The organism is Bifidobacterium erythrocebi (genome assembly GCF_012932675.1).
Classification (GTDB): domain Bacteria; phylum Actinomycetota; class Actinomycetes; order Actinomycetales; family Bifidobacteriaceae; genus Bifidobacterium; species Bifidobacterium erythrocebi.
This window is the reverse complement of sequence record NZ_JAAIIF010000010.1, coordinates 1-57,671: the sequence shown is the minus strand read 5'-3', so window position 1 is coordinate 57,671 and position 57,671 is coordinate 1. Positions and strand designations below refer to the sequence as shown.

Here is a 57,671-nt window from a genome sequence, read left to right as displayed (position 1 = left end):
GACGGGACGATGCCGCTGCACAGATTGAGAAACGGCAGTCTCTCCCGCACTGCGATCTGCCCGGTTGCGCTGTCTGCAGGTGGAATGCCGGCGGGCAGCGCGCTGGCGGACGGAGTACCGCCGGGGCGAATACCAACACTCAGGGAATCCTGCCGCTCCAGACAATGCACCCCGACCGAGGCTAATGCGGATACCGCCAGTTCGAATTCGTCCCTGCCGGAATACTCCGTGGCGGTCGCCTCGAACCGCACCACGCTCAACGCATGCTGCGTGCGGTCATATTGACGGACCATGGGCGTGCCGGTTCTTGCTGTGCTCAGCCAATGCATGCCGCGCACGTCATCCCCGGGAACATAGGGGCGCAGACCATGGAAGGACAGCCCCTCATCCATGGCATCCGGGCGCTCGCTGCCATCCAGGTCATGGCGGTACTGGCTCGGCGCATGAGGCAGTGCGACAGTGCTTGGGTGGATATATATGGTGCCGGCCGGGCAGAGCTGCCGGTCACGGGTCGACAGACCAAAAGGCCCCGTATGGCGAAGCGACAACGGCCCGACCGTCAATCGCGATCGGGGCGGTGCGTTCAGTTTCAGGTCGACCTGATGGGTTCCGCCGGCGGCAAGCGGAGGAACGGGCGCGGAGTGGGGGATGCCGCCGATATGCAGTACGAGCAGGGAAGCATGAGGGACGGAAACCGGGGACTGCACTGCCAGACGGATACTTACGTCATGCCCCTGCGCCGCATGGCCGGTATCGGCTTCAAGGTCTGCCGTGATGCCGTTCCGTCCAATCGGCATGAGCACGGCCGCGGCCAATGCAATCAGCGTCGGTACTGCGACCATCAGCAGTTCATGCCATCCCGTCACCCAGAACACGGCAAGCGATACCGTGCCGAATGCCCCGGCAAGCCAACCGAACGGGGTAATACGCAGCAGATTACGCGGCCGAACACGATTCACGGCACGCCGCAGGAAGGACTGAGCCAAGGTCTGTATATGCGTTGCCAGCATGGGGATGACGCTACCGACCCGTGGCATGGCCGGTGTGCACAGAAACGAGCGGAAACGCATGGCGAAACGCATCATCATGGCAGGCTCCTTTCCCTGCCAATGGATGGCACGGGAACCTGTTCCAGGATGCGCCGCATGACCTCGCTCTGGGGGACCTGCGAGCAGATCGCCTCCGCGGTGAGGGCAAGACGATGAGCCAATACGGGAACGGCAAGCTCGGCAACGTCGTCAGGCAGCACATAGTCCCGGCCATCAGCCGCCGCCGCGACGCGAGCGCACCGGGACAATGCCAACGCGCCGCGCAGAGACGCCCCGGTCTTCACCTGCCGATCGCCGCGTGTCGCCTCGACCAGACGGATGATGTATTCGCCGATGGCATCATCCATGTGCACGCGTTCGGCGACGGAACGCATGGCAAGCACCCATGCTGATGCCTGGCCTGACGCGGCATGATCTGGTACGGCATGATCCGGTACAGCATGATTCGGTACGGGCCGACCTGTCGATTTCGCCGTATTCTCCTGATCGCAGGGAACCGAGGAAACGTCTGAATCCGGCGATTCCAAGGCAGCCCCGCGAATATCGTTGCGGAGAATGGCCAACGAGGATTCACGGTCCGGGTGGCCTATGGATATGCGCATCATGAATCTGTCCAGCTGCGCCTCCGGCAGCGCATAGGTGCCCAGATGCCCGGAAGGATTCTGCGTGGCGATCACCATGAACGGCTGCGGCATGCCATGCGTGATGCCGTCGATGGTGACCTGTTCCTCCTCCATCACCTCCAATAGGGCGGATTGCGTTTTCGGCGAGGCCCTGTTGATTTCGTCGGCCAATACCAGCGAGGCGAACACCGGTCCTTTCCTCCATGAGAACCTTCCGGTGTTCTGGTCGTACAGCGTGACGCCCACCACATCGGAGGGCAGCAGGTCCGGAGTGAACTGGATGCGTCCGAAACCCACGCCCACGGATTGTGCCGCAGTGCGTGCCAATCTGGTTTTTCCGGTGCCGGGCTCGTCCTCCAGCAGCATGTGGCCTCCGGCGAACAGCACGGTGAGCAGCCGCCTGACTGCAACCGGCTTGCCGATGATTTCGGATGAGATGCGTTCCGCAAGCCAGGCAAACCCCTGCTGGAATTCCTCGATGGTCCGGGGCATGGTCGGTTTGGCGGTTGGTTTGGCAATCGGTTTGGCGGTTCCGACAGTTGATGCTGCGTTGCCGGTTGCATCTTCCCGAGCACTGCGTACGGAAGACCTGATATCGGAATCATTCTGCTGTGGCGTATCGCACTGCGGCATATCGCGTTGTGCCGTGGCCTTCGTGACCGTGGAGATATGTGTGGCATCCGATATTCGTGTCTCGTCCGATATGCATGCGTTGTTTGGGATGCGTGCACTGTCTGGAACGATTGCGCTGTTCGGGCTGCGTGTGCCGCCCGATACATGCGTGGCGTCCGATATGCGTGTGGCATCGGATATCCGCGTCTCGTCCGGCAGGCTTTCGGCGCTCGCGGGTGCCGTCATGGCATCGAGTGCGCTATCGGGTATGGGGCCGGGCGTGGAATCAGGCGCGGAACCTCGCGTGGGTACGGGCAACCGCGACAAGCGTGGTTTTGATGCGCGTGGTTTTGCAGAGAAGAACGACAAGATGGTCTCCTATTCGGTGATTGGCTGATGATGTTAGGGACGATATGGGTGTTATGAGTGGCAAAGAATGGACCGGAATCGTGCCCGGTGCTGCGACTGCCGGCTGCTTAGACCCGTCGCCGATGCCGAGGGAACGGCGGCGCGCGAACCCTCCACAAGATCCCGCACTGGCCTGCGTTCCGCATTAAGCCGGCTGTCTCCCGTGCCGGTGACCTGCACCGCCCAGCGGTACGACGAGGCCTGCGGCAGTGTGGAGACGTCGATGCGCTGCCCATCCGACGGTGTCCATGCGAACGGGACCCCATTGACGGTCAGGCGTATGGCGGCAGGACATCCATAGGCATCGACGTGCCCGCCGCGCACGATGATGTGGTCATGTCCGTCCCATCGGACCGACGATGGTGGCGTGATGCTCGCGGCTGGTCTGAGCATGCTCGAATCGGCGGGGCTGATTATGGTGGCTCCCGTTTCGCCGTTCAGCAACGGGGTCACGGTTCCCGTCTCGCATGGGGTCCACGGGTCGGGAACATATTCCAACGTGCCGGACGTTCGGGAGCTGGTCATGCCATGCAGGCTCGCCGCAACGGAATCGGCCTTGCCATCGACGCGCCAACGCATCGAGCAGACGCCATCCGAGCCGTCGGTTTTCAGGAATTCGACGCGGCCTATGGGAGTGGTGGGAGTGATCGACGCGGGTTTGGATCGCACCTGCAATCCGCGATTCGTACGCACCGTGGCGGTGAGCGATATGGGGGAGAAGAATTCGCTGTCCCCGATTGTGAACTCGAACGAGGTATCCGCGCAGGTGGGCTCCTTGCCGGACGTGCGGCGATCCAATGCCACGCTGTGGCATCGGTTGCCGCGCATATCGCCGAACTCGACCGATCCTCTGATGAGATTGGGATCCGTCTCGTCTTGGCGCAGGGCGATGACGGGACGGTCAGGTTCGCCGTATACCTCGCCGGAGGCGACGGCCAGACTCGCCTGTTTGCCGGGGCCGGTGCCGTTCACCGCGCGGACCGTGACGGTGAATGAGGTCGAATCCGACAGTATGGCGTCCGTAACGGAGAACGAGGCGTACAATGCGGAGGTCTCGATGCGCTGCCGACGAGTGCCGTCGGTGCCGTCAAGCGTGACGATATATGACGTTGGCGCGCTGAATGCCGTTCCGCTGCCGGAAGGCTCCTGCCATGTGATGCTCAGCGTGTTTCTGCCGCCTGTTGCCTGAAGACGGCCCGGCGCTTCCGGCGCTGTGTCCGGCGTGGCGGTGACGCTGTTGGAATACGCCGACCAGCCGATGTCGTTCCTGGCGCGCACCTTGAACGTGTGCTGCCTGCCATTGGCCAGGCCGTCGATCGTGCAGACAGTATCGGTGCCGCAGGATATTGCGGATTCGGCCTGCCCGTCGACGTTCACCTCGTATTCGAGCACGTCGCCCCCGTTGTTCCGTCCGGGAGTCCACAGCAAGGTGACGGCCCCGTTCTGCGGCTGCGAGCGCATGGCCGAGAGCGAGGGCGCGTCCGGAACGTTCGCCGCCACGATGCGCAGTGTGCCGGTGATCGTGCGTTCTTTGGCGTGGGTGGCGTCCTCGATGGTGATGGCGATATCCTGTGTGCCGGTTGCGTTGCTGGCTGCGGATATGTCGATGGTGCCGGAAGTGTTGCAGTGTAGCGTGATGGTTTCGCTTGTTTTGCCGCAGTGGGTTACGGTGAGCGGGGTTTCGGGGAATGGGTTGTAGGCGTCGGCCAGTATGTCGATCTGCGTTGTTTCGCCGGCGTGCAGTCGTATGGTGTGCTGTGCGATGCGGGCGAGCGGGCGCGACGAGGCTATGATGCGTACGTTCAGTCCGGCGTCCACCGTGTCGGTTTCGGTGTGGGCCTGGAAGGGGATGGCGACGATTGAGCCGGGCTTGGCGTTGTCGGCGACGTGTATGCGCATGCGGCCGGATCGTGATACGGATGCCTGTATGCCGGTCGAGTCGGTGCCTCCCGAGTAGGTGAGGGGTTCCGTTGTCGTGTCCCATGCCGTGCCTGTGGCGAGCGCGTTCAGATCGATGGTTCGTGCGGCGTCGCCGGGTGCCACGTCCACCGTCGTTGTGGGGAACGTGGGCGGTTGCCGTTGTTTTCCTGTGATGGTGATGGGCAGCATGATGACCGATGTGGCGCCGGGTGCCTTGCCGCCGGGTTTGGTGTCCGTGGCGGTGAGGGTGAGGGAGGCCGGGCCTGCGTAGTCCGCTGGTGCGGTGAATCGTATGGTCTGCCGGTCGGCGAGTGCTTCGCCGGTGCCGCCTTTGGAGGTTGTGATGGGGTCGCGGGCGTCGATGTATGCCTGTTTGCCTGCTCCTACGCGGATGTGGTCGGCGAGTGCGATGGTGATGGTTTTGCCGGAGGAAACCGTCAGTTTGGGCGCGTCGGGGCGGTTTGTCGGCGGGAATGCTCCGTATGCCGGTACGTGGATGAATGCGGTGGAGTGTACTCCGTGCGCGGTGTTGGTGACGGTGTAGGGGAGTGTGTAGGCCTCTTCGGCGAGGTTCAGGGTGATGATGGTGCCGTTTGCGTGTGCCTGCTGCCGGTATGCGTCGTCCACGTGTACGGCGAGGTCGTTGAACGGGCCGGAGGGGTTGGCGATCCATGCGCCGATGTCTACGTTCACGGTGCGTTTGCCGAGGGTGGCGTGTGCCGGGATGCGGTAGTCGTGTGCCTGCGGCGCTTGGATTGTGGCGTTGCGCTTGACCTGCACGGTCAGTGTGGCGGTGCTTTCGAATCCCGCCCGGTCTCGCACGGTGTAGCTGATGTGGTGGGTGCCTTCCTCGTTCGGTGTGTTGATGGTGATGCTGTCGCCGGTTACGCGGGCTTCGATGCGCCCTTGTATATCGAGTCGGCTGTTGAGGGTGGGGTCCGTCCCTTCGCTGGGGATGTCGTTGGCGGTGACGGGTACCGCGACTTCGGTTCCGGGGCGTACGGTGATGCTGTCGTCGCGGGCCGCTATGCCGGAATGTTCCTGTGCCGGGGTGATGCCGATGCGGATCATGGCTTGGGATCGTCGTCCGGACCAGTCCTCCACGGCGTAGGAGAACGTGTCGGTGCCGTTGGCGTCGGCGTATGCCTCGTATGTGAGGCTGTCCGCGTCCGTTTCGATGATTCTGCCGAGTCGTGGTAGCTCGTTGCCTAATCCGAGGAGCATGGCGTCGTCGGAATCGTCGATGCCGGTGAGCGTAATGGGGATGCGTATGGTGGCGCCCGGTCTTGCGTTCATCCGGATATCCCGTGGCTTGGCGGGTTTCTTCCCATCCGCGTCGCGTCGGTGCACGCTGAAGGTGACGGTGGCGGAGATCTTCTCCCCGTAATCGTTGGTCACGGTGTAGATGGCCGCATAGTCGCCCGGCTGTTCGGGAGCCTGGTAGCGGATCGAATGCTCCGAGGCGTGCACCGTTCCAAGGAAGGACTCGTCGGTGTGCAACGCGCTTTCCAGTCTGATGCCGGCAGCGTCGTCGTACTGCACGTGATCGAGCACATCCACCGTCCGGGTGCCGCCGCAGCGTATGGGAACGGTGAAGTCATCGGCGCGCAGCAGCGTCGACCCCGCGACGGTGCCGTTCGGATGCACGATGATGGTTCCTTTCGTACTGCCCACGGCGTTCGCCACGGTATAGGCGACGGAAACCGGTGCGGCAAGCTGACGTTTGGCGGTCAGGCTGATCCTGCCGCCTGCCAGCGTGGTCGCGGTGATGGCGCTGCCGGCCGGGGCGGTGACGGAGGTGATGGAAAGCACCCCGCCCATGGGATCGATGTCGTTGGCCAGCGGCACGAGTACGGCGGTGTTGTTGGCATTCAGCGCGACGGCATCGTTCGCGGCGATGGGTGCCGAACGTTCCGCGGTGGGAGGGGAGACGGTGAACCGTATGGTTCCTGTGGATTGCTGCTTGCCCTGCGTTACGGTGAACGGCACATGATAGGTGCCGGGCGTGGCCGCGGTGAACGTGAGTGTGTTCGCCGTTCCGTCGAGGGACACGGTCGTATGCTCCGGTGCGGTGGCGTCCTCCAATGAGGGTGTGCCGGCTCCGGTGGCATGGATGTAGGGGGAGAGGTCGAGGGTGACGGGTGTTGCCGATATCGCATCCTGCGATACCGGATCGATGCGTGCGGGCAGGCTGTCTGCGGCGTGGATGGCGAAGAACACGACTCCCGTTCCGGTGTGCGTGCCGTCGGAAACGGTCAGTTCCACACCGACGCGACCCGACTGCGACGATCCGGCATGGAAGGTCAATCGCCCATCCGCACGGGCGGAGACTCGGGCGTCGCTGCCATTATGCGGCGCCGCCGACAGCAGCGTCAACGGATCGCCATCCGGGTCGGTGAACGATTCCAAGGCGTTCATGGTGTAGGACGCATCCTGTTCCACCGAAATATCGGCGGGCACTTCGATCTGCTGCGGCGCGCGATTGCCAGACGCGTCGACGATGTTCAGCCGTGCCGAGGCGGTGGCGGTCCGGCCATGCCCGTCCGAAATATCGTAGGTGAACCGTATGGTGCCGCCGCGCGCTTCGGAGGCATCGATCTGCAGATAGCGTCCGTGAAGCACCGGTGTGATGCGGGCCGTTCCACCGGTCGGCGCGCCCACGCGGTCGATGCGTAATGCCGAGCAGCCTGCGCCTTCGTCGTTGCGCAGCACGTCGATCGTCATACGGCTCGATGCCCGGATGCCGAACTCGTCATCCACGGCGCGGATATGACCGGTGCGCGAGGGCTCCGAAGCGCAATCAGGGGAGAGGGAATCGCTGTTGCCCGCCGATGACGCTGGGTCGCGCCGCGTATCGGGATTCGGCTGTACGGCGTTCCATTGCACGGCGATGGCATCGGGCGAACGCTGCGGATTCCAGATGGTGCCGTTGCCGGTGTCGTTCAATATGGCATGGCGGTGATTGGCGCGGAACACCAATTCCGAGGAATTCGACACCTTGGCCAGCGACGCGAATTCCGCGCCTTCGGCCGTCGGTGAGCAGACGCGGATGAAGTTGCCGGAACGTTGGGAATATGCCGCATGCACGCATCCGCCCGTCGACACCGGTTGCGCGGGAGTCCCGTCGTCCGGGGAATCCAACGATAGGGGCTTGGGGGAATGCGAGCGAAGATCGACCAGGACAAGCTTGCCCGGCAAGGCGAGCGCGACCCAGCCCGACTGCCGGTCATCGGTCGGCGCGGCTTGCAGCAGCGCCTGCATCATCGTGCCGTCGGTAGATTCGATTGAGACCTCTCCGCCCCGGAATATCAGACGGTTGCCGGACAGCACGACGGGCACGCCATCCACCACGGTGAACGCGGAAACCGCCAACTTTCCGCCATCGCTCAACGATCCGGCCTCCTTGGCGCCGCCGCTTCCGTGCCTGATCGCCAACACCATGCCATCGCTCGGACGGTACCCCCATACGGTTCCCTCATGGTCGACGGTCATCTTGCCGCCACTGCCCAATCTCATGCTCGGCGTGCCGCCCATGCCCGCGATATCGCCGATACGTTCCATGGGACCGGCGTACACATTGCCGCTGCGACGGTTGAGCAGCGCCACGGTGCCGCCGCCAACCAGCACGGTACGGTCCCGTTCCGCAACGGCATGCTCGGCAACGTCCAATGTCGCGGCGTTAATGGCCGAGACGCCTGCAGCTCCGGTAAGCAGTGCATGGTCGCCGGACTGCACGATGTCGAAACGCCCGCCTTTCGCCATGACCGCCGCGGTGGGCTCCTCGATATCCGCGTTGAACCGCATCGCCTTGCCTTGTGCCGTCGACGTGACCCACACGGTTCCGTCATCGCAATGCACCTGATGCCTGACCACGGATCTCACCACGATCACGCCGGCGATGAAGGCCAGCAGCATGAGCGCCAGAAGCACGGGAACAAGCCGTTTCGCGGACGGCGGCAGGGAACGTCCATCGTGTGCGCCACGCTTCGGGCGACGCGGATAAAAAGGAATAGTCGGCATAATGATCCGTTCTGTATGCGGGTGTACGACATGGCAAGGCGTCGGCACCGTTCGAATAACAAGGCAGAGCAAGGTGCGAGCAGGCGGGCACGGCACAAGCGGCAAGGCCATGCGGTCAGGCAAGGCCCGCCGAAGTAGGTTCAAGACATGCGGGGAGGATGACGCCTGACCTAGGGGCCGGACGTCAACGTTCCGAGAAAGCGCTACAGGGGCTTCCTCGTGAGTCCCAGAGCCATATGGGTCGCTTCCGGGGCGGGATCGAGATCGATCGGCTCGTCGGCATCAAGGACATGGACCTGGCCCGGCGACTGCACCGAATCCAGGTGACCGCCCGCAAGCGCGATCAGCAGCAGCGCCGCCGGTGCCACGGAAAGAACCAGCATCAGCGCCATACGCGCATGAGTCCTGCGCGGAAAACCATGGAACAACCGCACGGCCGTACGTGCGGGCATATGAGGCAACGGCGCATCATCGCCTCCGGATCGAGCTCCGGGCGCAACGGCATGATTGGGTTGCGCCGCCTGCCGGGCCTGGCGAAGCTCACGGGCGAAATCCTCCATGGTCGGGAACCTGTCGGCCGGGTTCTTCTCCATCGCACGTCTGAGCAATGACTCGACGGATTCCGGCACATCCGCCCTGCGAAGAGGCGGCACCGGCTTGGAAAGCACGATGTTCCGCAGCTGCGCGCTGGATTTCGGACGATAGCCGTATTCGAACGGCGATGCCCCGGCCAGCATGGCATACAGCAACGCGGCCAGGGAATACACGTCGGTGGCCTCGCACGGCCGTTGACGGGTCAATGATTCGGGTGCCGCCCAAGGAATCGAATACCCCGCGTCACCCGCCCCATAGACGCTGCACGCGATGCCGAAATCCGCCAGCAGCGGCTCGCCCGCATCGCCGATCAGCACATTGCCGGGCTTGATGTCACGGTGCACCACGCCGGCCCGATGCACCACGCACAGCGTATCCGCCAACGTGACGCCAAGATCCAGCATCTCCCCGCACGTCAGCGTGCGGGTGCGCAGCAGCTTCCCATAACTGCCGCCGGAAGCGTATTCGAATACGAGATAATTCACGCCATGCCCTGCGGTCCCCATCGCAAGCATGGGCAGAATATTGGGATGTTTGGGCAGATGCCCCAGCATGTTGGATTCATGGATGATGCGCGCCGCGGCCCTGGCGTCGCGGGCGACGTTGCCCACCTTGACGGCCACCGGGCGCTCGCGGCCTGATTGGCGGTAGAGATACACGTTCGAGGTGGAGCCTGAACCGATCGGACGGACGAACGTGAATCCGTCGATGGCTGGAGGCTCTGCGGCCAGCGGAGGCGAGGTGTTCTTGATCATGATTCGTTTCCTTCCACATTGAGGGTGTAAGCATTGTGCGTGACGGCGTGGACGGGGAAGCGTGGACGTCACGGCGAGTCGTATCTCATCCGTTGGAACACGCGACGAGACGGCACCCACGATCCGCAAACCGGCGGTCGGCACCAGCCGCATGCGGTTAGTCTGGAAAGCATGGGTGATTCAGGGAATGCAACGAACGCAATCGAAACGCTGATGACGGGGACGGCAGCGAAGCCGCTGCTGATCGCCGGCATGCCGGGAGCCGGAAAAACGACGTTGGCTTACCGGACGCTGCTGGACGCGTTGCGCAGATTCGGCGACAACGGCGCCGTCATGTGTGTGCCCAACCGCACCCTCGGCAGCAAGCTTTCCGACATGGCCATCCGCGAGCTTGGCGCCCTCGCCCAAGCCAGGCCCGTCACCACGCTGTCCGCACTCGCGTTCCGCATCATCGCCGCCGACAGGTCCTTTAGCAAACTGCCGACACCCAAGCTGCTCAACGGCGCCGAACAGGACGCGCTGCTCAGGCAGGTGCTCGCCGTGCATCTGGGGCATGCGGTCAGCGGCGACCTGTGCGACACCTGCCGTCTGCTGAGATACTACTTCGCCCAGGATGATTGGGACGGTGCCGTCGCTCCGGGCCTGCACGTCGACGGTACGGAATCCTCGACCACCGCGGCGATGCTCGAAAACGGCATTTCCCCCTCGTTCGTCGGCCAGCTGAGGGACATGCTGGCACGTATGGACGAGCTGGGCGTGAAGCAGGAACGCGAAAGCGAGCTACTCGACGCCCCGCGCCACCTGCCGCAGGACGATTGGCGCGATGCGGAACGCATGACGGTGCAATGGCGTCTCGCCTTCGCGCTGCGCGACGAATACGCGCAGGCGCTGGCAAACAAGTATCCGGACGAATACCGATTGGACGCCTCCAAACTGCTGGTCGAAGGCGCGGCGGCATTGGAACGGGAATCCGGCGAAAGCGCCGACTCCCGGTTCGACGGCACGGTGCCGGACATGCTGATCGTCGACGACTTCCAGGACACCACGCTTGCCGGCCTGCGATTCATCGAGACGCTGCACGGCAGGGGAGTGCGCATCATGCTCACCGGCAATCCCGACGAATCCGTGCAGACGTTCCGCGGATCCTACCCCGAATACCTGTTCGACCGTGCGCGGCAGGGCGCGTTGCAGGCGCAGCTCATCGAACTGGGCGATGCACAGGATGCCGGCACCCAGGCCCCGGATCAGCGGACGCTCGTGGCCGCACGCGTATCGCTATCCATCGCATCCAGCGAACCGAACCCGCTGCCCATACCGCGCAGACCGGGCAAAATGCCCGCATACCAAGGGGCATGGCCCATCTCCACAACGAAGCAAGCCGACGATTCGCTGCGAACCGCCATATACCGTTCCCCACGCGAAGAACTCGACGACGTGGTATGGCGCATCAAACGCTCCCATCTCGACCGGGGATCCGAATGGAACGACATGGCCGTCATCGCGCACGACAACGCCACCGTGCGTCAATTCGGCGAACGGTTGCGCCGCGACGGCGTGCCGGTCAGGTATTCCTCGGTGACCAGACCGCTCAAGTCGGAGCCTTTCGTGCAGGGACTGTTCGCGTTGATCGAATTGGCCCGGCTGCGCGAACAGGGGGTCGATGGCACCGATATGAGTTTGGAAAACATCGGCGCGTTCGCCCGCACGCGCATCTGCGCACTGATGGGCAGCGCGCTGGTCACCACCGGAAGCAAACCCGGTGAGGGCGCTCCCGCTCGCATCGAACCCATCGAATCCGCCATGAACTCGTTGGAATCGCTGGCCGGACTCGACGGCGTGACCGCAGGTTCCGCCGATTCCGCGGGTGCTGCCGATTCCGCAGATTCGTCTTCGGCAGAAGGCGTCAGCTGCGCAAATGGCGACAAGCGCAACGAGAAAGAGGGCGACGATAGCGAAGGCAGTGACCTGGCGCGCATCGTCCGCGAATGGAACGATCTGCAGAACGTCAAGCGGCAGTCCGAGCATGAGGTGACGATCCAAGTCGCCGACGTGGCCGACGGAACCAGCCCCAACGCCGATGGCGGCAAGGGCAATGATGATGGTGGCGGTCGGCCCGTGGCCTGCACCGTGCTGGCCCAATACGCCATGCTCGCGCTGGATGCCAAGGAGGCGCCGTGCGCCGACGTGCTGGGCGTGATCGGCAGCGTCGTCGGCGGTGGCCCGCATCTCAAGGCGTTCCAAAGGGTGTTCCGTCTGATCGACCGTGTGGCGGAAGGCATGCGCGCCTTGCCGTCGAGGGAGCCCCAGTTCGTGCTGGCTCTTGCATGGGACGTTACCGGCGTGGCCGAGAACTGGCAGCGCATGGCGCTGTCGAACACCCCGGAGGGGCGTGCCGCCAACGACAGGCTCGACGCGGCCATGAGACTGTTCCAATACGCGCAGGGCGGCATGGTCGGAACGGACATCGTGGGCTTCATCGACCAGGTGCGTTCCATGGAGATCGAAGCCGACTCCCTGGCCAAGACCGGACCGGTGGAACAGGCCGTGACGCTGACCACCCCGGCGGGTGCCGCCGGACGGCACTGGTCGCAGGTGTGGATTCCCGCCGTGCAACAGGACGTGTGGCCGAACCTTGCGGAACGCGCCACACTGTTCGGCGGCGAGGATCTTGCCGACGTGGTGCTGCATGGTACGGATGGTGCGCAGGCCGGCGATTTCACGCATGACGCGCGCCTTGAGACGGTTCTCGCCAGCGAGGAGAAGAGCTTCCTGGTGGCGCTTACCCGCGGAACGTCGGTCATGGTCAGCGCGGTGCTGAACGACGATTCCACGCCATCGGATTTCATGTACGGGTACATGCCCGAGCATTGCCCGCGCGATGCCGGCGAGACGGTGTTCGCCACGGTGGGCACGGACGAGGATGGCGGCGAATTCGCCGGTCTGGACACCGATCCGCGCGGCCTGGTCACGCAGGCCCGCGTGACGCTCGCGCGTTATCCCGAGGATTCGCCGCAGGCGCGAGACGCCCGCAGAACGCTGGCGCTGCTTGCCGAATACGGCGTCGATATCGCGGACCCCGACAACTGGCCGTTCCTGAATGACGCGAGCCAGGCCCAGGGCAACGACGAATCGAAGACGCCCGATGCCGGCATTACGACGAGAACGGTCGAGGAAACCATGGAAAACGGTCACCCGGTGGTCACGCTGTCGCCGTCCGCCGTGGACAACCTCTGGGCATGCCCGGTGTGCTGGCTGATGGAGAACCGGTTCGCCGGGCCGCGCATCGGCTCGGCCGCCACAAGCTTCGGCACGCTCATCCACGCCGTCGCCCAGAAGGGCAGCGAGGAAGGTCTCGATCTTCCGGGAGCCGTGGCGGACTCGTCCGTCGAAAGCAAGGTGGACACGGTCGCCCATCGTCTCGTCGACATCTATGATGCGATCAAGCCCGATTTCAGCAGCATCGCCAAGGCGTCCGAACGGTACGCCGCCATGCTCAAGGACGAACAGGCCGAATCGACCCTGCACAATCTCGCATCGTATTTCGTGGAAAGCAACGGAAGCGACTATCTCAACAAGAACGCGGGGAAGTTCGACATCGGCGTATTGGAAAGCGCCTCATGCGAGGAGGAATTCTCCGCGCGTTTCGGCCTTGACGATATCCTTGCTGCCTACAACGCGCTGCCCGACATGAACGCCATCGGCAGGACCGCGCTGATGCAGCTCATGGGGGCATTGGTCGGCGGCTGGCCGGAAGACATGTGCGAGGACCTGACGGTGAGACTGTCCGGCAGGATCGACCGCAAGGAGACCAGACGCTTGAGGGACGGCAGTCAGGCCATCCGCCTCATCGACTACAAGACCGGCCGCAAACGCCAGCTCGGGGAGATCTTCAACGATCTGCAGCTGGTCTGCTATCAGCTGGGACTCGCGTTCCCCGAACATGGTCGCGGCGGCGCAGCGCCTCGCATCGCGCAAAGCGCCCTGTTCTATGTGCAGGATGACGCCGCGCCGGCGACCAGCTATTCGCCCGAAAGCGCCTTCCAGCCGCCATTGCTGCTCGGCGGGGCGTTGAACGCCGAAGGCTTCACCGCGCGCGATCACTACCCGCGTCTCGACAAGTTCACTGATATCCCGGCATTGCCGGCGGACAAGCCGGACACGTTGGATGCGGTCGACGAGAACGCATGGCAGGGATTCCTCTCATGGAACGGCACCCAGGCCATGTGGTCGCTGACCATGATCGCACGCGTGTTCTACGCGGCCGCGGCAAGCCGTTCGCACGTCATCGTCGCACACCCCACCAAGCAGCATAAGGGGCATTGCCGCATGACCGACATATGCCCGGCATGCGCGGGCCAGATCGACACCGTATTCGAAACGAGGCAGGCATGAGCACATTCACAGACAGTCCCGAACAGGCCAGGGTCATAGGCGCTCCGGTCGGCGACGACGTGCTCGTGGTCGCCGGCGCGGGATCCGGCAAGACCTACACCATGACGCGCCGCATCGTGTCGCTGATCGAACACGGCGTGGCCCCGGAACGCATTCTCGGCCTCACCTTCACCCGTAAGGCCGCGGGCGAGCTGCTGTCCCGAGTCTCCGCCGCGGTGCTCGCCGACGAAGGCGACCAGGAACGCATGTTCCTCAAACCAGCGGTGTTCACCTACGACGCGTTCTTCCAATCCATCGTGCGCCAATACGGCCTTCTGGTGGGATTCGACCAGAACACGCAACCGCTGAGCGACGCCGGGGCGCTGCAATTGGCATCCAACACGGTCGAAGAGCACATGGACATGCTGCGCGGCAAGGATCTGGGATCGTTCAGCCAGGTCACCGCGAAGGTGCGGGCGCTGAGCGACGCCATCGCCAGCTCCATGATCGGCGGGGAGGTTGCCGACATGAACACGGCCATTGCGCGGGTGCGCGCATGGGACGACGCCTTCATCGGCCAGGCGCATGCCGTCATAGACGGCGAGCAGGTGCCCGACAAGGCAGTGAAACTCAAACACATCAAGCGACTCAAGAAGGACACGGACGAAAGCTGGGAGAAAAAAGTCGCCGGATACCAGCGCGACGCGCACGAGGCATGCGTCTACACCTGCGCATCGCTCGCCACGACCGCGGAACAGCGCAACGTGATGCTCGACCTGGTGGAAGCCTACGCCGCGGAGAAGAAACGGCTCAATATGGCGGAATTCAGCGATTTCACCATCGCCGCATACCAGCTCGTCACCCGGTTCCCCTCCATAGGCGCACGCTACCGCCGGCGGTTCAGCCACGTGTTGCTCGACGAATACCAGGACACCTCCACCACGCAGGCGGCGCTCATCGCCACCCTGTTCCAAGGCGGCGGCACCGCGGTGAGTGCGGTGGGCGACCCGTTCCAGTCGATCTACGCGTGGCGAGGCGCAAGCCCCGGCGCATTCCGCATGTTCCAGAACGACTTCCACCTTCCGGCCGACCGCAAACCCTACTCGCTGAGCGTCACCCGCCGCAATTCGAAGCTGGTGCTCGAAGCCGCGAACAACCTCACCATGCCGTTGCGCGGCACGCCGAGCAGACCCAGCAGCTCGCCGATGCGGGAAGTGGACGTGGACGAACTCGCCCCGCTGGACAGCGCCCCGACCGGAACCGTCGGCGTGCTCGGCTACGAGACGCTGGGGCAGGAGATCGACGGCGTGGTGCGATTCTGCCACGAGGCCATCGCACGCAACACCCGCACCGACAAGGACGGCAAGCGCGCCGGCACCGTGGCGGTGCTGTTCCGATCCAAGGCGAAAATGCCGCTGTTCCAGCAGGCATTGGAACAGTCGGGACTGACCGCCGTCGCCGTCGGATACTCCGCGATGCTCGAACGCCCGGAAGTGCGCGACGTGTTCTCGCTGCTGCGCGTGGCCTGCGACCACAGCGACAGCGCCTCGCTGATGCGTCTGCTCGCCACACCGCGTTTCGGCTTGGGAAGCGAGGCGTTGAGCGCGCTCGCCGGCATCGCAAGCACCCTCAATCTCGAAGCCCAGTACCGTGCGCTGGCCACGGCGGGCATCGTGCCGCCCGATGCCCCGCGCGGCCAATGGGATGCGCTGGTCCGCGAGCATCGCGACAGCGTGATCAACAGCGTGTTCGTCGCCGACCTGCTGCTGCGGGACGATCTGAACGAACGGTTGGAACATTGCGCGCGCATCGACGACCGGAGCAGAAAGGCGCTTGTCCGCGCCGGAACCGTGCTGCACAAGGTATGCGACGCGGTCGGCAGGCCTCTGTCCGACGTGGTGCGTGCCGCGGTGCAGGCATTGGAACTCGACGTGGATGCCGTGGTCGCCCAGGCATTGCACGGCGGTGCCACGGTGAACCCCACCGTCGCGCGTATCCCCATGGAAACCATCATCGACCTGGTCGACACCTACCTGTCGGAGATCTCGGCAGGCCAGGCCCCGACCCTACGCGGCTTCATGGCCTGGGCGGACACGCTGCGCACCATCGAGGACGAGACCTCCACCCTGAACGCGGACAGCGGTGCCGACGTGGAACTGATGACGATCCACCAGTCCAAGGGATTGGAATGGGACGCCGTGGCCGTAGTGGAGCTTTCCGACGGCGTATTCCCCAGCAAGCAGGGTGATTCCCTGGCCGTCAAAGCCGACGAACGGCACCCCGGCGGGTGGCGCGACGACGTATGGGAGGCACCGGAATACCAGGAAACCGCCAAATCATGGCTGACGAAAGTCGACGCGGTTCCCGTCCCGGTACGAGCGGACGCTGGCATCCTGCCTCGCTTTCCGCATGACGCCCCGGTCGGCGCGGACCCGATCGAGTCGCTGAAACTGCTGGACGGCCCGGAAACCATCGACGACGAGGTCTACGGCACGCTGCGCGCCTTCGACAGCGAGATCGGATCCATGGACCCCGACTCCCTGTACCTCACGCAGGCCGAGGAATACGGTCGCCGCTACCATTGCGACGAACGCCGGCTGGCATACGTGGCGCTGACCCGAGCCCGCAACGACCTGCTGCTCACCTACTGCCAGAACGGTGAGGAAGGCCGCGACCCGCGCGTGCTGGGTGCCAAGCCGAAGATGACCAAGCCATCGGTCTTCTGGCAGGAGGTATACGATTCGCTGCGCATCCGCAACGACATCGCACAGACCCCATCCAACCTGCCGGCGGAACAAGACGATGGCATATCGCTGCCGGACGGGTATTTCGTGGGCGATCAGGCCCGCGAATACGAGGATGCGGTCGTCGGAACGGCATGGCAGGAGGAGCCCGAGGCTCGTGATACGCAGGCGAGCCTGCCCTGGCCGGCACATCTCAGCCAAGGCGTGGAAGGCAGACTGCGTTCAAGCGCACGGCAGGTGCGACGGACCATCGACGGCGGCGATGCAGACGAATCGACGCAATCGCGTGATGCGCAAGGCAGCGCGCAAGATGATATGCAAGACAACACGCAGAACGCCAATCCACAGGCATCCGTGGCAAACGGGCACACGCTCTACGACAAGGCCCGCATGCTGGTGGAAGACAAGGACCTGATGACCGGCGTGCTCGAAGGAAAGGCCCTGGACGCGGCAGTGAAGCGGAAGGCACGCCGCGTCATGGCCGGCACGCGGCAAAGCGTGACCGGACTGCAGGCGCTCGCCGGCGGCCTGAACAGTCGCGACGAGGCACGCTACTGGCGTGGCGTCATCCGTCCGATCCCATCGGTGGCCTCGCCGTCGGCCTCGGCCGGCACGCAGTTCCACGCGTGGGCGGAACGGTTCATGAACGCGGTGCACCCGGAGGAAAGCGGCGAATCGCGCGAAGGCATGCTGCGGGAACTGGACAAGGCCATGGCGGCAGTCCAGGAGGCGGATCGGACAGCTGATCAGGGAACAAGCCAGCGGAACAAGGATTCGTCCACCATCCTGGAATGGGAGCGACGCCTTGCCTCGTCGGTTTGGGCCGACCGCGTGCCGGCATGGGCGGAACGCCAGATCGTCGTATCCATAAGCGATCTGAACGGCCAGGTGGTCAACGGCAAACTGGACGCCGTGTTCCTCGGCGGCCTCGACCCGGACGACAGCACGAAACGGTTCACCATCGTCGATTGGAAGACGGGTCATCGTCCGACAACGAGCGGCGACATCGCACGCAAGCTCATCCAGCTCGACATGTACCGGCTGCTGCTTGCCGAAATCGAAGGCGTGCCGTTGGAAGCCATCGACGCCACCCTCTACTACGTGAGCGAAGCCGACGAAGCGCGGCGCGAACTGCATGCCGCGATGAAATCCAGGGAGGACATCATCGCGGAACTGAGCGCCGGTGTACCGGAATCATCGGACGACGACTGACCCGTTGCCCGGCGTACCATCCGAACTTCGGGTGGTACGCCAGGCCGGGGTAGTCGGCTTTTGCTTGGCCAATGTTTACTTGACCCGCGTCTACTCGAAGGGATACTGCAATCCCCACCGCCCACGGATCTCGTCCATGAGCTCCATGATGCGCAGCGTATCCGCATGGGGCATTTCCGGGCATTCCGTCCTGCCGTCGAGAATCGCGTTGGCGGCCGAGGCGACCTCGTACTCGTAGCCGGTAAGCTGCTCGGGAACCGCGATGCTGTGGCGAAGCGAATGATCCGTGTTGTACACGTCGATGCGTTCGGGATTGTTGATGTTCGTCACCACGGCATAGCCATTGTCGCCGCAGATCACGCCGGAGCGGTCCGAAGCCACGGCCCTGGAACTGGTCGCGGTGGCCAGCAGACCGTCGTCATAGGTCAGCACCGTGGCGTTCGTCGCATCGACACCGGTGCTGTACGGCACCATCGTGGTGGAAAAATCCGCGATGGAACGGCCATGGTCGGCACCCACGGCCATATCGATGAAGTTCAGCGCATACACGCCCACATCGAGCAACGCGCCTCCGGCAAGATTCGGGTTCGTGATGCGGTCGCGCCCATGCGGCTCATAGCTCAGCTCGGCGCGCACCGAACGTATGGTGCCCAGCTCCCCGCTGCGCACCAGTTCGTTGATGAGATCGCGGCTCGGCTGGTAGCGTGTCCAGATCGCCTCCGTGGCAAGCAGGTTCGTCTGCGCCGCCACATCGAGCAGTTCACGCGCCTGCGCGGTATTGGCGGTGAAGGCCTTTTCCACCAACACGTTCCGGCCGCCCTTCAGGCACATGATCGCCTGTTCGGCGTGGAAATTATGCGGCGTGGCGATATACACCAAGTCGACGTCATCGTCCGCGACCATGCTCTCGTAGGAACCATAGGCCTTGTCGAAGCCGTATTTCGCGGCGAACGCCTCGGCACGGTCGGCGTCGCGCGCCGCCACGGCATACGGGTGAATCCAGCCGGAATACCTGTCATCCGCAGCCATCTTCACCAGCGTCGTGGCCATGGTGTTCGCAATCGAACCGGCACCCAGAATGGCGACATTCACCTTCCTGCCGGTCCGCTCCGCCTTGTCGCGTCTGCCGTTCATCCTGCTCATGTGTTCCTCCTTGCTCATAGGTGAATCCATGACGATTGATGCATCCATTGTACGAAGTCCTGCGATTGGATCGCATCATGCCGAAGGTGCCGGAAGCGGCAGGGGGCAGCAAGGAAACAGTGGGGGAGTAGCGGAAAGTAGCGCCGTGTCGCACCATATGATTACAACGAGAGTATGAACGAAGCAATGCAGCCTGTTATGTCCCGTCGCGCCCGCGAGGTGCAGCCCTTCCGCGCCATGGTGTTCGGAGAGCAAGCCGATCGGATGATCGCCGATGGCATCGATGTCGTGAAACTCAGCCTCGGCGAACCTGATTTCGGGGCTCCGCCGGCAGTCCGCGACGCCATGCGCGAACAGTACGACGGTCGCGCCCTGCCATACACCGCGGCCATGGGATTGCCGGAACTGCGCCGCGCCATCGCGGATTTCTACCAGGAACGCCACGGTCTGAGCATCGACCCCAAGCGCATCGTCATCACCTCCGGCGGTTCGGCGGCACTGCTGCTCGCCACCGCGCTCACCGTCGACTCCGGTGACGAAGTGCTCATCGCAGACCCCTCATACCCCTGCAACCGCGAACTGGTGAAAAGCTTCGAAGGAACCGTGGTGGACGTGCCCACTTCCGCCGCCACCCGCTTCCACCTCACACCGGAACTCGTCGCCCAATACCACACCGACCGCACCAAGGCGGTCATGATCACCTCGCCGTCCAACCCCACCGGCACCACCATCGACTTCAACGTGCTCAAGAGCGTGTGCGACTATGCGCGCGAACACGGCATGTGGCGCATCGTGGACGAAACCTACCTCGATCTGGCTGATCGCGAGCCGGACGGCAGCGAAGTCAAGTCCGTGCTGGAATGCGACGACGGCGCAATCGTCTGCAACAGCTTCTCCAAGTTCTTCGGCATGACCGGTTGGCGTCTCGGCTGGGCCGTCATGCCCGATGACGACGACGTGCTCAAGGCGGTGGACGATCTGGCCACCAACTACTACCTGTGTGCGCACACCCCCACGCAGCATGCCGCGCTCGCCTGCTTCACCAAGGAAAGCCTGGACGAATGCGAGCGCCGCCGCCAGGAGTTGCTGACCCGTCGCCGCATCGTGGTCGATGGGCTCAAGCGCATCGGACTGCCGGTGGAGGTGGAGCCGAATGGCGCGTTCTATGCGTATTTCAACATCAGTTCCACCGGTCTGGATGCGTGGACGTTCTGCGAGCGTGCTTTGGCCGAGGCTCATGTGGCGTTGACGCCGGGGCGTGATTTCGGCGCGGCCACGGCCGATACGCATGTGCGGCTGAGCTATGCCGCCTCCCAGGAGGCGCTTAAGGAAGGGCTCGATCGTCTGGGTCGTTGGCTGCCCACGCTGTGAGCCGGGTATGGGTCGGTTGCGAGCCGACCCGGTCGCGTTGTAGCGGCCTGTAGTTTGATTCGGGGCTTGGCATTCCGTTGCGGGATGCCAAGCCCTTTGTTGTATTGGCTAAGGATGCGGGATTGTCTTCACGGCTGATGTGCCCCGCTATGCGTTTTTTGCGGTTCGTCAGATGCCGTTTAGCCATGCTGCTTCACGACAAATTCAGTCGTGTCTTGTCGTGTTTTACCGATGCCAACAGCAACTCATGTCATTTCGCGACAAATTGTGGCCTGTCCTGTCGCGTTTTGTCTGTGCAGACGTGATTTCATGTCATTTCGCGACAAACTGCGGCCTGTCCTGTCGCATTTTGTCTGTGCAGACGTGATTTCATGTCATTTCGCGACAATTTCCCCACCGTTCTGTCGCAAAATTCAGATGGCCGCCACGATTCATGCCATTTCGCGACGGTTTCGCTACTGTTCTGTCGCGTTTTGCATACGGCTACCGGATCTCATGTTGTTCGGGACAAATCCAGCCCTATCCTGTCGCGATTTGCCGGTGATTGGATTGCCGAGGTGCCATATCCGCTTCTCGCATATTGCCATATCGCCTTGTTCGGGGCCAAAGGTCTTTCCTGAATATCTCAAATCTCCGTGATTAGCGGGGACGCATATACGCGTCTGGAAACCAACGCGGCGTGTTGCCCCCCCGGGACGCATGTAAGCGGTTGTGACCATGGAACGACGCAAGACAAAAGGAGGCCGAAATGGCACGTCACACGAAGAAGAATATTCGCGACTACGCAATCACTGGTTTTAGGAACGGACGAAAGGTCTACCTGAGCCAGACATTCGACACGTACACCGTCACGGAGTACATGGGAGACAGGATGCTCTGGCAGGATTTGAGCGAAGCGAAAACCGTGGCAGTCAATCCAACGGTTATCAAGCTGTTCGGCTACGACGGCAATATCGAGGAAATTCCGCTGGATTTGCCTTCCGACCGATACGACATTACTTCCACATGTCCATCTCGATTTGATGAAATATACTCGATCTCAGGGACGGCCTTCCCTGTCGCGATTTCGATCAATACGACGAGGTCGAAGACGATCGGATGGCATAATGTGCATAGAGACGGGCGACTATATATGGGGAGGAAATCGACATGGCCTTTTGTGAAACCGTTACTAACGGATCTCCATGTTGATTCCCTCCCCATATGTGAATGGCCGCGAATGACTCATGCCGATCAGGACCGACAGTGTTCAATGCAGATGCGTATCCCCTGTGCTTGAGTATGAAGGGACTTGGATACCGACCGGTCATCATTGGAGCCGGAGTTGGCATCGTCCTGATGGCGCTTCGTTGCCTTCGCCTTAGTCTTATCTTTGTCCTTCTTATCGGGCGAGAGGAGCAGCACGCGGATGGCTGTAATGTAGGCAGCGACGAATGAAACCAAGAATGCGCATACCGTGATTTCGCTAAGTCGGTTCAAAGCGCCTTCTTTGCTGAGCCCAAAGAGGTCCATGAAGGGTTGGACGGGAATTAGTCCATTTGTGATACAAGCGTAGGCAAGCAGGAGAAAGGTGATCAGGAACCATTCGATGGCGCAGAGAATCTTCCACTTGGATTTTCTGCGTTCGTATTCAGCTAAATGATCGAAGGACTTGTCCATCGCTTTCTGCAGCGAAGCATCCGTTTCGCCTTTCATGTTGTGAGAACGGTCCTGCATATCGAGACGGAACTGGCGATTCAACGCTATGTGGGCGTTTATCCAGTTGCCGGTCGCTACAGTCAGTCCCATTGTCAACAGGACTGCGAGGAAACCCATGAGCAGACCAAAAGAAACCATGTCATCGTTCCTTTGGGAATAGACAAAAAACAGCCAGCCTAATACAGTGGCCAGTCCGATCTCAAATCCAAAGAGGCAGCTCGATATACAGCCGCATCCCAATGCGATCGGCTTGGACATCCCCATTGCACGTAGATACTACGATGGAGGTTTTCTGCGGCCCTATCGGTAAGAAGCTTCCGTTGCAGATGAACGGCCGCTTCCTCGTCCCGCCCCAGGTGCGACTCCAGTTTTTTGAGTTTTTCGAATTCCGAGTCTATACGGGAGATGCTTAACGTTCTGAGATCAGGGAGTGTCTTGAAGAACCCTAAGAGTGCCGTTATGGCTGTTAGCACTGTGGCCAGAAATGATAGGATCTCTATGATGGTTTCCTTTCGTAGTAGATTTGTTGATATTGTCAATTTTGTTGATATTGTCAATGGATCATGTTTATGTTCACGGCGGTTTGAATTCGATCTGTGCGCGGCCTAGCTAGGCCGCGCACAGATCGGTCCACCGGAGATATATCGAGTGGGTTTGATGGTATATGCCAGTCGGTTCGGCTGGGGGAAGGGCCAGATGTCTCTTCCGTGGGACATATCAGTTTGTCCGGTTCATTCACCCGCCCAGTGTGTAGTCCGCTACCTCTGTTTGCTCATCAGCTTCTGGAGGAGCTTCTTGGTCTTTTCGCCCTCCACGATGCGGTAATTGGACTGCCACAGCGTCTTCATCCTGCCGGCGGCGATGGGGTTGGTCTCCGTGTCGAACGTGTTCTGGACCAAGGCCATGCCGACCGTGTCCCACATCTCGAGAGGGTCAAGCTCCCACTCGACGCCATGCCCGTCCTTGTCCTTCGAGAGCAGCGCGCGGAACGCGCCGAAGATCGGCATGATATATCCCGCGGAGACGTCGTAGTCGATGGTCGTCTGCGTGAAGAGAGTTTTCGCCTTTCCTTCCCGCTTCTCCACGCCGCGGAGGTTGCCGAAGTTTCCTTTCTGTAGGCCGACCGCAAGCTTGTAGTCCCTGAACTTGCGTGGCATGTCCTCCTGGATCCTCTCGTACAGGGCCACGAGGGTGGGGAGTACTCGGGAGAGCTGCAGGTAGATGTTGTCCTCCGACGGGTGCGACCCATCCTCGGTGTGATGGTCGTCCCATTCCTTCCGGTAGTCCTTGAACACCGCGGCCTTACCGGTGTACGAGGCGATCGGTACCGACAGGGCGTCCCCGAAACGGTCGATGTTGAACGCGTACATGAGCTTGAGCAGTTCCGAGACCGGCGTGGTCTTTCCGCTGTCGTTATCCTTGTACGCGATGTTGTCGCCATAGGGCTGGTCCGCGATGGCTTTCTTGATGAAGTCGAATCGGTCCTCCAGGTTGAACAGCGCAATGTCACTGACCTGCACGGACGTGTTGCGAGCGTCGGACAGGGCCGCCACGTCGAGATCCTCGCCGACGAAGACCTCAAGTTTGACGAATTTGTCGATGTCGGACGGGATGGCATCGCGGCGGTCCATGATTGCCCTGTATGTGTGGCCTCCGTCGAGGATCCCGTAGCGCGACGTGTCGTCATCGAGATCAAGATCCAGCATGCTGTTTGCTGCATCGAGCTTCACGCTCTTCGCGAGGATGACGATGCCACGGTTGTGGATGTCAAAGTATGGATCCGTGCCAGACACGGCGTCGAGGAGCTTCTTCGCCGTCATGGTCTTCATGTTGGGCTTGCGAGGGTTCACGTCGGTCGGGATGTTCGCCGGGAGGTCGCGCATGTTGACCCAGATGAAATAGGTCGTCACGTTGGAGTCGGACGGTGATTTCACGGTGCGCATGGTGTGGATATGGAATCGTTCCTTCAATTTGCTTCCTTTCTCGAAGGAGCTGGGAGCCGGTCTTTTGATCGGTGCCCGTCTGTCATCTTTTGATGAAGACGATTACCATCATAATCACATCGCAAGATCTTACAATGGAACCTTGGTGGTGTTTTGGAACCTTGGTTACCCTTAGTATTATGATGAATGGCATGACAGTACGGAAAAAGGATCTGAATCCCGCGTTGCGGCGTGTGGGCGCGATCATCAAGCATCACCGCCTTGATCTGATAGACATAAGACCATCGAGATCCGATTTCATCCTTGATGCAGTATCTTCGGGTCTTCGTGCTGATTGGATCAGCGAGAAGAGTTTGGCGAACATTGAGAACGGATATAACTTCCCGTCGCTCCCCACCCTTTACAATCTTGCGATCGCCTGCCAGGTCTCGCCTGCGGATCTGTTCGAGGAAGTCGCCGGGGCCTTTTCCGCCTACGATTCGACGGATGACGACCTGGAGAGCTAGAGAAATCCGAAGCTGACTGGGCGGTTGTCGAGCATGTATCGGTCCCGGGGGCTGTGACATCGCAGTGTGAGATGTACCACAAACGGAGGTTTCGGGGACGGGGTCTAGGCCGGGGAAGATATCCTTGATGCTCTGTTGGGAAACGTTTCAAAGCCCATCTCGTAATCAATGTTCCGAAATTTCAGGCTTTTGACGGGTATCAATATGTTCGGATGCATGGTGAGCATGATCTACGGATACGCGAGGGCCATCACCGGCGATCAGGCCATAGACCTCCGGAGGGATGTCCTGGAGAGAACCGACTGCGATAGGAACTTCACCGGCATGACGTCCGGAGCTAAGGCCCACCACTCCGAGCTCGACCACATGCTCGACCTCCTACGCGGGGAGACGCCGTGGCGGTGTGGAAGCTGGACCGTCTCAACTGGAGCATGCAGAATCTGATCGATCTGATGACCATGTTCAATAAGAGGGGGAGTGTTTCTGTTCCCTGACTGAATTGATTGACATGAGCATGCCCGAAGGAATGCTCATGTTCAACATCTTTGGAACTTCGCACGGTTCGAATGCGACCTGATTCGCGAACGCACGTAGGTAAGACTCGAAGCCGCACATGCCTGTGGTCGGAAGGACGATCGTCCGTTGAAACTAGATGAGAAACAGGTCGATGAGGTACAGCGGCTGTACGAGTCACATTCAGCAACAGTGAATCAAATCGCTGCGATGATGGGCACAGGGCGGTTCGCTATTTATCGATGCTTAAAGTGCGAGCAAGCGGGAACTTGTGTACTGACCGGCAGCGACCGACAAACATGGCGTTGGCCACTTTGAGCTGAATACCCTTACTTTAGTATGGTTTTCCCCACTGCTTGTTCGATATACTTCTTCCATGCAGGCGCCTCCATGAGATCCCTTTGGGCTTCGCACGTTTCTATCAGTTCTTTGATTTTTTCGTGTTTGGCAGTCTCGTTGCTCTGGAATAGGGCAATGAAGCATTTCTGGAATTGTGCAAGTGTCAGGGGCAGTATATCGAGTCGTTGTTTGACATCGTCTTTTGCATACCATATGCCATGGCGGAAGGTCTCTGCGGTGTTGGTATCGATTTTGATTGCGATGAACAGTCCGTATACGGGGATGTTATTCTTGCCATACTTCAGCACTGCGTCGGAGACATGACGTCTAACGGGCTCACCCTCCATGGATTCCTGTCGAGATCCTCTGGACATCGTGACCTCGGTCAGGATAGTGAATTTGTCATACTCGCAATATAGATCCCCTCGTCCGCCGCCTGCTGCTGATACGGGGAGGAAGTCCGAGTCCAATCGGAATCCTCGCATATCGCTGGGATGGTTGACAAGGTTTCCGAAGGCAAGTGCGGCACGCCATAATACCCATTCAAGATATGCCGGGGTCTCGTCCTTTGGTACTTCGATGCCTTTGTCTTCGTCTGAATCATCGATCTTCTTGCCGCCGCCTTTGATAAGCAGCGTCATGTAGTCAGAAATTTCCTGCCATTGTTCAGGCTGTTTGGCCGCGTAGATGGTTTCGTCGGTTTTCTGCCAGAGCTCTTCGAGATAGAGGCGTGCGGCATTGATCTCAGGTACTGTCGATACCGGACGGTCGCTGAGATCGTAATATACGTGGTTCTTCTTCAGCTGTGCTTCCGTATCGAGAAGCAAGGCCTTGGCAGTTCCAAGATCGTCCATAGGTAGGGATGCGCCATGGCAGAGCTCCTTGTATACGTCCATGACTGGGCGGCGGCTCAATGTTGTCTTGGCCAGTTTTTCCGCTAGGAAATGTTTGGCGGGAACGATGATAAGTCCTCGCCCTTTTCTTTGGACGATTCCACTGATGCGAAGGTAGCGCATGTTCATGTCGCTATAATCAGTGAAATTATCGCTCTTCTTGCTGTAATCCTGGCCGCGTTTCTTGATTTCCTCGGCGTCGAACCTACGTTTGGCTGTTGCCTTCTTGCGGCGCTCTCGCAGATCGATGATGTGATCTACGACATCATCGATATCATAGCTGGGGTCTGTGGTATGGCCCCATAGCGAGAATTCAATTCGGCTGATTTCGCTGGTGCCTGTACGCTTTTCAAGTTCCAGCATCATTGCCAATATCCATCTCAGTGGGGAGAAGAATCCGAGATTTCCTGAGACTTTAGTCTGTTCAAGGCTCAGCGAACGTAGGAAACATTCCTGTTGCGCGGGATAGGTGTCAGCCTTGAGGAAGGTCTCACCGAATGGTGTTATTAGGTCAAGGGGGCCTAGATCCTCCTGGTTGCCGTCCTTCTTTTTGACTTGTGGATAGATGAACCCGAAACGGCCGAACATCAACCGCCATTTTCTCGCGTAGCTGCTGGTGTCCTCTGCTGCGCCGGTTGAATTGACCAGGCCTGCGTGGTTGAGCAGTGTTTGGAATCGTTCCTCGTTGTCTCCTCGCAGGTTTCCGTTGAACGGGGATTCGGCGAACAGTTTCAGGCCTTCCCAGATGCGCATCGGATTGCGCAGTCCAGTGTTGCCTAGTTGCCAGATTGTTATTGGTTTGCCCATGACCTCAGTCTACAATCAGTTTGACGTCATGGGCATCGTTCGTTCAATGTGTGCGACTACCAGCCAAGGAAGAAGTATTCTTCGACTTTGTTGCGGTTTGCCTTATGCTGAGTGCCGATTGAGTAGCGGTAATTGACGGGGACGACCTCGACGTTCCGCTTGTATCGGCCAAGGATTTCCAGCATTTCTTCTTTTGTCGGCTGACTGTTGGACGAGTACGAGATGATAAGGATGCTGTCCTTGAACCGTTCGATCAGCTTGTCAAAAGCTTCTGCGGCTCCCGTTCGGGAGGAGAATGGGGTCGGGTAGGACTTGAATTTCTTGGTTTTGGTGTGTTCCTGCATCGTAACGCCTTGCCAGTCGCAGGCCAGTCCCTCGACGAAGTGGTAACGCCGTACGTATTCGTTATCCGACAATGGCGAATAATACGGGGGATCCATGTATACGAGGTCGGGATGATTCGCCTCCAGCAGCAATGCGTCGCCACGAATGGACTTGTTCTGCTGATGGTTATCGAAGACCGCGTTGTTCACCGCTTCGATGGCTTCAAGGAATTGTTCTGTGAGCGTTTTCTTCAAATCCTTGCGTCCGTCATCATACCGGTGTCCGGTGTAGGTGAAGATCCCACGGGGGCGTTTTTTCGTGCAGGCACGAATCAGCGCGGTCATAGCTATGGCCTTTTTATAGGGATCTTCGATGTCTTTGATATGTGTGCGAAGAACGTCGATCAGGTGGTTTTCCTCGTCCGTGTAGTACAGCCCTTTGAAGGTATCTGACACGAAATTGTCAGTCGGGCAGTCTTCCAACAGGGCCTTTGCTTCTCGTAAAGGCAGCGTCATGCATTGATTTTCCACCAGGGCCTTAGTGAAAGTAGCGCTCATGGCCATGTAGTCGTTGCTTATGACCTGTTTGCCTTGTGCTTTGAACATGTAGCTGACGATGCCTGAGCCGGAGAACAAGTCCACGACCGAGTTGAAATTGAATCGAGATGCCACGTTCCATAGATCAGCGAGCAATTTCTGCTTGGAACCCATGAAACGGGTTGGCGGATATAGCTCGACTTGCTTGGATAGGATTTGCCTTTCCGTCGGTGCTGCTGTCAGGGCCTTGGGGGTCGGCTCGGCAACAACCAGCGTGTCCTCTCCATTGCGGCTGCTTGCCTTGCAAGCTACAGAACGTTTTGTCGGAATGACTTGAATCTCGTATTGTCCATATAGGTCATGGACTAGCGGATGGTTCGAGTTGGTCAGCAGAAGATGACACCCCAGCGAATGCAGACGCGTGAACTCAACCGCAAGCCGTGAATGATCGGAAATCTCAAATTGCTTCTTCGTGTAGCGCTTGAAATCCGAGTATTCGGAAATCGGGATGTACGGCGGGTCCAGGAATACGAAATCGTCTGGTTCGGCGTATTCGGCGAGGACGGTGGCATAGTCGCCGCAGACAATCGTGGCATTCTGGAGCGCTTTGGAGGCTTCACGCAGAGCCTGCGCGTCGCAGATTTTCGGGTTCTTGTATTTCCCGAATGGGGTGTTGAACTGTCCCCTGCGATTGACACGATACAGACCATTGAAGCAGGTTTTGTTCAGATAGATCGTGCGCGCTGCCGCATTTATTGGGGCTAGTTTGGTCCAATCCAGCGCACGAACCTTGAGAAACTGCTCCTGCTCGTTTTTGTATCCAGTCAGAATGGCGATCACTTCTTCGACATGATCTCTTACTTGTGTATATAGGTTCACAAGTTCGGGATTGCTGTCCGCGATCACGGCGTTCGCGGGTTGAATCGCAAAGAACAGCGCTCCTCCGCCGAAGAACGGTTCGATGTATTTGCCGTAATGCGTCGGAACCTTCGGGAGAAGAACGTCAAGCATTTGGGATTTGCCACCGGCCCACTTCAAGATAGGTTTCACTCGGCCATTGGACAGTCCGGCGGATGTCTGGGATCCATTTGTTTTGGCTCGGGGACGCCCTGCCCTTTTTGGGGAGAGCATGCGTTCCAGTACATCAGAGAGGAACGGATTGCCGTCATCGGAACGCAATGTGCCGCGTCGAACGAGAGTGGCTACTGTGGCGTTTTTCACGCCCAGTATTTTTGCGGCTTCCGCCTTGGTAATTGTTTCGTTTTCGATCGGCATATGCCGGGCTGTGTAATTTCCAAGCGGAGTACGCCACCAGGAGGGATTTTTCTTGTTTTTCTTGATCAACAGGGTGTAGACCCTTCGCCACTCCGGTTCTTTATGCAGTTCGGAAATGGAGGTGTGGTCTGATTCGACCTGAAGGAAGAGGTCTGCTGCATCCACGCCAAACATCGGCAGGCTATCGAACAGCCCCCTGGATTCCTGAAGAAACTGGAGTGTGGCTTCCTCAACCAGCGTGTTCATCATCGCTCCCCACTATATGTTGGATCTCATGCTAAGTAATGTCTACTTATAGTTTGACATTTTCATTAGACAGATCCAGCATCGCTTGATGCTTAAGCGTGTCGTATTCTTGGCTAATCTATGTTTCATAGGCAATATTGATATGAATCTTGGGCTATAAGTTAATTTCGTTATTTCGGTAAGATGATGTTTCTGCCCGGCTACCGCGCAGTCGGCATCAGCATCTAATACCAGTGAAACTCTAGACTGCGCGCTGACCGGCAAGAAACGATGTCGGGACAGTTCTCAACGATGATGCAGAAGAGCCCCGCTTGCTCTTCTGATCGGATATGACCTCACCTTTGATGAAAGCCGAACTCGGGATCGGCGAGGAACGCGATCGCGCGGGCGATGACGTACGGCTGTCCGCCGCTGTGCTTCGCGGTGATGGGCGACACGTTGACGATGCGCCTGTAATGCTGCGTCCTCATGCGTTTGACGGTCTGCTTGATGGTCAGGAAATCGGCGGTCAGGTTGACCGCGAGGATCCGATTCCAGCGTTCCGGGTCCGTGTTGTCGAGCGAGTCTTTTGGAGCACGGCTTTAGGACAGTTAAAAGAAAAGTAATGGAAGATTACTGGGCTATTCCTTAACTGGGATTTGCTCCCAGCACAGCCCGCGCTCTCTTCCGGAAACTTGATTGCAAAACGCACGAGTCTGTACGAGCATGCCAAAGCCCCGATACCCAAACGGTATCGGGGCCCTGAACTATCCGCCGGACTAATCACTCAGTCGCTCATTCGTCCAATCACTCGATTAGCGCAACCTCACAACCTCACTTCGCGTCGAACTTCTGCGCTTCCGGCACGGATCCCAGCGAGTCCTCATTGTTGGCCCATTCGGTGGCCCAGCCGTCCACGAATGCGGACTTGACCTTGTCCCACTTGCCGGTGCCCTGCGCGTATTCGATCAGTGCGGAGGCGATGTCGTCCTGCCACTTCTGGTCCGGAATGGTGAAGCTGCGCACTTCGGTCTTGCCGGCGTCGGTGTAGGCGCGTGCGGCCTTGGTCAGCGGGTTGTCCGGCTGGTACTTGTCGGTGAAGGTGGTGAACGGCACGGAGAAGCCCATGTCCTGGGAGAGGATCTTCTTGGCGCTGTCATCGGTGACCATCCACTTGATGAAGTCGAGCGTGGCCTTCTTGTCCTTCTCGGAGGCGTTCTTATTCACCGCCCAGCTGGCGTCGTACACGCCTGCGGGGCCGCTGTTCTCCTCGCCCTTGATGCCCATGTAGTAGGGCAGCATGCCGAGGTCGTCGTCGGCCACCTCGTTGTTCTTGATCTGGGAGTATGCCCACACGCCGTTCGGGTAGAAGGCCACCTTGCCCAGGGCGAATTCGGAGGTGACGTCATCGTAGGTCTTGGAGCTGATCAGGCCGGATTCGGTCGGGCTGTTCTTCAGTTCAAGGTCGAACAGGTCCTTGTACTGGTTGAGGTACGTGCCCTTGATGGTCTTGGAGAACGTGGTGTTCATGTCCTTGTACTCGTAGTACAGCGGCAGGCGCGCCATGTGCGCGGTGAAGCGGTAGGCGTCGGACGAGTCGAGACCCGGGGTGGCGAAGGCACCGTCGAGGCCGAGATCGTCCTTGTGCTGCTGGATGGACTGGGCGACGGCCTTCAGGGTCTTGTAGTCCTTGATGTCATCGGCGCTGGAGATCACCGCATAATCCTTGGCACAGTAGTCCTTGATGATCTTCTTGTTGTAGATGATGCCGTACCATTCGGCCGCGTACGGCAGGGTATAGGACTTGCCGTCGATGGTGTAGGAGTAGGCCTTGCCCTCATCGTTGAGCATCTTGAACACCTCGGTGTCCTGCAACGGCTCCACGTACTTCTGGTACTTGGCGAACTGGTCGAATCCGGACACGTTGAACATGGTCGGGGCGTTGGACTTGGCCAGTTCGGAGGTCATGGTCGCGTCGTAGGTGCCGGCGGCGCCGGTCTGCACGTCGACCTTCACGCCGGTCTTCTTGGTGTACATGGAGGCGAGCTCCTTGTACTGGTCGACCACTTCGGCCTTGTTGTTCATGAAGTACACATGGCCTTTGTCCGAGTCGGCGCTGTTGCTGCCGCAGCCGGCGAGCGAGAAGCCCATGGCGAGGGATGCCGCCACGGCGACGATCCTGGTGATATTGCGGTTCATTGTGTTCTCCTTTTCCTTTTTCCCGATAAGGGGAGTGATATATGGAGACGGTCGTTGTCTCCATGGGGGTGAGGTCGGGCATGCGTCGTTGCGGTGCCCGATCCTCGGGGTCCCTCCGTGTGGGGGTTGTGTGGCCGCCCCATGCCGGAGGGTGCGTGGGGCGGGGTCGGGGTACGTCGGTACGTCAGTCGAGCGACATCCAGACGGTGGCGTCCTGTGGCAGGCGTCCGTCGCTGGTGAGCGGCGAGGATGCCAGCAGGATCCTGCCCTCCGGCAGGTCGGCCGGGGTGATGCTGAAGTTGGTGATGGACGCCCAGCCGTTGGAACGGCGGTAGGCGATCACGCCGCCGTGCTGTCCGTCGGCGCCGTCCGGCAGATCGGAGGGGCGGTCCTCTTCGAGCCAGGTCAGCGAGGTGTCTTCGGGCATCAGCGTATGGCGCAGCTCCAGTGCCTTGCGGTACAGGTTGAGCATGGAATCCGGGTCGGCGTCTTCCTTGTCCGCGGCGTAGTCGGCGAACCATGCCGGCTGCGGCAGGTGCGGCTGTTCGGCGGGCTGGCCGGCCTCGTTGGCCGTTACGCCGGCACCGGGTGCCTTGATCGCGGGGGAGAATCCGAAGGAGCCGCCGTCCGTGCTGGAATCCGCGGCCGTCCATGGCAGCGGCACGCGGCAGCCGTCGCGTCCCTTTTCCGACTGGTTGCGCACGCGGTGGAACGCGGTCGGATCCTCCAGCTTGTCCCATGGGATGTCGGCCACTTCGGGAAGTCCGAGTTCCTCGCCCTGGTACACGTAGGCGGATCCGGGCAGCGCAAGCTCCATCAGAATGGCGGCGCGAGCACGACGGGAACCCTTCTCCCGATCCTCGGTGTAGCTCGTGCCATCGCGCAGCAGCCAGTCCTTGGCCAGCTGGTGGTGCGATGAGGCGGGCACCTGCGGCAGTCCGTAACGGGACACATGGCGGGGAACATCATGGTTGCTCATCACCCATGTCGAGGTGGAGCCGGCGCGTTCGGCCGCGTCCAGACCTTCCTCGATGGCGGTGTGGAAGCTGTCTCGGATCCAGTCCATCTTGGCGAATTCGAAGTTGAAGACCTGGCCGAGTTCGTCGGGGGAAGCGTACAGGTACTGGCGGGACGGGTGCACCCAGGCTTCGGCCACGGCGAATGCGGGCGGATCGTACTCGTTGAACACCTTGCGCCATTCGCGGTAGATGTCGTGCACTTCGTTGCGGTCGTAGAGCGGGTGGGTGCCGTCCGTGACGGACATCTCGTCGCCGATGATCTTGAAGTTGTCGAGATCATCACGATCCAGATCCTTGGCCAGACCATGCGCCACGTCCACGCGGAAGCCGTCGGCGCCGTGGTCGAGCCAGAAGCGCAGCGTCTTGATGAAATCGGCGTGCACGTCGGGGTTCTTCCAGTTCCAGTCCGGCTGCTCCTCGGTGAACATGTGCAGATACCACTGGCCGTCGGGCACGCGGGTCCAGGCCGATCCGCCGAAGCTGGCGATCCAATCGGTCGGCGGCAGGTCGCCGTTGGGGCCGCGACCGTCGCGGAAGATGTAGCGGTCGCGTTCGGGGGAGCCGGGCCCTGCGGCCACGGCGGCCTTGAACCACTCATGCTGGTTGGACGAATGGTTGGGCACGATGTCCACCACGATCTTGATGCCTGCCGCGTGGGCTGTTTTGGCCAGTTCGTCGAAATCGTCCATGGTGCCGAGCTTCGGGTCCACGTTGCGGTAGTCGTCCACGTCGTAGCCGCCGTCGGCGAGCTGGGAGGGATAGAAGGGGCTCAGCCAGATGGCGTCCACGCCCAGCTTCTTGAGATAGGGAACCTTGCTGGTGACTCCTGCGATGTCGCCCAGGCCGGATCCCGTGGTGTCCTTGAAGGAACGCGGGTAGACCTGGTAGACCACGGCCTGCTTCCACCACAGTGACGGATCGGCTGCTGCGGTGACGTTCGTATCGGTGCCGGCCATTATCGACTCCTTCCTCGTTGACGGTGCGTGCCGATGATTGGCGCGCGCGACGATGGCTTTGTGACAACGCTTGCGTTCCCTTGCTTAAGCCCTAATTGTTGGGGTTGTTGCGGGGTGTCGTTGTCTTGTTGCTGGCTCGTTGATACCATGAATGATAGCGCTTACATTTTGGGTGCGCAATACCATGCATATATGGCGTGTTTCCCAATGAAATCAAGGTTTTCGCTATTATGGAAGCGTTGAACATCAGCAGGAGGTGACGGTATGGCACGAGCTACGATCGCGGATGTGGCCAAACTGGCCGGAGTGTCGCAGGCGACGGTGTCCCGCGCTCTGCGCGGCGTGGACAGGGTCGCGCCGGCCACGCGCAGAAAGGTCGAGGAAGCGGCCGAACGGCTGAGTTTCACACTGTCGAAAAGCGCATCGGCATTGGCGTCCGGCAGGACCATGCGCATCATTCTGTTGTGCTCGGGCGGGCTCAATGAATGGTTCAACGCCAATGTGCTGCAGGGCGTGTACGAGGTGCTTGCCCCCGAGGGCTACGATGTCTGCCCGTCGTTCATCTGCGGCAGGGATGAGATGAACCGGTATTTCGCGCGGCTGCCCAAGGACCGCAACGCGGATGCCATCATCATCGCGTCGTTCCAGCTGGATGGCACCCAGCGCGAACAGCTCACGTCCATCGACATGCCCGTGATCGGCGTGAACATCCCCGCGGAATCCTCGTTCGATGCATCCGTATGCGTCGATAATTTCAGCGGCATGGCCAAGGGCGTGTGCCTGCTGAAGTCGCTCGGGCATGAGCATATCGCGTTCGCCGGCGACTACATTCCGGGGAACATGGTGTATTCCACGAACCAGCGTGTGGAGGGTTTTCTTGAAGCGGCCGAGCAGAACGGCTACGACGAGACCAACGCTTCCATCGTGGTGGGCGGCGAACATCCCGAATCGTATGGCAAGGCGCGTCTTGCCGCCGAACTGGTCGCCAAGATGCTGTCGTCGCCGAACCGTCCGACTGGTGTGTGCGTGGAAACCGATCAGCTGGCGATTGCGTTGATCAAGGAGCTGAAGCGGCAGCATCTGCGCGTGCCGGACGATATCTCGGTCATTGGCTTCGACGATGCGGATATCGCCGAGGTAGCCGACTTGACGACGATCCGGCAGAATCCGCTTGCATTGGGCCGTCTCGCCGCACGCCAGACGCTGCGGTTGCTCAAGGGCGAGACTCTGGAGGAGCCGCACGAGTCGCAGGAGCCGGTGCTGGTGCTGCGTGACACCACGGGTCGTGCCCCGCTGGCCGAACCGATTGGTTGAATCACAAGCACAGGCGTCGAAACCGTGCGAAGACCGACCTCAGACCAAGCGGCCAAGACCTAGGCGGTATTCCACTGGTCCGAATATGAAAAAGTGCCCCAGATAGGAATCGAACCTACGACACCTTCTTTAGGAGAGAAGTGCTCTATCCACTGAGCTACTGGGGCAACAGCGTTTACATTGTACACGCATTGCGGCGATGTCAACGCCCTGCCGTGTCTTTTCCGCCGGCGCGGGGCTGCGACGGCCGTGCTCATGGTTGAGCTCAGGGCGTAATCACGCGTTGGTTGGCGTTGGTTGGCGTGAATCGTTGGTGGCAATGGCCGATTGCGTGAGCGGTCGACTTCCGGCGCGGGTAGAGTGGCAGAGCGGCGGGCAAAGTCCCGGTGGAGTAATGGCGGCTCGAATGGAAAGGGAAGCATGGTCTCCTCTCAGGGTAAGCGGAAGAGCGGCGGCAAATCGGCAGGTGCGAAGGCGGGTAAGCCAAGACCCAAGTCGGCTGCCAAGCCGAATGCCAAAGCGTTACGGCACAAGCGCAAGCTGGTCGGTGCCTTGAGCGGCGTGCTGACGCTTGCGGTGCTGGTGCAGATCGTGTTGCGCGCGTTGCCGGCCGACTTGCAGGCGCTGCCATATATTCCGCTGGTGCTGTTCTTCGTGCCGTGGTTCATCGTCATCGCCGCGTTGGCGCTGGGGCTTGCCATATTCTCCCGTCGTACGGTGGTGGCGCTGATCGCCCTTGCCGGTCTTGCGGTGAACTGCTGGTGGCAGTATCCGTTCTTTTCGTCCACGCATCCGCTGCCTATGGCGGCCACTGCGGCCGTAGCCCATTCCATTGCGGATACGGATGACCAGTATGCGCGTGTGATGACGCTCAATGTCTATAAGGGCGAGGCGGATGCGCAGCAGATCGTCGACTTGGTGCGCGATGAACGGGTCGAGGTGCTGGCGTTGCAGGAGACGACGAACGAGTTCATCGAGAGGTTGAAGAACGCGCATATCGAGACCTATCTGCCGTATTCGCAGGTGTCCACGATGGATGGCGCGTACGGGAACGGTTTGTGGTCGGCCACGCCGTTGGCCGATCCGGTTGATGATGCGGTGAATTCCAGCGCGTCATTCATGCCGGGCGGCACGGTGTCGTTCTCCGGCGGGCAGAAGCAGGTCCGGTTCGTGTCCGTGCACACCACGTCGCCGTGGCAGGGGGATTGGCGGCAGTGGAAGCGTTCCTTGGACGAGCTTGGGTTGAAGCGCGCCGATGAGGGGACCAGATACGTGTTCATGGGCGATTTCAATGCGACGATGGATCACGCGTCGATGCGCGAGTTCCTGGGTACGCGGTTCCGTGATGCGGCGTACGGGTCCGGGCACGGGTTCGCGTTCACCGCGCCGGCGAATCTGTTCGCAGTGCCCGCGCTGACCGCAGCGGATCACGTGGTGGTCGACAGCGACATGACCGCCGGTCAGGTGCAGGTGAAGCGTATCAGCGGTTCCGATCACGCCGCCCTGCTCGCCACCATCGACGTAGGCCGCCAATAACTCCGAACACGCCCCTCGGTCACTCCGGTACGTCGGCGAAGCCATCGCCACATGCCATCCCCATCCAGCTACGCTGATGACTCCTGTATGTGGCTATCTCCTAGCTTCACCCGCATCCGCCTACGCTGACAGTCCTTGTACGTTGCCGTTCCCTCATATCATCCGCATCCAGCTACGCTGATGATTCCTGTGTGTGGCTATCTCCTAGTCTCACTCGTATCCGGCTACGCTGATGTTCCCCAAACAGGGCCGTCCCCATCCGCTGCCCTTGTTTCGCTACGTTGATGGATCTCCAGTGTGCCCTCTTGCGTATTTCTCCCGCATCCGGCTACGCTGACGGCTCCTGTATGTCGTCGTTCCCGCATGTCATCCGCATCCGGCTACGCTGACGGCTCCTGTATGTCGTCGTTCCCGCATGTCATCCGCATCCGGCTACGCTAGGTGATTCTCGGTGCAGCGAACTCCGTATCATCCATATCTGGCTGTGCTAACGAGCCAGAAAATCACCTTTTGCAGAGAAATAGGGGCTTTTCGTATGACATGTGAGACCGTAGGCTTGGCTGCTGAGCCGTGAAGCGAAGAGCCCGGTGGGCTCTTCGTAGGCGAAGTGAGCGGCTGTGCCGCGAAGGCCGCGCAGCGGCGCCTTGAGTGTGTCGAACACATCACGCTGAGAACTTGTACATGTTTATCAAGCCGAAGATTGCCTTCACAGAGAAACAGGGGTCTCTGCGCGGCATGTGAGACCGTAGGCTTGGCCGAACGGCCTTGAGTGTGTCGAACATGTCGTGCGGAGACCCCGTCATACCGCCTGCATCAGGGGGACTGATCACGGAAGACTAGTTGCAGTAAGCTGCACAGGCGGAAAATACGCCCTCAGTCCAGATTCGACTGCGTGCCGGCAGTATCGGCCGTGGCTGCCTGCGCGTTCTGTGCCGCGTCGAGCTTGGCGCGTACTTCGTTCAGCAGGGTCTGTGCGCGCTTGGCCAATGCCTCTCCGACTTCCCACTGGCGCATGGACTGGTCGAGGTTCAGTCCACCGGCTTCCAGGGCCTGGACTGCTTCGATGAGCTTGTCGCGGGCCTCCTCGTAGGGCATCTGTTCGATGGCCTTGCGTTCGTCGTCGGTGAGCGTGGATGCTGCGGTGTTCTGATCTGTCATGGTTCGTTCCTTCTGTGTCTGTGTTCCTGTGTTGCGGTGTTGATGTTGCGTGGGATCCCGTGTGCCGTGCCGTTATTCGGCGCTGTCCACGGTGGCGGTGATGATGCCCTTCTTCAGTGTCAGCGTGAGCTTGCTGCCGGGCGAGGTCTTCTGGGCGTCGGCCAGTACGTGCCCGTCAGCATCCTGTACGACGGCGTAGCCGCGGTTGAGGGTTGATTGCGGGCTGAGCGCGGTGAGTGAGGCGTGCGCCTTTTCGATGGTGAGCGAGGCGTCGTCCACGATGCGGCGCAGGCCGATGTCCATGCGGTTGCGTGCGTCGTCGATGAGACGCTGGTGCGGTTCGAGCATGGTGAGTGGTTGGGTCAGGCTGGGTCGGTTCGCGTAGCCTTCGATGAGCCGGAGTTCGGAATCCACGCGTCCGGAGATGCGCATGCGCATTTGGCGGATGGCGTTGTCGATGAGCTGCCATTGTTCGCGGATATCCGGTACTACCTTCTTGGCTGCGTCGGTTGGTGTGGAGGCGCGCAGGTCGGCTGCGAGGTCGATGAGCGTCCAGTCGTCTTCGTGGCCGATGGCCGAGACGAGGGGCGTGTTGCAGGCTGCCGCGGCTCGCACCACGCCTTCGTCGGAGAAACCGACGAGGTCTTCGAATGCGCCGCCGCCGCGTGCCACGATGATGACGTCGACGTCGGGGTCGGCGTCCAGCTGGCGGATCGCGGCGATGATGTCGGGTGGGCATTGGGTGCCTTGTACGTGCGCGTGGAGCACTTTGAAACGCACGGCTGGCCAGCGGAGGTTCACGTTGGTGATCACGTCGCCTTCCGCGCGTGCCTGTGGGGCGCAGATCAGTCCGATGCAGCGGGGGAATTCCGGCAGCGGCTTTTTGCGGTCGGCGTCGAAGAGGCCTTCGCCTTTGAGTTTCTTGCGCAGTTCGTCGATTTGTTCCTTGAGTCCGCCTGCGCCGATTTTGCGGATGTCGTCGCCGATGAAGCTGAGTCTGGTCTGCTTCACCCAGATGTCGGCGTGGCCGTGGATGACCACGCGGTCGCCTTGGCGGAATTGCGAGGCTGCGGCGGCGAAGGCTCGCCATCCGGATACGGAGATGGCGATGTCTTCGAAGTCGTCGCGCACGGTGAGGTAGGCGGAGCCTGCTCGCCGGGTGTTGATTTCGGTGATTTGTCCGCAGATCCATGCTGCGGGCCATTTTTCCACTGCGGTGTGGAATTTCTGGCTCAGCACGCTTACCGGCCAGGGGTTGTCCGCGGTGGTGTCGCGGGCGAGCCTGGGCAGTTGGTCGAACGGACGGGGTATGGGCATGCCGGTCATGTTCGGGTCTTCGTTCATGGGCACCACTATAGGTGCGGGGTCGAATCGGAGGGTGGTGTTGTGGATGGTGGTCGGGGTGTTGCGCTTGTGGTCGCGGGGCTTGCCGCGTGTCGTGTTCTGCCGCCTTGTTTTGAGGCTGTTTTGGTGTGGTCCGCGGGTGGATTGTTACGTTAATCACACAATTGTCTTTTTGGCGGTATTACGCCGAAAAACACTAGTCCTAGTGTCTGGACGGCGTGGCGGAACTATATGTAGGGGTACAGTACATGAGGCAACAAAAACGAAAACGCTCAGACGCGATGTATGAGAGGGGCGCGCGAGCGCCTAGGAAAAGGCAGGAAGATGACGATGGAAACAGCCAGCACGGCAACCGCTAAAACCTCCACAAGCACGGTGCAGGTGGAGAAGCGCGACGGTCGTATCGTGGATTTCGATCCGGTCAACATCATTGCCGCTGTGAAGTCCGCATTCGCTGATCTGGATAAGGAAGTAGGCCCGGAGGAGGAGTCGCTGATCCGCGATCTGGCCAATCAGGTCGAGGGCGAGATCAAGGAACGCTATGCGGGTCCGGCCAAGATCGAGGATATTCAGAATCTTGTCGAGCATGCGCTTATTGAGGATCATCTGTATGACGTGGCCCGTAATTACACCAATTACCGTCTTGACAAGGATATTCAGCGAGCCAAGGCCACGGATGTGAACGAGGCTGTCGCCCGTTTTATCAACAACGATCCCACGCTGATTCATGAGAATGCCAATAAGGATTCCAACGTGTATGCCACGCAGCGTGATCTGCTTGCCGGTGCGGTCAGCAAGGCCGCGGCGCTGAATATGCTGCCGCAGGCGGTCGCCAATGCGCATATGAAGGGCGATATTCATTTCCATGACGCCGATTATTCGCCGTTCACCGCGCAGTCGAACTGTTCCCTGCCGAATTTCTGGGACATGCTGGCCAATGGGTTCACGCTGGGCAATGCGCCGATGGCGTCCCCGAAGTCCATTGCCATCGCGGCCACGCAGATCACGCAGATCATGAAGGATGTGGCGTCCAGCCAGTATGGCGGTCAGACCGCGAACCGTGCGGACGAGCATCTTGCCCGCTACGCGAAGAAGGATTACGAGAAGTTCCTTGAGGAGGCGCGTGAGAACATCCCCGACGGCATGCCGGTGGAGTTCGCCCGCCGTCAGGTGGAGAACGCCAAGAGGAACGAGCCGAGCAAGCTGCATTTCGGTTCGCGCGAGCCGCTTCCCATGGATACGCCGTTCCATTCCGATGTGGACGAGCTGGAGCAGGAGCGTGAGATCCTGGCCAAGATCCGTACGCGCAAGGCCATTTACGATGCCATGCAGACCATGGAGTACCAGATCAACTCGAATCGTGTGTCCAATGGCCAGACCCCGTTCGTCACCGTCGGGTTCGGTCTGGGCACCGACTGGTTCGCCCGCGAGATCCAGCGCGCGATCCTGCTGAACCGCATCCGTGGCCTGGGCAAGGATCATCACACCGCGATCTTCCCGAAGCTGGTGTTCACGATCAAGCATGGTGTGAACTGCGATCCCGAGGATCCGAACTACGATCTGAAGCAGCTGGCGCTGGAGTGCTCCACCAAGCGCATGTACCCGGATGTGGTGTTCTATGAGAACATCGTCAAGATCACCGGTTCCTTCAAGGCCCCGATGGGCTGCCGTTCCTTCCTGCAGGGGTGGGTCAACCCCGAGACCGGCAAGGATGAGGAGGACGGCCGCATGAATCTGGGCGTGGTCTCCGTGAACATCCCGCGCATCGCCTTGGAGTCCCATAAGGACAAGGATCGGTTCTGGAAGCTGTTCAACGAGCGTATGGAGATCGCCCATCAGGCGTTGCAGTTCCGTATCATGCGCTGCAAGCAGGCGACTCCGGTGAATGCCCCCACGCTGTTCCGTTATGGCGCGTTCGGCCGCCTGGGCGCCAACGATAATGTCGATGCGCTGTTCAAGAACGAGCGTGCCACCGTGTCGCTGGGCTATATCGGCCTGGCCGAGGCGACCGCCGTGTTCTATGGCAAGGACTGGATCCGCGATCATGGCTGGGATCCGGAAGGCAAGGAGTTCGCGCTGTCCATCGTCAAGCGCATGAACGAGCTGTGCAAGCAGTGGAGCAAGGCGGAGGGCTACCATTATTCGGTGTATTCCACGCCGGCCGAGTCGCTGACCGATCGTTTCAACCGTATGGATCGTGAGAAGTTCGGCAGGGTCGAGGGCGTGACCGACCACGATTTCTATACGAATTCCTTCCACTACCCGGTGTGGCTGCAGCCCACTCCGATGGAGAAGCTGTCGTACGAGAAGGACTTCCCGTACTATGCGTCCGGCGGTTTCATCAACTACTGCGAGTACCCGTGCCTGCAGGACAATCCGAAGGCGCTGGAGGCCGTGTGGGATTACGCCTACAACATCGGCATCGGCTATCTCGGCACGAACACGCCGATCGACCATTGCTTCGTGTGCGGCTTCCAGGGCGATTTCGAGCCCACCGACGAGGGCTTCAAATGCCCCGAATGCGGTAATTCCGATCCGGACAAGTGCAATGTGACGAAGCGCACGTGCGGCTACCTGGGCAATCCGGTGCAGCGCCCGATGGTGCATGGCCGTCATGAGGAGATCGCGCATCGTGTCAAGCATATGAGCGGCGAGACCGGTCATGTGACGTTGAGCGATGGCTCCGAGCGCGAGTGGTTCGAGGAGACCAAGTAGCGGTCGGTTAGCGTTCGCGTTCACGCAGGTCACGTGGCGTGATGCGCCTTGCCGGGGGCGATCCGGTATCCGATATCCGGCAAGGCATGCGATTGCAGTGGCGAGGGCGTCCGGTTGAATTCCGCCGGTCGCCCTCGATTGTTTGTGTGGGTACGGCGCATGTTGCCGTCTCGAATGTGATTGCCCGGCGGTTGTCCGGGCGTGTGGTGATGGGAGAGTGCATATGGGGGAGTTCCGCAAGGCCGAGGACGAGCAGAAGCGTCATGATTTCGCCGAAGGCGAGTCGGGGCGTGGACCGGGCGTGCCGTCCCGGGGGCTTGCCAATGATCCGCGTGCCGGGCAATGGGATGGCAGGCGCATGTCCAAGCGCATGATCGCCGACTACAAGACGTTCATCGTCACCGACGGCGAGGGTGTGCGCAATTCCCTGTATGTGTCCGGCTGCCCGTTCCATTGTTCCGGGTGCTTCAACGCGTCGATCTGGGATTTCCAGGCCGGGCACGAGTATTCGCAGCGTCTGGAGGACAGGATCATCGATGATCTTCGCGCGCCGTGGGTGCAGGGCATCACGTTCCTGGGTGGCGAGCCGATGCTTGCCACGCCGGTGCTGGTTCCGCTGGCCAGGCGGATCAGGCGCGAATTCGGGCATGATAAGGACATCTGGTGCTGGACGGGCTACACGTGGGAGGAGCTGATGCGCGAGGGTGAGACGCACGACAAGCATGAGCTGCTGGAACTCATCGACATTCTGGTGGATGGACGGTATCTCAAGGATCAGCATGATTCGCTGCTGCAGTTCCGCGGGTCCAGGAACCAGCGCATTCTCGATGTGCCCAGGTCTCTGGCCGCCGGTGAGCCGGTGGTCTGGGCCAGGCTGCACGATCAGGAACGTCAGGTGTCGGAGATCTATTTGAAGGACCGTGACGCGGGCGAGGGGGCGCAGGCTTCCTGACGCCGCCGATGCGTCGAAACGCGTGCGGGTCTAGTATCCGTGCGCATGGAGGTAGTCGTCGTCGAATCCGAAATAATGCCCGATTTCGTGGATGACGGTTTTGCCGATCTGTTCGACCATGTCCTGCCGTGTGGCGCATACGCGCTCGTGTGGTCCTTTGAAGATGGTGATCATGTCGGGCATGACGCCGCTGTACGACGTGGTCCGCTGCGTGATGGGCACGCCGGTGTAGAGGCCGAGCAATTCGCCGTCGGAACAGTTCAGGCCGCCAAGTTCGTTTGCCGTGGGCTCGTAATCCCATGCGATGGCGATGTTGCTCAATGCTTCGGTGAATCGGGAGGGGATCGTGGCCAGGGCCTCCTCGACGGCGCTTTCGAATTCCTGATCGCTCATATGCATGATTCGAGCGTACCCGAAACCCGCCCGTTCCATGGTTTTCCGGATTCGCCATGTAGGCGTAATCCGCGGGGCTGTGGGTAGGATTGGGCTTATAGGCGCATGCCATGACGTCGAGTCGTATAGCGGAAGTCGCCGTAGTAAGGAGAACCATGCCCATGGATGAGCAGAAGACCCAGCCGATCGCGACGCCGCTTTCTGAGTCGCAGGCCGATGCCGAACAACGGGATGCACAATATGAGCCCGCGCAGGATGCACGGTATATAGCGGACACGCAAGTGATACCGCAGCGGCAGGCGGCAGGCGGCGATGCGTATTCGACCGCGCAGTATCCGACACAATACCCGACCGCGCAATACCAGCCTCAATATTCTGATGCACAGTATCCGCCGCAGCGGGGCGAGCAGCCCGCAGGCCCGATACGCCACAAGCGCTGGCCGCTGGTGGTGGCCGTCATCGTGGTGGTGGCCATCGTCGCCGGAACCGCAGGGTTCCTTGCCTACCGTAACAAGCATGACCAGGCATTGGCCGATTGCCGGAATGCCGTGAGCGAATTCACCGCCGCGCGCAAGGAGCTGCTGGACACCGGCGAATCCTCGACACAGGTGCAGCAACTGCTGCGCAGCGTGCTGGGCGTGGATGATATCCTCGACGCGGCGGCGGACGCCTCAAGCCAGGCCGAACGCACGGTCGGCACCGAAGGGTGCGCGGCCAACGCCACGATCACCCAGCTCAATCTGGTCAAAGACACCGTATCCAGCGCCACCGCGTCCCTGCGCAAATCCATCGGCACAATCACGAAGGAAGCCGGCAAGCTCGGTGCCGATTCCTCGTCGAAGAACAATGCCGGCAACGATTCGTCCTCAAGCAACGGCAACGGCACGGACGGAAACAACGGCAACGACTCCGATAACTCCGATAACGCCGACAGCGACGATAGCGGAAGCAGTAAGGCACTGGAACAAGGCAGACAGGACCTGCAGAACACCATCGACTCCGCACGCGGGCTCCTGGACCAATTGAAGAACAGCGAACTGAACAGCACGCTGAAACAGCTGGCGAGCAGCGCGCTGAGCAAGGGACTCGACGCCGCGCAGAACCTGGCCAACGATCCGAACGTCAGGGATTCGCACGCCTACGAAACGGCCAAAGCCACGTTGGAACAGGCGATCGACGCGGCCAGACAATGGCTGAGCAGCCAAGCAGGCGAGTAGCGACGGCACGGCAAACAGTGCAAGAAAACCATTGACGGCAACGATGTGTACCGTGTGTCGTACGCCCCGCGAAGCCTGCGGCGCGGCGAACCCCTACGGGCCAAACGGTACCGACATCGCACGGACGGTACTCCGTAAGCTGAATCGCTTGACACCGCAAAACTGTTAGGCGGGTGGTCGGACTAAGCTGGTTCTCCAGCAAGTCGGCAGCACCGCCCCCGGTACCTTATTATCCGGCCGGATATGTGAAGGGCATAACAGGCGGTGTGAGGCCGAAAACCGAGTTGTAGAGGAATACATGGCTGATACCGCACCTATCGTGAGCACATTGCAGTCCGCGAACCCTGATGCGAAACCGTTGCGCGTGGGATTGGACATCGGTTCCACCACAGTCAAGGCCGTGGTGCTCGACCAGTCCGATTCGCTGTCGGAAACGCTGTTCTCCGATTACCGTCGCCACCACGCCAACGTCCGCGCCACCGTGGCCGGACTGCTTGCCGATATCCACGCGATGCTTGAGGAACGTGGCCGCGGCGACGAACCGATCCGCCTGGCCATCACCGGTTCCGGCGGTCTTGCGCTCGCCGACAGCCTCCACGTGCCGTTCGTGCAGGAGGTCATCGCCGAGACCGAGGCGATCGATAAGGAATACCCGCAGGCGGATGTCATCATCGAGCTTGGCGGCGAGGACGCCAAGATCACGTATCTGAAGCCCACGCCGGAGCAGCGCATGAACGGTTCGTGCGCGGGCGGTACCGGCGCGTTCATCGATCAGATGTCCACGCTGCTCGACACCGATCCCGCCGGACTCAACGAGATGGCGAAAAGTTATGAGAACCTGTATCCGATCGCGTCGCGTTGCGGCGTGTTCGCCAAGACCGATCTGCAGCCGCTGATCAACGACGGCGCGGCCAAGCCCGATCTGGCCGCCTCCATCTTCACGGCCGTGGCCACCCAGACCATCGCCGGCCTTGCCTCCGGGCGCCCGATCCACGGAACCGTCATCTTCCTCGGCGGCCCGCTGTTCTTCATGTCCGAACTGCGTGCGGCGTTCAAGCGCGCGCTCGACGGCAAGGTGGACGAGTTCATCATCCCCACCGACGCCCACCTGTATGTGGCCTATGGCGCGGCATTGCAGGCCGAGCAGGACACCGACGACGAAGGCAACCATTTCGAGGCCAAGCCGGTGAACGCCATCCTTTCCAGGCTGGAGGAGCTGGAGAACCTGCCGTCCAACACGCCCACCATGCCTCCGCTGTTCCCCACGGAAGAGGATCGCAAGGCCTTCAACGAGCGCCATCATCGCGAGCATGTGCACATCGGCAACCTTGACGGGGCCAAGGGCCCGCACTTCCTAGGCATCGACGCCGGCTCCACCACCATCAAGGCCACGCTGGTGAACGACGACCGCGAGATCGTCTGGTCCAGCTACGCCAATAACGAGGGCAGCCCGCTGACCGCGGCCATCAACATCGCCAAGAAGATCGAGGCGGAACTGCCGGAGGGCGCGTGGATCGCGCGTTCCTGCGCCACCGGTTACGGCGAGGGCCTGATCGCCACCGGCCTGCATCTGGACGAGGGCGTGGTGGAGACCATGGCCCACTACCGTGGCGCCGAAATGGTCAGCCCCGGTGTCACCGCCGTGATCGACATCGGCGGTCAGGATATGAAGTATCTCGCCATTTCCGACGGCGTGATCGATTCCATCGCCGTGAACGAGGCGTGCTCCTCCGGCTGCGGCTCCTTCCTGCAGACCTTCGCCATGTCGATGGGGCTGAGCATCGAGGAATTCACGCAGAAGGCGCTTGCCTCCACGCACCCCGTCGACCTGGGTTCGCGGTGCACCGTGTTCATGAACTCCTCGGTGAAGCAGGCGCAGAAGGAAGGCGCCAGCATCGAGGACATCGCCGCCGGCCTGTGCTATTCGGTGGTACGCAACGCGTTGTATAAGGTCATCAAGCTGCGTGATTCCGGTGAGCTCGGCGATACCGTGGTCGTGCAGGGCGGTACGTTCCTGAACGATGCCGTGCTGCGTGCCTTCGAGCTGCTGACCGACCGTCAGGTGACCCGTCCGAACATCGCCGGCCTGATGGGCGCGTATGGCGCGGCCCTTACCGCGCGCATGCATTACGTGGACGTTGCGGATGATTCCAATGGGCTGGTCGCGGCAGACGGTTCCGAACAGGGGAGTGCCGCGCAGGATGGCGAGCATACCGTCGTCATCGACGGCGTGACGCACACCGCCAGCTCCATCCTGACCGGCGAGGCGCTCGACAACCTCACCATGACCACCGAACGCGACGTGTGCAAGCTGTGCCAGAACCACTGCAAGCTCACCATCACCACCTTCGCCGACGGCGCCCGCTATGTGACCGGCAACCGCTGCGAGCGTGGCGGTGACGCCAAGCGCAAGCGTTCCGACAGACCGAATCTGTACGACTACAAGTACAAGCGCTGCTTCGCCTACCGCAGGCTCACCGACAAGAAGGCCACCCGTGGCGAGATCGGCATTCCGCGCGCGCTCAACATGTACGAGAACTACCCGTTCTGGTTCACGCTGCTCACCTCCCTGGGCTTCAAGGTCATGATCTCCGGCCGCAGCTCGCACGAACTGTTCGAGACGGGCATCGAATCGATTGCCTCCGAGAACATCTGCTACCCGGCCAAGCTGGTGCACGGCCATATCAAGTGGCTGCTCAACAAGGGCATCAAGACCATCTTCTACCCGTGCGTGAGCTACGAGGAGAACCTGGTTCCCAACACCGACAACCACTACAACTGCCCGGTCGTGGCGAACTACCCGGTGGTCATCGGCGCGAACATGCCGGAACTGCGCGAGGAGGGCGTGCGCTACATGCGCCCGTACTTCAACCTCGCCAACCACGAGCTCATGGTCGACCGCATCGTGGAGGAATTCGCGTGGGCCAACGTGACCCGCGAGGAAGCCGAGACGGCGGTCAAGGCCGCGTATGCCGAAGACAAGGTGTTCAAGCACGACGTGCAGCAGGAGGGCCTGCGAGCGTTGGCGTACATGAAGGAGCACAACTGCCGCGGCATCGTGCTCGCCGGTCGCCCCTACCATGTCGATCCGGAGATCAACCACGGCATCCCGGAGACCATCTGCTCGCTGGGCATGGTGGTGCTGTCCGAGGATTCCGTCTGCGAGCTGCAGCCGGGCGAGAAGCTGAACCTGAGCGAATTCCTCGCGGACGGCGAGAACGATCCGCGCAAGAGGAATGCCGATGGCTTCCGCCATGTCGGCGACCGCAAGGTGACCAAGATGCCGCTGCGCGTGACCAACCAGTGGGCCTATCATTCCCGCCTGTACGCGGCGGCCAACTTCGTCGCCTCGTACCCGGGACTGGAGCTCGTGCAGCTCAACTCCTTCGGCTGCGGTCTTGACGCCATCACCACCGACCAGGTGTCGGAGATTCTGGCGGACAAGGCCGACGTGTACACCATGCTGAAGATCGACGAGGTCTCAAACCTGGGTGCGGCGAAGATCCGTCTGCGTTCGCTCAAGGCCGCCGTCGAGGAACGCGAACGCAACCACAAGCGTGCGTTGGCAGGCTCCACGGCGAACGACGCGGCCAAATCCGAGGGCGATGCCGCGGTCAGCAAGGCCAAGGCCGATCTTGACGAGGCGAAGGCCAGGCTTGCGGCCGCCGAGGCGCAGCTCAGGTCCGCCGAGGAACAGGCCGGCGTCAAGCAGGGCGAATTCCGCAAGACCGGTTCCGAAGCGCCGACACCCGGCCGTCAGGTCATGCTCGACACGGTGATGAAGGCCAACCCGAAGCTCACCGAGGCGGTCAAGCAGGCTTCCAGGCGTGCCGCGGAGAACGGCAAGGGCGGTGGCTCCGCGCACAACTCGGCCACCATGTCCAAGTATGCGAACCGTATTCCGTTCGGCAAGGATATGAAGGACTACACCATCGTGGCCCCGCAGATGAGCCCGATCCACTTCTCGCTGGTGGAATCCGTGATCCGTTCTGGCGGCTACAAGTTCGACATCCTCAAGCACGCCAGCCGCGAGGATGTGGAGACCGGCCTGAAATACGTGAACAACGACGCCTGCTACCCGGCCATCATGGTCATCGGCCAGCTGGTGGACGCGCTGCTGGAGGGCAAGTACGATCCCGACCACACCGCGTTGGCCATCACGCAGACCGGCGGCATGTGCCGCGCCACCAACTACTTCGGCCTGATCCGCAAGGCGTTGGTGGATGCCGGCTACCCGCAGATCCCGGTGATCGCCATCTCCACGCAGGGCATCGAGGACAATCCGGGCTTCACCGCCACGCCGGCGCTGCTGCACCGTGCCATCAAGGCGCTGATCATCGGCGACCTGCTCATGAAGTGTCTGTATCGCGTGCGTCCGTACGAGGTGACGCCGGGCAGCGCGAACAAGCTGTACCACACGTGGGACACCATCGTGCGCGAGACGTTGGAGAACCACGGTCATTCCAAGACGGCGCGCAAGTTCATCGGCAAGGGCTACCTGCCGTACGGCACGCTCGTCAAGGAGATCGTCAAGTCGTTCGATGCGCTGCCGCTCAAGGACATTCCGCGCAAGGTGCGTGTGGGCGTGGTCGGCGAGATTCTGGTCAAGTACCAGCCGGATGCGAACAACCATGTGGTCGATGTGATCGAATCGCAGGATTGCGAGGCCGTGGTGCCGGGCATCATGGAGTTCATGACCACCCGCCCGTACATCTCCGATTGGAACGAGCATTACCTGGGCATGGGCGGCAGCAAGATCGGCTATGCCGTGATGCGTAAGGGTCTCGATCTGTACAACGCGCCGGTGCGCAAGGCCATCGACTTGGCGCACGGCAAGTTCTCGCAGGATCTGCCGATGCCGGAACTGGTGAAGAAGGCCGGCGAGGTGACGTCCGTGGGCGTGCAGGCCGGTGAGGGCTGGCTGCTGACCGCCGAGATCCTGGAGCTCATCGAATCGGGCTGCCCGAATGTGGTGTGCGCGCAGCCGTTCGCCTGCCTGCCGAACCATGTGACGGGCCGTGGCATGTTCGGCAAGATCCGCCGCCTGTACCCGGAGGCGAACATCGTGTCCATCGACTACGATCCGGGCGCATCCGAGGCAAACCAGCTCAACCGCATCAAGCTCATGATCGCCGCCGCCAAGAAGATGCACAAGAAGCAGCAGGGCGGTGAGTAGCGCCATAGCGCTGACCTGAAACGGGTGGGGAAAGGACGTGTGACGTGTATGATGGCATGTCCGTTCCCCGCCCGTTTTTTATCCGACCGTTCGATACGAGATCCTGCCTGCTGTCTTCACCGTCGTTCCTCTGAGTCCATCCCACCCAACGCCTCGTTTATCCCTCGATAATCCGCACTTGCTTTCAATGGAGCCTCCGTCCCGTAGTCACGGCTGTCCAGTATGTGAAAGTGTTTCTTTCGGGAAATGGACTCGATACTTTGCGGCGGTAGGGTGCTTCCAACACATGCGGCATGAGGTATCGTGCGCCGTCCGGCAGGGCGGGTGCGATTCGTGCATGCCGCACAAAACGAGATATGCGTGAACCGGTACGGAAGGAAAGCATGATGGAAGATCAGCGTGATAAGGCAGCGGAACAGGCAGTCAAGGCGGATGCCGTCAAGTCCGAGGAAGAGGAAGCCCGCGAGCTGGGCAACTTCGAAAGTGCGGTCGACGAGACGCTGGCCACCGGCTATCTGGACGACACCCTGACCGTCACGGATGCGGATGGCGTCGCCCAGGTGCTGCCGGTGCTGGATTCCGAACCGATCTCCCACCTGGTCGAGGGGCTGGAAGACGTCGGTGGGCGCGCGAACGTGTTCGTGCACACCGCGGATGGCGTGGTGGTCCTCAGCGTGGTGGAGTACAACCCGAACGCCGAAGAATAAACTTCCGCTCATCGCGTGTCAGATCCGGCGATGGTCAATCGCGAAAGGGCGGTGTAGCCAGCAGGTACAAGCTTGTCCATTTTTGCCGTTGTTTGACAGAACGATATTGGTCGTTCTATAAGTGCCGTCTTGTTCTTTTTTCTCATTTGTCTTCTTCCCATGTGTATGACAAAACGACATCTTGTCAGTTTTGTCAGCTTTTGATATGGTGATTGAACGAGAAAGCCATCGACCTGGGAGGCAGATATGAGTGCAGTATTGGAAAGCCAGCATGTCAAAGGCTCCGGCATCGTCGACAAAAAGAATCTCCATCGCGCAAAGAAGCGTTCCCCAAACGAAGGCACTACGATTCGTATGGGGAATCGTGCCTTGGTCGCCGCCGATGGCGAAGTTGTGGAATTGAGCGACAAAGCCTTCGAGGCGGCGCTGAATGCGGCGATGGGCGTCATGGGGCGGCATCGGATGATCACCACTGGTCAAGCGGCAAGACTTCTTGATTGTTCGCCTCGTACCGTCGCCCGTATCCTCGATTCCGGTCGTCTGCCCTTCACGCGCAACGGCGAGTCCGGCCGCCGCATGGTCGACGTGGTCGACGTCATGGATTATCAGCGTCAGGAACGTGAGCGTATGCAGGCATCCTTGTCCGCGATGCGTCAGGCGGCGCAGGAAATCGCAATGAATGATGACGATTTATCCGCCTATGTAGCCCAGTTCGACTGACTGGAGGGGCAAAAGACCATGGCCAGGCCTGTTGCTGTATTGGACGCCAATGTGTTCCCAACCACTTGGTTGCTCGATATCCTCCTGACGTTGGACGAACATAATCGTATTGACGCGGTATGGTCCGAACGCATCCTTACTGAGGTGCGTCGCACACTGATTGAACGCCAACACCGTAACCCCGTTCAGGTGGAAAGCTTTTTGCGTGCGATATGCTCAATGAACGCTACGCATTGCGCTTATGGGTGGGAGCCGCGCGAACCGATGCTCGAACTGCCCGACCCCGATGACAGGCATGTGCTTGCAGCCGCGTTGGTCGCAGGCGCCGACTACATCGTCACCTACAATCTCAAGGATTTTCCGCCGGAACGGCTCAAGCGATATCCGGTCAGCGCGATTCATCCCGACGATTTCCTGTGCCTTTTGTTGGAACGAAACCGAAACGACGTATTGGACGTGATGAACGAAGTGGTGTCCAGCAAGGACAATCCTCCACGCACCATGCGCGAAGAAATCGCTCATCTGCGGATGTTGCGACTTGACGGATTCTCAGAAAAACTGGAGAAGCTGCTTCATCTAGATGCTCAATGAGCATATGAACAATATGCGGGAATATGTATCAACAGCGTTTGGCAAAAAAGTCGGGGGCGAACGTCACGAGAATGGCGGCAGGTGCTTTTTGAGGTGCTTGTACAGCCCGTGCAGTTTTGCAATTGTCTTGATCGTTTTGCCCTTTCGATATATCTTGCGAAGATATGCCGGGACGTATGCGATACTCGACGCTTATGCTGGAGCAAGGTGATTGCGGTGGGGGCTACGGCATGCCGAATCCCCGGCATGCCACCTGCCATTAGTTTTTCATATAGCCAATTCGTGGGTCTTCGGCATGCTCGGGGTGCACCGTCGAATACGATATAGCCCATGGTTACTCCCAGAATCAGTTATGCGCATCTGCTTACCGAACCGAATCCCAAGCATGTCGAAAGCCTGCTGAAGTTCTTCGAAAGCGGCTGTTCCAAACGAGGCACCGGCGGTTTCGGCGTGGAGATCGAGCATCTGCCGGTGCATAATGCCGACGACACCGCGGTCAGCTATTACGAGCCGAACGGCATCGAGACGTTCCTGAAGCGCATCGCGCCGTATTTTGACGAGAGCAAGGAATATTGGGAGAACGGGCATCTGGTCGGCCTGGGGCGTGGCAAGATCTCGGTGTCGCTGGAACCGGGCGGTCAGGTCGAAACGTCCATCGGCATCCTGCATGAGCCGCAGGAACTGAACACCCTGTATGGCGAGTTCCGCAGCCAGGCCGATCCCATCATCGAAGAGCTCGGCTTTCGGCTTGTGCACTACGGTTACCAGCCGAAGTCCAGCTTCGCCGACATTCCCGTCAATCCGAAGGACCGCTATGACGCCATGACCGATTACCTCGGCAGGGTGGGCGAGTTCGGCCCGTGCATGATGCGCTGCTCCGCCTCCACGCAGGTGAGCATCGATTATGTGGACGAGGCCGATTCCATCGCCAAGATGCGCGTCGGCACCGCGATCGGGCCGATTCTGGCATGGTTCTTCCGCAACAGCCCGTATTTCGAGGGCAAGCTCAACACGTACCCGCTGCTACGTCAGCGCATGTGGGACTTCCTGGACTTCCAGCGCACGAACGTGATTCCCGGTCTGTTCGACCCGCGCTTCGGTTGGGAGGATTACGCGCGCGATGTGCTGTGCACGCCGCTGATGTTCGCGGATCTGACGCACACGCCCGAAGCGGTGGCCACCGGTGCCACGGGCAAGGAGCTGCATCGCGCCGCCTTCCGTGAGAACGCGGGGGAGGTGTACCCCGATCGCGAGCTCAACGCCTATGAGATCAACCACATCATCTCCACGCATTTCAACGATGTGCGTCTGAAGAACTTCATCGAACTGCGCCATTGGGATTCGCTGCCGGTGGAGCGCGCGGAACGTCTGACGGAGATCATCTCGTCGCTATTCTATGTGCCGGCCAACCGCATTCGTCTTGAAAGCTACTTCGACGGGCTGCGCGAGGAGGATGTGCTTGAGGCCAAGGCCAATCTGCAGGCGCATGGCCGCGAGGCCACGCCGTATGGCCAGCCGCTCGACTTCTGGCGGGAGTTCCTGGGGCTTGAAGGTCTGCTGGACGATATCCCGGGCGACCCGAAGCACCCCGAGGTGTTCCAGGGCTGACGGCGAGCGGCCGTTCCATATCGCATATTCGTGGAATGCCGCATGGTGGCCTGTTCATGGTCAACATGCGGCATTCCCGCTATTGAGCGCCTGTTCGGTAGACTGGGAATCATGACAGATAAGGGGAAGAAACGCGTTCGCAAAAGTCCGGTGGAACGCAGGAACGAGATCATCCAAGCCGCGGTGAAGCTGATCGGCGAGAAGGGGTATTACGGCACGTCGCTCAAGGAGATCGCGGACGCGATCGGCATGAGCCAGCCGGGCATGCTGCATTACATCGGCAACAAGGAGAATCTGCTGTCGATGCTCATCACCGACAACTATGATGCCGAGGGCACGCCGCGTGATTTCATCGAGTCCGGGCTGCCGGGCAGCGATCCGGAGGGCATGCTGCTTCCCGCATACATGAGATTCCTGGTGCGCTACAACATCCAGCGTCGCAGTCTGCTGCAGCTGTATATGGTGCTGGAATCGGAGTCGTTCAGCCCCGAGCACCCACTGCACGAGTATTTCGAGAACCGTCCGGATGCGGTGTGGGACCATTATTCCGAGTTCAAGTGGAAGCTGCCTCCCGAGGTCGGCGGCTGGGAGAACGTGCGCCCGATCGTGCGGCAATGCTTGGAAGCCATGGATGGCATCCAGTTGCGGTGGACGCGTAGGCCGCCCATTGATATGTATGACGAATGGTTGGGCTTCGAGCGGCTGATTTTCCCGTCCCCGGTGTGGGATCATTACCGCTGAGAGACGCTTGGAATCTCATCATGGCCCCGTCGCAGCAGTGTGGCGGGGCTTTTTGGTGCTCGCGCACTGCTGCTGATTTTTTTTATTGTCGACTTTGTGAAAGATAACAACGGTGTGTCGTTGCACAGATATTGCAAAACGGCGTATTTGCAACGGTTATCCGCCGGTAAAAATATCTAACACGCGGTAGATAGTAGTGGTTGACAACATCTTCCTGCGGATATATCGTAACAATATCTAATGAACGTTAGATATGAAAGACGGTTAACGGCCAACGATGGGCGCGTCAACGATGACAACGAAAAGAGGAACTATGGGCAGGAACTGCGTGGATCATATCCTGTTCGGTGCCGCATACTATGACGAATACCTCACGATGAAGGGCATCGACCGCATCGACGAGGATATGCGCATGATGAAGGATGCCGGGCTGAACGTGATCCGTATCGCCGAATCCACATGGAGTACCTGCGAACCGCAGCCGGGCGTGTTCGATTTCTCCCATGTGGACCGTGCGCTCGACGCCGCGCACAAGGCAGGCATCAGCGTGATCGTCGGCACGCCGACCTACGCGGTGCCCAGCTGGCTGGTCAAGATGCACCCGGACGTGCTGGCCGTCACCCCGAACGGCCAAGGCAAATACGGCGCACGTCAGATCATGGATATCGTCAATCCCGCCTATCGTTTCTACGGCGAGCGCGTGATCCGCCGGCTCATCGCCCACGTTGCCGACCATCCGGCCGTCATCGGCTATCAGGTGGACAACGAGACGAAGTACTACGATTCCGTCTCCAACGATATGCAGCGTCTGTTCGTCAAGTACCTGCGTGAGAAGTTCCACGGCGATCTTGACGCGTTGAACGCGCATTTTGGTCTCGATTACTGGTCCAATCGCATCGATTCGTGGGAGGATTTCCCGGATGTGACCGCCACCATCAACGAGTCCTTGGGTGGTGAATTCGACAGATTCCGCCGCGACCAGGTGCGCCAGTTCCTCCAGTGGCAGACGGATATCGTGCGCGAGTACGCGCATGACGATCAGTTCGTCACTCATAATTTCGATTTCGAGTGGCGCGGTTATTCCTATGGCGTGCAGCCGTCCGTCGACCACTTCAAGGCCGCCACGGCCGTGGATATCACCGGCGTGGACATCTACCACCCGACCGAGGACGAGCTGACCGGCAAGGAGATCGCCTTCGGCGGCGACGTGGCCCGCTCCACCAAGGACGGCAACAACTATCTGGTGCTGGAAACCGAGGCGCAGGGGCAGCACGGTTGGCTGCCGTTCCCCGGTCAGCTTCGTCTGCAGGCTTACTCCCATCTCGCTTCCGGCGCGGATATGGTGGAGTACTGGCATTGGCATTCCATCCACAACTCTTTCGAGACCTACTGGAAGGGTCTCCTGAGCCATGATCTCGAACCGAATCCCACCTACCGTGAGGCGGGCGTGTTCGGCCGCGAAATCGCCAGGCCGGAAGTGGGGGAGCGGCTTGTCCACCTGAGGAAGCGCAACAAGGTCGCCATCATGGTGAGCAACGAATCGTTGACCGCGCTCGACTGGTTCCTCATCGAGGCTGGTTTCCCGTTCGGCGGAACCCTCAAGTACAACGATGTGGTGCGCAACGTCTACGATGCGCTGTTCGAGCTTAACGTGGAATGCGATTTCATCCCCTCCGATGCGTCTGCCGAACGTTTGGGCAAATACGAGATGATCGTGGCCCCGGCGTTGTACTGCGCTCCGCAGGAGACGACCGATCGTCTGCGTGAATTCGTTTCCAACGGCGGCCACTTGGTTGCCACCATGCGTTCCTTCGTGGCCGACGATGAGGTGACCGTATGGCACGACCGTGCGCCGCACAACCTCACCGATGTGTTCGGTATGACCTATAACCAGTTCACCCGGCCGAAGAACGTGCCGGTGGAATTCTCCGGCCCGCTTGCCGGTATGCAGCCGGTCGAGGCGAAGTCCATGATCGAACTGCTTGATGCCGCGGATGACACGGAAGTGCTGGCTTCGTACGGGCATTATGCGTGGAAGGGTTATGCGGCCATCACACGTCATGCCTTCGGCAAGGGCGACGCCGAATGGATCGCCACGCTGCTTGATGTCGATGCGATCCGCGAGGTGCTGCGTGAAGCCGTCGACCATGCCGGTGTTGCCGGTGTGGGGGAGCGGCTTGCCGGAACGCTCACCGTGCGCCAGGGTGTGAATGCCAGGGGCGAGACGGTCACCTACCTGCTGAACTATTCCGCCGAGCCGGTCGTGGCGGCAAGCCCGGTCGCCGGCGAGGTGGTGGTCGCGCCGGAGGTGATCGGCAGAAGCGGCGAGCTTGATGCGGCGGCAAACGCGGGCGTCGCGCTCAAGGCCGGTTCACTGGTGGCCGAAGGCGGCGAGCTGGAGATCGGCCCGTGGAATCTGGCGGTGATCGTGGGCTAAAGGTCCTGCCGATTGCGCCTTACGGGATGAGCAGGTCGATGATGGCCTTCCATTCCCCGACGAAGTCGACCTCATGCGACCCGTTGAGCCAGCGCAGCTGCAGACCCTCCATTGCGGAGAGCACCTGCAATGCGGTGCGCTTGGGATCAGGCACGCCGTCCCGTTCGGCGGCGAGCGCGTATTCCTTGAGCAGATTGATTTCACGCTGTTCGAAATACTCGTGCACGGGGTGGTCCGCGCTCAGGGCCTCGCTTTCCAGCAGGGTGTAGAGGCGGACCATCTCCGGGCGTCCGGCGTTCGTTTCCACGGTTCCCGTGGAGATGGCCTTGAGACCGAGGTCGCAATGGTATGCGATGCCGTCTTCGAGGACCTCTCCCGTTACCCCTTCCACGCCAAGATGCTTGGCGATGGCTATCTGATTGGTGCGGTCGGCGTACTTGAGGGTTTCCTCAAGCAGCTGTTCCTTGGTGTTGTAGTAGTAAAGGAGGCCTGCCTCGGTGATGTTCTGAGCCTGCGCCACATCGCGGATGGTGAATCCCCAGAATCCGAACTGGGAGATGAACGAGATGGTGGTTTCGAGGATGCTGCGTCTGCGCTCCTCGGCGCTCATTCTTTTCTTGGGTGTCCGCTCGGTACGTCGACGCATCTGTTCTCCTTCTCTCTTAGTGCTTACTAAGGTACCGCAGATTGGTGAGGGAAGGGTGGGAAGTGTTGGGACACGCCGGAAACAACAGGATAGAGAAAATATAATATGATTTAACTAAGCAGTTACTAAGTATAAAAAAGTGACCGCCACTGAAGACCAACGGGCAAAGCAGCCCAACGCAAAAACAACACAATCAAAGAATTCACTACTGAAGCATGATTCAAAGGAGAGAGTTTGATAACGTCCGAAATCTTGCGCACTTTCGGATTCCGGCCCTGACGCAGGAGGGCATGGCCCGCGTCCTGTGTACGATTTTCATTCGCCAAAACAAAAAACCGCGATTGGAAGCCAGGAGACGGAA

At 60.4% G+C, this 57,671-nt stretch carries 37 protein-coding genes and 1 tRNA gene (1 of these 38 running past the window's edge); 21 read left to right on the top strand and 17 right to left on the bottom strand.

The window, feature by feature from the left end; genetic code table 11:
- On the bottom strand, positions 1 to 1,088 hold the 5' portion of the coding sequence (locus tag G1C98_RS07035) for a DUF58 domain-containing protein (protein ID WP_169080539.1). Its footprint begins 283 nt before the window's first position; 1,088 of the gene's 1,371 nt are visible here — the first part of the coding sequence; its start codon is at positions 1,086 to 1,088; its stop codon lies beyond the left edge, outside the window.
- Positions 1,085 to 2,164: an AAA family ATPase gene (locus G1C98_RS07030; RefSeq protein ID WP_240944957.1), complete on the bottom strand. Its 1,080-nt coding sequence runs from the start codon at positions 2,162 to 2,164 to the stop codon at positions 1,085 to 1,087. Before G1C98_RS07030 ends, G1C98_RS07035 begins: the two co-directional genes overlap by 4 nt.
- Here G1C98_RS07030 and G1C98_RS09370 point away from each other — a divergent pair.
- Positions 2,163 to 2,681 (top strand): hypothetical protein, encoded by a 519-nt coding sequence (locus G1C98_RS09370; RefSeq protein WP_240944956.1) that lies wholly within the window; start codon positions 2,163 to 2,165, stop codon positions 2,679 to 2,681. The genes G1C98_RS07030 and G1C98_RS09370 overlap by 2 nt on opposite strands.
- 23 nt (positions 2,682 to 2,704) lie before the next feature.
- Here the strand turns inward: G1C98_RS09370 and G1C98_RS07025 are convergent, their stop codons facing one another.
- Both G1C98_RS07025 and G1C98_RS07020 read right to left on the bottom strand, forming a co-directional pair.
- Positions 2,705 to 8,632, bottom strand: a complete 5,928-nt coding sequence (locus G1C98_RS07025) for an Ig-like domain-containing protein (protein WP_169080537.1) — start codon at positions 8,630 to 8,632, stop codon at positions 2,705 to 2,707.
- A 203-nt stretch (positions 8,633 to 8,835) separates the two neighbouring features.
- Positions 8,836 to 9,981, bottom strand: a complete 1,146-nt coding sequence (locus tag G1C98_RS07020; protein WP_169080536.1) for a serine/threonine-protein kinase — start codon at positions 9,979 to 9,981, stop codon at positions 8,836 to 8,838.
- Positions 9,982 to 10,194: 213 nt separating this feature from the next.
- Here G1C98_RS07020 and G1C98_RS07015 point away from each other — a divergent pair, with 213 nt between their 5' ends.
- Both G1C98_RS07015 and G1C98_RS07010 read left to right on the top strand, forming a co-directional pair.
- The gene (locus G1C98_RS07015) at positions 10,195 to 14,373 is read left to right on the top strand and encodes a PD-(D/E)XK nuclease family protein (RefSeq protein ID WP_240944955.1); all 4,179 of its coding nucleotides are present in this window, start codon (positions 10,195 to 10,197) and stop codon (positions 14,371 to 14,373) included.
- Complete coding sequence (locus G1C98_RS07010; protein WP_169080534.1) at positions 14,370 to 18,308, top strand: ATP-dependent DNA helicase; 3,939 nt, start codon at positions 14,370 to 14,372, stop codon at positions 18,306 to 18,308. Before G1C98_RS07015 ends, G1C98_RS07010 begins: the two co-directional genes overlap by 4 nt.
- Before the next feature lie 90 nt (positions 18,309 to 18,398).
- Here the strand turns inward: G1C98_RS07010 and G1C98_RS07005 are convergent, their stop codons facing one another.
- Positions 18,399 to 19,451 (bottom strand): Gfo/Idh/MocA family protein, encoded by a 1,053-nt coding sequence (locus tag G1C98_RS07005; RefSeq protein ID WP_169080533.1) that lies wholly within the window; start codon positions 19,449 to 19,451, stop codon positions 18,399 to 18,401.
- Between the two features lie 198 nt (positions 19,452 to 19,649).
- On the opposite strand from G1C98_RS07005, the gene G1C98_RS07000 reads away from it, so the two are divergent.
- Positions 19,650 to 20,822 (top strand): pyridoxal phosphate-dependent aminotransferase, encoded by a 1,173-nt coding sequence (locus tag G1C98_RS07000; protein ID WP_205831939.1) that lies wholly within the window; start codon positions 19,650 to 19,652, stop codon positions 20,820 to 20,822.
- A 748-nt stretch (positions 20,823 to 21,570) separates the two neighbouring features.
- Complete coding sequence (locus tag G1C98_RS06995) at positions 21,571 to 22,101, top strand: hypothetical protein (protein ID WP_169080531.1); 531 nt, start codon at positions 21,571 to 21,573, stop codon at positions 22,099 to 22,101.
- Here the strand turns inward: G1C98_RS06995 and G1C98_RS06990 are convergent.
- Positions 22,056 to 22,784: a hypothetical protein gene (locus tag G1C98_RS06990; RefSeq protein ID WP_169080530.1), complete on the bottom strand. Its 729-nt coding sequence runs from the start codon at positions 22,782 to 22,784 to the stop codon at positions 22,056 to 22,058. The genes G1C98_RS06995 and G1C98_RS06990 overlap by 46 nt on opposite strands.
- A gap of 494 nt (positions 22,785 to 23,278) precedes the next feature.
- Positions 23,279 to 24,490, bottom strand: coding sequence for an AIPR family protein (locus G1C98_RS06985; protein ID WP_205831938.1), 1,212 nt, complete (start codon positions 24,488 to 24,490; stop codon positions 23,279 to 23,281).
- A 152-nt stretch (positions 24,491 to 24,642) separates the two neighbouring features.
- Here G1C98_RS06985 and G1C98_RS06980 point away from each other — a divergent pair, with 152 nt between their 5' ends.
- The 3 genes from G1C98_RS06980 to G1C98_RS09545 all read left to right on the top strand — a co-directional run bounded on the left by G1C98_RS06980 (position 24,643) and on the right by G1C98_RS09545 (position 25,800).
- A complete protein-coding gene (locus G1C98_RS06980) occupies positions 24,643 to 24,969 on the top strand; it encodes a helix-turn-helix domain-containing protein (RefSeq protein WP_205831937.1) in 327 nt (108 codons plus the stop codon).
- A 216-nt stretch (positions 24,970 to 25,185) separates the two neighbouring features.
- Positions 25,186 to 25,413, top strand: coding sequence for a recombinase family protein (locus G1C98_RS06975; protein ID WP_169080529.1), 228 nt, complete (start codon positions 25,186 to 25,188; stop codon positions 25,411 to 25,413).
- Between the two features lie 198 nt (positions 25,414 to 25,611).
- Entirely contained in the window at positions 25,612 to 25,800 is a 189-nt protein-coding gene (locus G1C98_RS09545) for a hypothetical protein (RefSeq protein ID WP_169080528.1), read from the top strand.
- A gap of 11 nt (positions 25,801 to 25,811) precedes the next feature.
- Here G1C98_RS09545 and G1C98_RS06965 read toward each other — a convergent pair whose 3' ends face one another.
- Positions 25,812 to 27,521, bottom strand: coding sequence for an AlwI family type II restriction endonuclease (locus G1C98_RS06965; RefSeq protein ID WP_169080527.1), 1,710 nt, complete (start codon positions 27,519 to 27,521; stop codon positions 25,812 to 25,814).
- Positions 27,522 to 27,577: 56 nt separating this feature from the next.
- A complete protein-coding gene (locus tag G1C98_RS06960) occupies positions 27,578 to 29,905 on the bottom strand; it encodes a Dam family site-specific DNA-(adenine-N6)-methyltransferase (RefSeq protein ID WP_205831936.1) in 2,328 nt (775 codons plus the stop codon).
- A 338-nt stretch (positions 29,906 to 30,243) separates the two neighbouring features.
- On the opposite strand from G1C98_RS06960, the gene G1C98_RS06955 reads away from it, so the two are divergent.
- Entirely contained in the window at positions 30,244 to 30,507 is a 264-nt protein-coding gene (locus tag G1C98_RS06955; RefSeq protein ID WP_169080526.1) for a hypothetical protein, read from the top strand.
- 208 nt (positions 30,508 to 30,715) lie between these two features.
- Here G1C98_RS06955 and G1C98_RS06950 read toward each other — a convergent pair whose 3' ends face one another.
- Together G1C98_RS06950 and G1C98_RS06945 are read right to left on the bottom strand one after the other, a co-directional pair.
- Positions 30,716 to 32,080, bottom strand: coding sequence for an ABC transporter substrate-binding protein (locus G1C98_RS06950; protein WP_169080525.1), 1,365 nt, complete (start codon positions 32,078 to 32,080; stop codon positions 30,716 to 30,718).
- Positions 32,081 to 32,264: 184 nt separating this feature from the next.
- The gene (locus G1C98_RS06945) at positions 32,265 to 34,055 is read right to left on the bottom strand and encodes a glycoside hydrolase family 13 protein (protein WP_169080524.1); all 1,791 of its coding nucleotides are present in this window, start codon (positions 34,053 to 34,055) and stop codon (positions 32,265 to 32,267) included.
- A gap of 264 nt (positions 34,056 to 34,319) precedes the next feature.
- On the opposite strand from G1C98_RS06945, the gene G1C98_RS06940 reads away from it, so the two are divergent.
- Entirely contained in the window at positions 34,320 to 35,369 is a 1,050-nt protein-coding gene (locus G1C98_RS06940) for a LacI family DNA-binding transcriptional regulator (protein WP_169080523.1), read from the top strand.
- 94 nt (positions 35,370 to 35,463) lie between these two features.
- Here the strand turns inward: G1C98_RS06940 and G1C98_RS06935 are convergent.
- Positions 35,464 to 35,536, bottom strand: a tRNA-Arg gene (locus G1C98_RS06935).
- A 253-nt stretch (positions 35,537 to 35,789) separates the two neighbouring features.
- On the opposite strand from G1C98_RS06935, the gene G1C98_RS06930 reads away from it, so the two are divergent.
- A complete protein-coding gene (locus G1C98_RS06930; protein ID WP_169080522.1) occupies positions 35,790 to 36,905 on the top strand; it encodes an endonuclease/exonuclease/phosphatase family protein in 1,116 nt (371 codons plus the stop codon).
- 873 nt (positions 36,906 to 37,778) lie between these two features.
- On the opposite strand, the gene G1C98_RS06925 is transcribed toward G1C98_RS06930, so the two are convergent.
- Entirely contained in the window at positions 37,779 to 38,063 is a 285-nt protein-coding gene (locus tag G1C98_RS06925; protein WP_169080521.1) for an exodeoxyribonuclease VII small subunit, read from the bottom strand.
- 72 nt (positions 38,064 to 38,135) lie between these two features.
- Positions 38,136 to 39,407, bottom strand: a complete 1,272-nt coding sequence (gene xseA / locus G1C98_RS06920; protein ID WP_169080520.1) for an exodeoxyribonuclease VII large subunit — start codon at positions 39,405 to 39,407, stop codon at positions 38,136 to 38,138.
- Between the two features lie 324 nt (positions 39,408 to 39,731).
- Here xseA and nrdD point away from each other — a divergent pair, with 324 nt between their 5' ends.
- Positions 39,732 to 42,122: an anaerobic ribonucleoside-triphosphate reductase gene (gene nrdD, locus G1C98_RS06915; RefSeq protein ID WP_417852304.1), complete on the top strand. Its 2,391-nt coding sequence runs from the start codon at positions 39,732 to 39,734 to the stop codon at positions 42,120 to 42,122.
- 223 nt (positions 42,123 to 42,345) lie between these two features.
- Positions 42,346 to 43,074, top strand: a complete 729-nt coding sequence (nrdG, locus tag G1C98_RS06910; RefSeq protein ID WP_169080519.1) for an anaerobic ribonucleoside-triphosphate reductase activating protein — start codon at positions 42,346 to 42,348, stop codon at positions 43,072 to 43,074.
- Between the two features lie 30 nt (positions 43,075 to 43,104).
- Here the strand turns inward: nrdG and G1C98_RS06905 are convergent, their stop codons facing one another.
- The gene (locus G1C98_RS06905; protein ID WP_169080518.1) at positions 43,105 to 43,473 is read right to left on the bottom strand and encodes a metallopeptidase family protein; all 369 of its coding nucleotides are present in this window, start codon (positions 43,471 to 43,473) and stop codon (positions 43,105 to 43,107) included.
- 155 nt (positions 43,474 to 43,628) lie between these two features.
- Here G1C98_RS06905 and G1C98_RS06900 point away from each other — a divergent pair, with 155 nt between their 5' ends.
- The 8 genes from G1C98_RS06900 (at position 43,629) to G1C98_RS06865 (ending at position 56,664) form a co-directional block, all read left to right on the top strand.
- Entirely contained in the window at positions 43,629 to 44,684 is a 1,056-nt protein-coding gene (locus G1C98_RS06900; protein WP_205831935.1) for a hypothetical protein, read from the top strand.
- Between the two features lie 298 nt (positions 44,685 to 44,982).
- On the top strand, positions 44,983 to 49,860 hold the full coding sequence (locus G1C98_RS06895) for an acyl-CoA dehydratase activase-related protein (RefSeq protein ID WP_169080517.1): 4,878 nt from the start codon (positions 44,983 to 44,985) through the stop codon (positions 49,858 to 49,860).
- 383 nt (positions 49,861 to 50,243) lie between these two features.
- Entirely contained in the window at positions 50,244 to 50,567 is a 324-nt protein-coding gene (locus G1C98_RS06890) for a hypothetical protein (protein WP_169080516.1), read from the top strand.
- 246 nt (positions 50,568 to 50,813) lie between these two features.
- Positions 50,814 to 51,287 (top strand): helix-turn-helix domain-containing protein, encoded by a 474-nt coding sequence (locus G1C98_RS06885; RefSeq protein WP_169080515.1) that lies wholly within the window; start codon positions 50,814 to 50,816, stop codon positions 51,285 to 51,287.
- 18 nt (positions 51,288 to 51,305) lie between these two features.
- Positions 51,306 to 51,878 (top strand): PIN domain-containing protein, encoded by a 573-nt coding sequence (locus G1C98_RS06880; protein ID WP_169080514.1) that lies wholly within the window; start codon positions 51,306 to 51,308, stop codon positions 51,876 to 51,878.
- A gap of 330 nt (positions 51,879 to 52,208) precedes the next feature.
- Entirely contained in the window at positions 52,209 to 53,486 is a 1,278-nt protein-coding gene (locus tag G1C98_RS06875) for a glutamate-cysteine ligase family protein (RefSeq protein WP_169080513.1), read from the top strand.
- A 111-nt stretch (positions 53,487 to 53,597) separates the two neighbouring features.
- A complete protein-coding gene (locus tag G1C98_RS06870; protein WP_169080512.1) occupies positions 53,598 to 54,227 on the top strand; it encodes a TetR/AcrR family transcriptional regulator in 630 nt (209 codons plus the stop codon).
- 313 nt (positions 54,228 to 54,540) lie between these two features.
- A complete protein-coding gene (locus tag G1C98_RS06865; protein ID WP_169080511.1) occupies positions 54,541 to 56,664 on the top strand; it encodes a beta-galactosidase in 2,124 nt (707 codons plus the stop codon).
- Between the two features lie 19 nt (positions 56,665 to 56,683).
- Here G1C98_RS06865 and G1C98_RS06860 read toward each other — a convergent pair whose 3' ends face one another.
- Together G1C98_RS06860 and G1C98_RS09280 are read right to left on the bottom strand one after the other, a co-directional pair.
- Complete coding sequence (locus G1C98_RS06860) at positions 56,684 to 57,310, bottom strand: TetR/AcrR family transcriptional regulator (protein ID WP_169080510.1); 627 nt, start codon at positions 57,308 to 57,310, stop codon at positions 56,684 to 56,686.
- 125 nt (positions 57,311 to 57,435) lie between these two features.
- Positions 57,436 to 57,671 (bottom strand): hypothetical protein (locus G1C98_RS09280; protein ID WP_205831934.1); only part of this gene is annotated, 236 nt, incomplete at its 5' end.

Coding starts and splice junctions, on each gene's coding strand:
- G1C98_RS09370 (WP_240944956.1), top strand. CDS start 2,163: ATGGTCGGTTTGGCGGTTGGTTTGGCAATCGGTTTGGCGGTTCCGACA.
- G1C98_RS07030 (WP_240944957.1), bottom strand. CDS start 2,164: ATGCCCCGGACCATCGAGGAATTCCAGCAGGGGTTTGCCTGGCTTGCG.
- G1C98_RS07025 (WP_169080537.1), bottom strand. CDS start 8,632: ATGCCGACTATTCCTTTTTATCCGCGTCGCCCGAAGCGTGGCGCACAC.
- G1C98_RS07020 (WP_169080536.1), bottom strand. CDS start 9,981: ATGATCAAGAACACCTCGCCTCCGCTGGCCGCAGAGCCTCCAGCCATC.
- G1C98_RS07015 (WP_240944955.1), top strand. CDS start 10,195: ATGACGGGGACGGCAGCGAAGCCGCTGCTGATCGCCGGCATGCCGGGA.
- G1C98_RS07010 (WP_169080534.1), top strand. CDS start 14,370: ATGAGCACATTCACAGACAGTCCCGAACAGGCCAGGGTCATAGGCGCT.
- G1C98_RS07005 (WP_169080533.1), bottom strand. CDS start 19,451: ATGAGCAGGATGAACGGCAGACGCGACAAGGCGGAGCGGACCGGCAGG.
- G1C98_RS07000 (WP_205831939.1), top strand. CDS start 19,650: ATGTCCCGTCGCGCCCGCGAGGTGCAGCCCTTCCGCGCCATGGTGTTC.
- G1C98_RS06995 (WP_169080531.1), top strand. CDS start 21,571: ATGGCACGTCACACGAAGAAGAATATTCGCGACTACGCAATCACTGGT.
- G1C98_RS06990 (WP_169080530.1), bottom strand. CDS start 22,784: ATGGGGATGTCCAAGCCGATCGCATTGGGATGCGGCTGTATATCGAGC.
- G1C98_RS06980 (WP_205831937.1), top strand. CDS start 24,643: ATGATGAATGGCATGACAGTACGGAAAAAGGATCTGAATCCCGCGTTG.
- G1C98_RS06975 (WP_169080529.1), top strand. CDS start 25,186: ATGGTGAGCATGATCTACGGATACGCGAGGGCCATCACCGGCGATCAG.
- G1C98_RS06965 (WP_169080527.1), bottom strand. CDS start 27,521: ATGGGCAAACCAATAACAATCTGGCAACTAGGCAACACTGGACTGCGC.
- G1C98_RS06960 (WP_205831936.1), bottom strand. CDS start 29,905: ATGATGAACACGCTGGTTGAGGAAGCCACACTCCAGTTTCTTCAGGAA.
- G1C98_RS06950 (WP_169080525.1), bottom strand. CDS start 32,080: ATGAACCGCAATATCACCAGGATCGTCGCCGTGGCGGCATCCCTCGCC.
- G1C98_RS06945 (WP_169080524.1), bottom strand. CDS start 34,055: ATGGCCGGCACCGATACGAACGTCACCGCAGCAGCCGATCCGTCACTG.
- G1C98_RS06940 (WP_169080523.1), top strand. CDS start 34,320: ATGGCACGAGCTACGATCGCGGATGTGGCCAAACTGGCCGGAGTGTCG.
- G1C98_RS06930 (WP_169080522.1), top strand. CDS start 35,790: ATGGTCTCCTCTCAGGGTAAGCGGAAGAGCGGCGGCAAATCGGCAGGT.
- G1C98_RS06925 (WP_169080521.1), bottom strand. CDS start 38,063: ATGACAGATCAGAACACCGCAGCATCCACGCTCACCGACGACGAACGC.
- xseA (WP_169080520.1), bottom strand. CDS start 39,407: ATGAACGAAGACCCGAACATGACCGGCATGCCCATACCCCGTCCGTTC.
- nrdD (WP_417852304.1), top strand. CDS start 39,732: ATGACGATGGAAACAGCCAGCACGGCAACCGCTAAAACCTCCACAAGC.
- nrdG (WP_169080519.1), top strand. CDS start 42,346: ATGGGGGAGTTCCGCAAGGCCGAGGACGAGCAGAAGCGTCATGATTTC.
- G1C98_RS06905 (WP_169080518.1), bottom strand. CDS start 43,473: ATGCATATGAGCGATCAGGAATTCGAAAGCGCCGTCGAGGAGGCCCTG.
- G1C98_RS06900 (WP_205831935.1), top strand. CDS start 43,629: ATGGATGAGCAGAAGACCCAGCCGATCGCGACGCCGCTTTCTGAGTCG.
- G1C98_RS06895 (WP_169080517.1), top strand. CDS start 44,983: ATGGCTGATACCGCACCTATCGTGAGCACATTGCAGTCCGCGAACCCT.
- G1C98_RS06890 (WP_169080516.1), top strand. CDS start 50,244: ATGATGGAAGATCAGCGTGATAAGGCAGCGGAACAGGCAGTCAAGGCG.
- G1C98_RS06885 (WP_169080515.1), top strand. CDS start 50,814: ATGAGTGCAGTATTGGAAAGCCAGCATGTCAAAGGCTCCGGCATCGTC.
- G1C98_RS06880 (WP_169080514.1), top strand. CDS start 51,306: ATGGCCAGGCCTGTTGCTGTATTGGACGCCAATGTGTTCCCAACCACT.
- G1C98_RS06875 (WP_169080513.1), top strand. CDS start 52,209: ATGGTTACTCCCAGAATCAGTTATGCGCATCTGCTTACCGAACCGAAT.
- G1C98_RS06870 (WP_169080512.1), top strand. CDS start 53,598: ATGACAGATAAGGGGAAGAAACGCGTTCGCAAAAGTCCGGTGGAACGC.
- G1C98_RS06865 (WP_169080511.1), top strand. CDS start 54,541: ATGGGCAGGAACTGCGTGGATCATATCCTGTTCGGTGCCGCATACTAT.
- G1C98_RS06860 (WP_169080510.1), bottom strand. CDS start 57,310: ATGCGTCGACGTACCGAGCGGACACCCAAGAAAAGAATGAGCGCCGAG.